51 protein-coding genes and 2 pseudogenes (1 of these 53 running past the window's edge) are annotated in these 57671 nt (G+C 66.5%); 34 read left to right on the forward strand and 19 right to left on the reverse strand.

Annotation, left to right across the window (positions count from 1 at the left end; translation table 11 throughout):
- Nucleotides 1–225: 225 nt before the first annotated feature.
- From G9373_RS24305 to G9373_RS46660, 3 genes and pseudogenes are all read left to right on the forward strand, one after another.
- Complete coding sequence (locus tag G9373_RS24305) at nt 226–1776, forward strand: FAD-dependent oxidoreductase (RefSeq protein WP_167117122.1); 1551 nt, start codon at nt 226–228, stop codon at nt 1774–1776.
- Nucleotides 1777–1790: 14 nt separating this feature from the next.
- Nucleotides 1791–4166 carry an FdhF/YdeP family oxidoreductase gene (locus G9373_RS24310; RefSeq protein ID WP_167117214.1) on the forward strand — a complete coding sequence of 792 codons (2376 nt, stop codon included), beginning with the start codon at nt 1791–1793 and terminating at the stop codon, nt 4164–4166.
- Nucleotides 4167–4327: 161 nt separating this feature from the next.
- Nucleotides 4328–4498: pseudogene (locus G9373_RS46660) on the forward strand (DMT family transporter); the annotation flags it as partial.
- A gap of 44 nt (nt 4499–4542) precedes the next feature.
- On the opposite strand, the gene G9373_RS24320 reads toward G9373_RS46660, so the two are convergent.
- A complete protein-coding gene (locus G9373_RS24320; RefSeq protein ID WP_167117124.1) occupies nt 4543–5310 on the reverse strand; it encodes a hypothetical protein in 768 nt (255 codons plus the stop codon).
- 132 nt (nt 5311–5442) lie between these two features.
- On the opposite strand from G9373_RS24320, the gene G9373_RS24325 reads away from it, so the two are divergent.
- Complete coding sequence (locus G9373_RS24325; protein ID WP_005572894.1) at nt 5443–5688, forward strand: sigma factor-like helix-turn-helix DNA-binding protein; 246 nt, start codon at nt 5443–5445, stop codon at nt 5686–5688.
- A 121-nt stretch (nt 5689–5809) separates the two neighbouring features.
- Nucleotides 5810–6118, forward strand: a complete 309-nt coding sequence (locus G9373_RS24330) for an antibiotic biosynthesis monooxygenase (RefSeq protein ID WP_005572892.1) — start codon at nt 5810–5812, stop codon at nt 6116–6118.
- An 894-nt stretch (nt 6119–7012) separates the two neighbouring features.
- Here G9373_RS24330 and G9373_RS24340 read toward each other — a convergent pair.
- Together G9373_RS24340 and G9373_RS24345 are read right to left on the reverse strand one after the other, a co-directional pair.
- A pseudogene (locus tag G9373_RS24340) lies at nt 7013–8157 on the reverse strand (serine hydrolase).
- Between the two features lie 168 nt (nt 8158–8325).
- Nucleotides 8326–9456, reverse strand: coding sequence for an APC family permease (locus G9373_RS24345; RefSeq protein ID WP_240960708.1), 1131 nt, complete (start codon nt 9454–9456; stop codon nt 8326–8328).
- A gap of 76 nt (nt 9457–9532) precedes the next feature.
- Here G9373_RS24345 and G9373_RS24350 point away from each other — a divergent pair, with 76 nt between their 5' ends.
- On the forward strand, nt 9533–10162 hold the full coding sequence (locus G9373_RS24350; RefSeq protein WP_167117127.1) for a helix-turn-helix domain-containing protein: 630 nt from the start codon (nt 9533–9535) through the stop codon (nt 10160–10162).
- Between the two features lie 57 nt (nt 10163–10219).
- Nucleotides 10220–10378, forward strand: coding sequence for a hypothetical protein (locus tag G9373_RS24355; RefSeq protein WP_167117119.1), 159 nt, complete (start codon nt 10220–10222; stop codon nt 10376–10378).
- 118 nt (nt 10379–10496) lie between these two features.
- Here G9373_RS24355 and G9373_RS24360 read toward each other — a convergent pair whose 3' ends face one another.
- Complete coding sequence (locus G9373_RS24360; RefSeq protein ID WP_206032564.1) at nt 10497–11189, reverse strand: GntR family transcriptional regulator; 693 nt, start codon at nt 11187–11189, stop codon at nt 10497–10499.
- Between the two features lie 163 nt (nt 11190–11352).
- Between G9373_RS24360 and G9373_RS24365 the strand changes: the two genes are divergently transcribed.
- Nucleotides 11353–12246 (forward strand): LysR family transcriptional regulator, encoded by an 894-nt coding sequence (locus G9373_RS24365; RefSeq protein WP_167117133.1) that lies wholly within the window; start codon nt 11353–11355, stop codon nt 12244–12246.
- On the opposite strand, the gene G9373_RS24370 is transcribed toward G9373_RS24365, so the two are convergent.
- Genes G9373_RS24370 through G9373_RS24385 form a run of 4 tightly spaced genes read right to left on the reverse strand, consistent with a single transcriptional unit; the run spans nt 12186 to nt 15418 of the window.
- Entirely contained in the window at nt 12186–13055 is an 870-nt protein-coding gene (locus G9373_RS24370) for a LysR family transcriptional regulator (RefSeq protein ID WP_167117135.1), read from the reverse strand. The two genes, G9373_RS24365 and G9373_RS24370, sit on opposite strands and share 61 nt — an antisense overlap.
- A gap of 41 nt (nt 13056–13096) precedes the next feature.
- On the reverse strand, nt 13097–13840 hold the full coding sequence (gene fabG, locus G9373_RS24375) for a 3-oxoacyl-ACP reductase FabG (protein ID WP_167117138.1): 744 nt from the start codon (nt 13838–13840) through the stop codon (nt 13097–13099).
- Nucleotides 13841–13854: 14 nt separating this feature from the next.
- The gene (locus G9373_RS24380) at nt 13855–15045 is read right to left on the reverse strand and encodes an acyl-CoA dehydrogenase family protein (RefSeq protein WP_167117141.1); all 1191 of its coding nucleotides are present in this window, start codon (nt 15043–15045) and stop codon (nt 13855–13857) included.
- Nucleotides 15046–15067: 22 nt separating this feature from the next.
- Complete coding sequence (locus tag G9373_RS24385) at nt 15068–15418, reverse strand: 4-coumarate--CoA ligase family protein (RefSeq protein WP_167117144.1); 351 nt, start codon at nt 15416–15418, stop codon at nt 15068–15070.
- 231 nt (nt 15419–15649) lie between these two features.
- Here G9373_RS24385 and G9373_RS24390 point away from each other — a divergent pair, with 231 nt between their 5' ends.
- Genes G9373_RS24390 through G9373_RS24405 form a run of 4 tightly spaced genes read left to right on the forward strand, consistent with a single transcriptional unit; the run spans nt 15650 to nt 19757 of the window.
- On the forward strand, nt 15650–16819 hold the full coding sequence (locus G9373_RS24390) for an acyl-CoA dehydrogenase family protein (RefSeq protein ID WP_167117147.1): 1170 nt from the start codon (nt 15650–15652) through the stop codon (nt 16817–16819).
- Between the two features lie 4 nt (nt 16820–16823).
- Nucleotides 16824–18047, forward strand: a complete 1224-nt coding sequence (locus G9373_RS24395; RefSeq protein ID WP_167117150.1) for an acetyl-CoA C-acetyltransferase — start codon at nt 16824–16826, stop codon at nt 18045–18047.
- 46 nt (nt 18048–18093) lie between these two features.
- Nucleotides 18094–18546 carry a MaoC family dehydratase gene (locus tag G9373_RS24400; RefSeq protein WP_167117154.1) on the forward strand — a complete coding sequence of 151 codons (453 nt, stop codon included), beginning with the start codon at nt 18094–18096 and terminating at the stop codon, nt 18544–18546.
- 14 nt (nt 18547–18560) lie between these two features.
- Nucleotides 18561–19757, forward strand: coding sequence for an acetyl-CoA C-acetyltransferase (locus tag G9373_RS24405; protein ID WP_167117157.1), 1197 nt, complete (start codon nt 18561–18563; stop codon nt 19755–19757).
- 53 nt (nt 19758–19810) lie between these two features.
- Here G9373_RS24405 and G9373_RS24410 read toward each other — a convergent pair whose 3' ends face one another.
- Together G9373_RS24410 and G9373_RS24415 are read right to left on the reverse strand one after the other, a co-directional pair.
- Complete coding sequence (locus G9373_RS24410; protein WP_167117160.1) at nt 19811–21247, reverse strand: MFS transporter; 1437 nt, start codon at nt 21245–21247, stop codon at nt 19811–19813.
- Nucleotides 21231–21659 carry a MarR family transcriptional regulator gene (locus tag G9373_RS24415; protein WP_005250400.1) on the reverse strand — a complete coding sequence of 143 codons (429 nt, stop codon included), beginning with the start codon at nt 21657–21659 and terminating at the stop codon, nt 21231–21233. Before G9373_RS24415 ends, G9373_RS24410 begins: the two co-directional genes overlap by 17 nt.
- Nucleotides 21660–21869: 210 nt before the next feature.
- Between G9373_RS24415 and G9373_RS24420 the strand changes: the two genes are divergently transcribed.
- Complete coding sequence (locus G9373_RS24420; protein ID WP_167117164.1) at nt 21870–25139, forward strand: protein kinase; 3270 nt, start codon at nt 21870–21872, stop codon at nt 25137–25139.
- A gap of 123 nt (nt 25140–25262) precedes the next feature.
- Here G9373_RS24420 and G9373_RS24425 read toward each other — a convergent pair whose 3' ends face one another.
- On the reverse strand, nt 25263–25520 hold the full coding sequence (locus G9373_RS24425; RefSeq protein ID WP_167117167.1) for a hypothetical protein: 258 nt from the start codon (nt 25518–25520) through the stop codon (nt 25263–25265).
- Nucleotides 25521–25835: 315 nt separating this feature from the next.
- Here G9373_RS24425 and G9373_RS24430 point away from each other — a divergent pair, with 315 nt between their 5' ends.
- The 3 genes from G9373_RS24430 (at nt 25836) to G9373_RS24440 (ending at nt 30261) form a co-directional block, all read left to right on the forward strand.
- The gene (locus G9373_RS24430) at nt 25836–27659 is read left to right on the forward strand and encodes an amino acid permease (RefSeq protein ID WP_005568532.1); all 1824 of its coding nucleotides are present in this window, start codon (nt 25836–25838) and stop codon (nt 27657–27659) included.
- On the forward strand, nt 27656–28546 hold the full coding sequence (locus G9373_RS24435) for a universal stress protein (RefSeq protein WP_065492412.1): 891 nt from the start codon (nt 27656–27658) through the stop codon (nt 28544–28546). Before G9373_RS24430 ends, G9373_RS24435 begins: the two co-directional genes overlap by 4 nt.
- A 107-nt stretch (nt 28547–28653) precedes the next feature.
- Nucleotides 28654–30261, forward strand: coding sequence for a DASS family sodium-coupled anion symporter (locus G9373_RS24440; RefSeq protein ID WP_005568454.1), 1608 nt, complete (start codon nt 28654–28656; stop codon nt 30259–30261).
- On the opposite strand, the gene G9373_RS24445 is transcribed toward G9373_RS24440, so the two are convergent.
- The 6 genes from G9373_RS24445 to G9373_RS24470 are packed head-to-tail and all read right to left on the reverse strand — an operon-like array spanning nt 30262 to nt 35904.
- The gene (locus tag G9373_RS24445; RefSeq protein WP_005568453.1) at nt 30262–31458 is read right to left on the reverse strand and encodes a TetR/AcrR family transcriptional regulator; all 1197 of its coding nucleotides are present in this window, start codon (nt 31456–31458) and stop codon (nt 30262–30264) included.
- Between the two features lie 15 nt (nt 31459–31473).
- Nucleotides 31474–33021, reverse strand: a complete 1548-nt coding sequence (locus G9373_RS24450) for a long-chain fatty acid--CoA ligase (RefSeq protein WP_065492409.1) — start codon at nt 33019–33021, stop codon at nt 31474–31476.
- 24 nt (nt 33022–33045) lie between these two features.
- On the reverse strand, nt 33046–33849 hold the full coding sequence (locus G9373_RS24455; protein ID WP_005568451.1) for an SDR family oxidoreductase: 804 nt from the start codon (nt 33847–33849) through the stop codon (nt 33046–33048).
- Nucleotides 33850–33882: 33 nt separating this feature from the next.
- Nucleotides 33883–34263 (reverse strand): MaoC/PaaZ C-terminal domain-containing protein, encoded by a 381-nt coding sequence (locus tag G9373_RS24460; RefSeq protein ID WP_005254397.1) that lies wholly within the window; start codon nt 34261–34263, stop codon nt 33883–33885.
- Nucleotides 34260–34715: a MaoC family dehydratase N-terminal domain-containing protein gene (locus G9373_RS24465; protein ID WP_005568450.1), complete on the reverse strand. Its 456-nt coding sequence runs from the start codon at nt 34713–34715 to the stop codon at nt 34260–34262. Before G9373_RS24465 ends, G9373_RS24460 begins: the two co-directional genes overlap by 4 nt.
- A 1-nt stretch (nt 34716) precedes the next feature.
- Nucleotides 34717–35904, reverse strand: a complete 1188-nt coding sequence (locus tag G9373_RS24470; RefSeq protein ID WP_005568449.1) for a lipid-transfer protein — start codon at nt 35902–35904, stop codon at nt 34717–34719.
- A gap of 332 nt (nt 35905–36236) precedes the next feature.
- On the opposite strand from G9373_RS24470, the gene G9373_RS24475 reads away from it, so the two are divergent.
- The 11 genes from G9373_RS24475 to G9373_RS24525 all read left to right on the forward strand — a co-directional run bounded on the left by G9373_RS24475 (nt 36237) and on the right by G9373_RS24525 (nt 47240).
- Complete coding sequence (locus G9373_RS24475; protein ID WP_082359709.1) at nt 36237–37493, forward strand: MFS transporter; 1257 nt, start codon at nt 36237–36239, stop codon at nt 37491–37493.
- 57 nt (nt 37494–37550) lie between these two features.
- On the forward strand, nt 37551–38708 hold the full coding sequence (locus G9373_RS24480; RefSeq protein WP_167117170.1) for an acyl-CoA dehydrogenase family protein: 1158 nt from the start codon (nt 37551–37553) through the stop codon (nt 38706–38708).
- Nucleotides 38709–38753: 45 nt separating this feature from the next.
- A complete protein-coding gene (locus G9373_RS48250) occupies nt 38754–39923 on the forward strand; it encodes an acyl-CoA dehydrogenase family protein (protein ID WP_005568442.1) in 1170 nt (389 codons plus the stop codon).
- 50 nt (nt 39924–39973) lie between these two features.
- Nucleotides 39974–41068 (forward strand): CaiB/BaiF CoA-transferase family protein, encoded by a 1095-nt coding sequence (locus G9373_RS24490; protein ID WP_167117173.1) that lies wholly within the window; start codon nt 39974–39976, stop codon nt 41066–41068.
- Nucleotides 41069–41199: 131 nt separating this feature from the next.
- Nucleotides 41200–42030, forward strand: coding sequence for an acyl-CoA thioesterase domain-containing protein (locus tag G9373_RS24495; protein ID WP_231137713.1), 831 nt, complete (start codon nt 41200–41202; stop codon nt 42028–42030).
- 9 nt (nt 42031–42039) lie between these two features.
- Nucleotides 42040–43059, forward strand: coding sequence for a LysR family transcriptional regulator (locus G9373_RS24500; protein ID WP_240960709.1), 1020 nt, complete (start codon nt 42040–42042; stop codon nt 43057–43059).
- A 109-nt stretch (nt 43060–43168) separates the two neighbouring features.
- A complete protein-coding gene (locus G9373_RS24505; RefSeq protein WP_005568435.1) occupies nt 43169–43963 on the forward strand; it encodes an enoyl-CoA hydratase-related protein in 795 nt (264 codons plus the stop codon).
- Between the two features lie 43 nt (nt 43964–44006).
- Complete coding sequence (locus G9373_RS24510) at nt 44007–45314, forward strand: MFS transporter (protein ID WP_063885192.1); 1308 nt, start codon at nt 44007–44009, stop codon at nt 45312–45314.
- On the forward strand, nt 45311–46501 hold the full coding sequence (locus G9373_RS24515) for a CoA transferase (RefSeq protein ID WP_005568431.1): 1191 nt from the start codon (nt 45311–45313) through the stop codon (nt 46499–46501). Before G9373_RS24510 ends, G9373_RS24515 begins: the two co-directional genes overlap by 4 nt.
- Nucleotides 46498–46917, forward strand: a complete 420-nt coding sequence (locus G9373_RS47755; RefSeq protein ID WP_005254409.1) for a DUF202 domain-containing protein — start codon at nt 46498–46500, stop codon at nt 46915–46917. Before G9373_RS24515 ends, G9373_RS47755 begins: the two co-directional genes overlap by 4 nt.
- Nucleotides 46899–47240: a DUF202 domain-containing protein gene (locus G9373_RS24525; RefSeq protein ID WP_005568429.1), complete on the forward strand. Its 342-nt coding sequence runs from the start codon at nt 46899–46901 to the stop codon at nt 47238–47240. Before G9373_RS47755 ends, G9373_RS24525 begins: the two co-directional genes overlap by 19 nt.
- A 127-nt stretch (nt 47241–47367) precedes the next feature.
- Here G9373_RS24525 and G9373_RS24530 read toward each other — a convergent pair whose 3' ends face one another.
- Both G9373_RS24530 and G9373_RS24535 read right to left on the reverse strand, forming a co-directional pair.
- Entirely contained in the window at nt 47368–48498 is a 1131-nt protein-coding gene (locus G9373_RS24530; protein WP_005568427.1) for an acyl-CoA dehydrogenase family protein, read from the reverse strand.
- The gene (locus G9373_RS24535) at nt 48495–49721 is read right to left on the reverse strand and encodes an acyl-CoA dehydrogenase family protein (RefSeq protein ID WP_167117176.1); all 1227 of its coding nucleotides are present in this window, start codon (nt 49719–49721) and stop codon (nt 48495–48497) included. The genes G9373_RS24530 and G9373_RS24535 overlap by 4 nt, the downstream gene beginning before the upstream one ends.
- Nucleotides 49722–50170: 449 nt before the next feature.
- Here G9373_RS24535 and G9373_RS24540 point away from each other — a divergent pair, with 449 nt between their 5' ends.
- The 7 genes in view from G9373_RS24540 to G9373_RS24570 are tightly spaced (each overlapping or abutting the next) and all read left to right on the forward strand, a layout consistent with a single transcriptional unit that may run on beyond the window.
- Nucleotides 50171–50929 (forward strand): TauD/TfdA family dioxygenase, encoded by a 759-nt coding sequence (locus G9373_RS24540; protein ID WP_167117179.1) that lies wholly within the window; start codon nt 50171–50173, stop codon nt 50927–50929.
- The gene (locus tag G9373_RS24545) at nt 50926–51936 is read left to right on the forward strand and encodes a diiron oxygenase (protein WP_167117183.1); all 1011 of its coding nucleotides are present in this window, start codon (nt 50926–50928) and stop codon (nt 51934–51936) included. Before G9373_RS24540 ends, G9373_RS24545 begins: the two co-directional genes overlap by 4 nt.
- The gene (locus G9373_RS24550; protein ID WP_167117186.1) at nt 51933–53255 is read left to right on the forward strand and encodes a lysine 2,3-aminomutase; all 1323 of its coding nucleotides are present in this window, start codon (nt 51933–51935) and stop codon (nt 53253–53255) included. The genes G9373_RS24545 and G9373_RS24550 overlap by 4 nt, the downstream gene beginning before the upstream one ends.
- A complete protein-coding gene (locus G9373_RS24555) occupies nt 53252–54742 on the forward strand; it encodes a GNAT family N-acetyltransferase (RefSeq protein WP_167117189.1) in 1491 nt (496 codons plus the stop codon). The genes G9373_RS24550 and G9373_RS24555 overlap by 4 nt, the downstream gene beginning before the upstream one ends.
- Nucleotides 54739–55815 carry an Ldh family oxidoreductase gene (locus G9373_RS24560; RefSeq protein WP_167117192.1) on the forward strand — a complete coding sequence of 359 codons (1077 nt, stop codon included), beginning with the start codon at nt 54739–54741 and terminating at the stop codon, nt 55813–55815. The genes G9373_RS24555 and G9373_RS24560 overlap by 4 nt, the downstream gene beginning before the upstream one ends.
- A complete protein-coding gene (locus G9373_RS24565) occupies nt 55812–57038 on the forward strand; it encodes a carboxylate--amine ligase (RefSeq protein ID WP_167117195.1) in 1227 nt (408 codons plus the stop codon). The genes G9373_RS24560 and G9373_RS24565 overlap by 4 nt, the downstream gene beginning before the upstream one ends.
- Nucleotides 57035–57671: the 5' portion of a GNAT family N-acetyltransferase gene (locus G9373_RS24570; RefSeq protein WP_167117198.1), read on the forward strand. The gene runs 629 nt beyond the window's last position; only the first 637 of its 1266 coding nucleotides appear in the window; its start codon is at nt 57035–57037; its stop codon lies beyond the right edge, outside the window. Before G9373_RS24565 ends, G9373_RS24570 begins: the two co-directional genes overlap by 4 nt.

The following is a 57671-nucleotide window of genomic DNA, read 5'->3' on the forward strand; positions in this document are numbered from 1 at the left end:
CGACCGCCCCACCGTGTTCTTCGAACTCATCGAACGCCACGGCTCCCTCGGCTTCGGCATCGGCAACTTCAAAGCCCTCTTCGAAGCCATCGAACGCGAACAAGCCGCCCGCGGAAACTTCTGAGCGAGAGGATCACTCCGCGAGACCGGTGAGCGGGAACCTTCGTCGACGATTGTGCGGCGACTTTCCCGCCGGATCGGTGCCGTCGCGAATACGATGACGCCATGAGCGCTACCGAGGCAGTGGTGGCCGGTGCCGGTCCGACCGGGCTCACGCTCGCGCTGGAACTGGCGCGACGGGGCGCGGAGGTGCGGATCCTCGACAAGTCGCCCGAGCCGTTCGCAGGTTCGCGGGGAAAGGGATTGACCGCGCGCAGCCAGGAAGTGATGGACGATCTCGGCATCGTCGACGAGATCGTCGAGGCGGGGTTCCGGCACCTGCCCAGCCGGGTCGCGGTGCGCGGCCAGGTGGTGCGCGACAGCGACCCGCACGCGGACCTGAGCCCCACGCCCGATCGGCCGTACGACGGCGGTCTGATGATCCCGCAGTGGCGGACCGAGCAGATCCTGCGAGAAAGACTGTCGGAGTTCGGGATCGACGTGGAGCGCGGCGTCGAGGTGGTCGGCTTCGAGCAGACCACCGACAAGGTGACCGTCCGGCTCGCCGGCGGCGGGACCGTCATGGCGCGCTACCTGGTCGGCTGCGACGGCGGGCGCAGCGCGGTGCGCAAGGCGCTCGGGGTGTCGTTCGAGGGGACGGGCGGCATCGAGGGCATGCTCCTCGGCGACGTGTCCGTCGACGGGCTGGTCCCCGACCGCTGGTACCAGTGGACGCACCCCGAGCGGGGGTTCGTCGCGTTGTGCCCGTTCCGTGGAATCAACTCCTGGCAGTTCCAGGGAGTGCCGTTCGCGGACTTCGACGAGGAGGGCAACCTGCCCGAACCGTCGCTCGAGTACTTCCAGCGGGTTCTCGACGACATCGCCTGCGGCCCCGGCGTGCGATTGTCCGAAGCGACGTGGCTGTCCACCTGGCATGTGAACGTGCGGATGGTGGACCGCTTCCGCGACGGCCGGGTGTTCCTGGCCGGGGACGCGGCCCACGTTCATCCGCCGTCCGGTGGGCTCGGGATGAACACGGGAATCCAGGACGCCTACAACCTCGGGTGGAAACTGGCTCTCGTCCTGGCCGGCTCCGCGGACCCGTCGCTCCTCGACACGTACCAGGAGGAACGATTGCCGCTCGCGCGCTGGACGCTCGGGGTGAGCAGCGCGGGACTGCAGAAGGTGGCCTCGAACCTCGGGCGCGAGGACTCCGAGGGGTTTGCGGGCGCGGTGACCGAAGACGGCCAGCAACTCGGTCTGGGCTACCCGTGGAGTTCACTGTCGCGGGATGGGGACGTGACGACGGGTCTGCGCGCCGGAGATCGCGCACCCGACGCGCCCTGCCTGAGCCCCGACGGCACGCCGCTGCGACTGTTCGACGTGTTCCGGGGGACACACTTCACGGTCCTCGGGTTCGGCGGCGGCTCCCGGCACATCCTGCAGACCCTGGCCGAAGATGCGCCCGACGACGTGAAGTACGTGGTGGTGGGCGATTCCCGCGGTCCCGGCGTGGACGTCGTCGACGACCGCGGTTTGGCGCGCAGCGCATACGGGGCACACGGTGGCACGCTGGTGGTGGTGCGGCCCGACGGGTACGTCGCGCTCACCGCCGCGGCCACCGCGGCCGACGACGTCATCGACTATCTCGGTCGACTGGTGGGGAGGTCGCCCTGACGAAAGGCTGAATGATGCGACACACGGACGAGGAACGGGACTACGACGAGGCCGATCTCGAGGTGCGGCCCCCGAAGGACCACGCGGCAGGCCCGACCGCTGTCGCCGTGTCGATGAAGCGCGCGCTCGAGCACATGGGCGTGGTCCGTACGGCCGAGACGTTGCTGCAACTGAACCAGGCCGAGGGGTTCGATTGCATGAGCTGCGCGTGGCCCGATCCGGAGCCGGGCCACCGGCACGCCGCGGAGTTCTGTGAGAACGGCGCCAAGGCGGTGGCGGAAGAGGCCACCCGCGACCGCGCGACACCCGAATTCTTCGCCCGCCACAGTATCGCCGAGCTCGACTGCCACAGCGAGCACTGGCTGGGGCAGCAGGGCCGGATCACGCATCCGATGGTGAAGCGGCCCGGAGGAACGCACTACGAACCCATCGAATGGGACGAGGCCTTCACCCTGATCGGGGATCAGCTGAACGCCCTGGACAGTCCGGACGAGGCGATCTTTTACACGTCCGGCCGGGCGTCCAACGAGGCGGCGTTCGCGTACCAGCTGTTCGTCCGCGCGTTCGGGACGAACAATCTGCCCGACTGTTCCAACATGTGTCACGAATCGACCAGCATCGCGCTGCAGGAGTCGATCGGCATCGGCAAGGCCAGCGTCACGATGGACGACGTCTATCAGGCGAAACTCATTGTGCTGCAGGGTCAGAATCCGGGAACCAATCATCCGCGGATGTTGTCGGCGCTGGAGAAGGCCAAGCAGAACGGTGCGAAGATCCTCTCGATCAACCCGCTCCGTGAGGCGGGCCTGGTCAACTTCAAGAATCCGCAGACGCCCCGCGGCATGGTGGGCCCGGGCACCGACTTGTCCGACATGCACCTGCCTATCGCACTGAACGGCGACCTGGCCCTGCTCCAGGCGTTCGGCTCACTGCTCGTCGAATGGGATGCCCTCGATCAGGAGTTCATCGACCAGCACACAATCGGATTCGAGCTGTGGAAGCAGCACGTCACCGACATCGACTGGGACGTCGTCACCCGCACGACCGGGCTGTCGCGGGAACAGATCACCGACGCGGCCCGGCTCCTGCGGGATTCCGACGCCACCGTGTTCTGCTGGGCGATGGGACTCACCCAGCACCACAACTCGGTGGCGATCATCAAGGAAGTCACCAATATCGCTCTCGCCCAGGGAAACATCGGCAAACCCGGTGCCGGGCTGCTGCCGGTGCGCGGGCACTCGAACGTGCAGGGCGACCGCACGATGGGAATCTGGGAGCGTCCGCCGCGGCACTTCCTGGACGCGCTCGCGAAGGAATTCGACTTCGATCCGCCCCGCGAGAACGGTTACGACACCGTCGATTCCATCCGGGCGATGCGTGACGGCAAGGCGCACTTCTTCCTCGGGCTGGGCGGCAACTTCGTCCAGGCCGCCCCGGACACCGACGTCACCGCCGCCGCACTGCGCAAGACCCGGATGACGGTCCACATCTCGACGAAGATCAACCGCTCGCATCTCGTGTGCGGTGACACCGCCCTGATCCTGCCGGCGAAAGGCCGCACCGAGCAGGACGTCCAGGCCGGCGGGCCGCAATTCATCTCGGTCGAGGACTCGACGTGCTCGGTCCACGCCTCCCGTGGTCCATTGAAACCGGCCAGCCCGCACCTCGATTCGGAGGTGGGGATCGTCACCCGCATCGCGGAGGCCACGATCGGCGACCGCTACGGTCTCGAGTGGAAGAAGATGCGGGACGACTACGCGAACATCCGCCTGCACATCTCGCGGGTGGTGCCCGGCTGCGAGGGGTACGAGGTCAACGTCCGCCGGCCGGGCGGGTTCGTCCTGCCGCACCCGCCGCGTGATTCCCGGACGTTCCCCACCCACTCGGGGCGCGCCGAATTCGCGGTGTCCCCGATCGAGGTGCTGCAGGTGCCCCCGCGGCACGTGATCCTGCAGACGATCCGCAGCCACGACCAGTTCAACACCACGATCTACGGGCTCAGCGATCGCTACCGCGGAATCGAGGGCGGCCGCCGCGTGATCTTCCTGCACCGCGACGACATCGCCGCCCTCGGATTCGACGACGGCGACATGGTCGACCTCTTCACACACTGGGCAGAAGACGACCGCGTCCGCTGCGCCCACGACTTCCGGATTGTCGAATACGACACGCCCCGGGGTTCGGCCGCCGCCTACTACCCGGAGACCAACCCGCTCGTCCCGCTCGATTCCACGGCGGCCGGCAGCAACTGTCCCACGTCGAAGTCCGTCGTCGTCTCCCTGGAACACGCCGGCAAATACAGCGCCGAATGCCCGCCGGAGGCGAGCCAGGACGAGGTCGGATCGGACCGATTCCACAAGTCGACCCCCCAGCCGAAGCATCTCTCCTGACGTGAGTGGCATCGTGTGTCCCGGCACGCTTTCCCACTCACCTGCGCAGGTGAGCGGCGATGTGTCCGGGAGTGCGCTTCGGCGCTCACGTCTCGGGGCGAACCGGATATTCTGCACTTACAGTGAATGACTGTGACCGACTCCGTGCTGTCGCTGCTGTCGCGTTGCCGCTCGGTGCCCGGTTCTCCGGGCGCACGGTCACACGCGCCGACTGGCTGTGGGCGTCCGCCCTCACCGCGGCGATCGCGGTCCTCGTCGTGCTCGGCGACCCGCGACCGGGCGTCGAGCGCGCGGAGACCCGGCACTGGATCGTGATCTGCCTGATCGGGCTGGCGGGCGGCGCCGCCGTCGTGGAGGACACCGGCACGGATCCGGCTCAGCCCCTGTCCCGATCGCGCAGGTAGGCCGCCAACGGTTCGTGGCGTTGTATGCGTGACACGGCGATTCGACGTGCCGCGACCCACATCAGCGCGGAGATGACGACGGCGAGGGCGACGCACAGAGCGAAGTCCGCGGTGCCGATCCGCGTGTGCACATCAGCCGGTCGCACGAGGCGCCACAGCACGACCGGGACCATGGCGATCGCCACCGACAACGCCGGGAACACCCCGTACGGCACCACCAGCAGGATCAGCCACCGGACGACGACGGTGCGCCACCGGGCGCGTTGCTCCCACCGCCACCGCAACGACCGCTGGTGGTACGGGAAGAACACCCCGACCAGACTCGACCCGGCAAGTGCACCGAACGGGCACAGCGCCACCGCGACCACCACCACCGCCGTGAACAGCCAGTCCTGCTCGACGACACCCACGGCGATCGCGATGGTCGCGCAGATCGGGGCGATCAACATCCACAGCGCCACCGCCTTGGCGGCGAGCAACGCACCCAGCGCGTCCCGGTCGTCGAGTGCGGCGAGAACGCGCTCGCGGTCCGGTGCCAGCACGTTGGTGGCGGTGACGTCGGCGTACATCCAGCCGGCGAGGGCCAGAGCGAAACCCGACGGTCCGGTCCACTCGAACAACCAGTTCCGGGGGAGCAGGAACCAGGCCCCGATCATCAGGACGGCGTTGAACGCGACGGTCGCAAGGGTGTCGGCCGGGTTGCGCCAGATCCTGATCCACTCCGCGCGAAGAGCGGCCATGCCGTTCAGCGTAAAGCGTCGGGCGGACCGTCGGAGCCGTGTCGACAGGATCCCGGACGGTCGGGACGCCGGTCCCTTCCACCTGGGACATCGGGTCGGCGACAGTGGTGCGATCCGAGAGAAAGGCCTGTCGTGACCATCGACGACGAGGACGCGGCCGGGGCCGTCACCCTGATGGACAGCCTCCCCGACCGCCACCGGACGGTGCTGCGACTCCGGCTCGCGCACCGCCTCCCGGCCGTCGAGGTGGCACGCATCCTCGGGACGAACGTCGAGGCCGTACTCCTCCTCCAGCATGCGGCACTCAACCTCCTCCGGCGGCAACTCGCCGCCGGGGCGGTGGTCGACGGCGACCGTCCGGCGAGCGGATGGCAGTGATCGACGCTGCGGGATCCCGCGGTGCCGCCTCTTTCACGTCGTCTCGGCGGTGTGCCGCCGCATTCGTGGAGTTTGCCGACCCACAGGTTCATTCTGAGGAGGGTCGGAAAGGAGAGCCACAATGATGACAATCATCACCAGAGTTGTGCTTCGCGACGAGGGTGCCGGGCGATGGGACCGCGCAATGCATGAGCGGGTTGCTGCGGCGCGTGAAAAGCCGGGGTGGATTTCAGCGCAACTTCTCAAGGGGGTCGATGAGCCACTCGAGCGCGCCATCGTCGGTGTCTGGGAAACGAGAGAAGACTGGTCGGCCTGGCATCATGACGAAGCCTTCCGCGCCACTCGTGACGAGCTTGTGGGACTTGAAGCCGGCCAGATGGATTCCACGTGGTTCGAGGTGGTCCAGAACACTGCGACTGAAGAAGACTGATCGGGGTGTCGGTAGCTACCGGCTGGAACAGTGCACGTGTGGTCCGGGCGTGCTGATCGAGCCGCGCCCGGACCACCAGGGATCCGGTTGTGCCGGACTTTCGGTTCGGCGGTGCAGATCCGGATTCGTCGAAGCATGCTCCGTTGAATGTTCGACGAAGTGAAGAGGAGTTCCGTCCCTCACGAACTCGTGTCCGGAATGTGACGCTGCGACACCGCCATCCATGCATTGGCATGCTCAACGTGCGGTCGCGCTCGACGACGGCCCCTGCCCCGGCCTGCCTTCTGTCGCCGGTGCCCACGCGCCGCCGACGAACACCGTTCCGGCTCAGCGGATCTGGCTGCAGCGAAGGGGCAGCCACCTGAGCGCGGCCTTGAGCAGATTGGCGGACTCCGTTCCAGAGACGACGATGATCCTGAACCATCTGGGGTTGGCGATAGGCATGGAAACGAACGCTGAGGAGAGCAACGCAATCTTTCGAAGCTGGCGAGACTCCTTGCATGATCTTGCTCGACGGCCCAGCGTCGTCTGCAAGATCGGTGGTCTAGGCCTGCCCTTCTGGGGTTTCGGCCTCGAAAGTCGGCAGACCAAGGCCGGTTCGGATGAACTGGCAGAGATCTGGCGCCCATACGTCGAAACCCGCGGTGGAGGCGTTTGGTGCGGACCGCTGCATGATGGAGAGTAACTTTCCGCCGGATGCTCGATCGTGCGGATTCGTTCCCCTGTGGAATGCGCGAAGTCCGTTACGGAAGCCTTCTCTGCCTCGGAGAGGATGGCACTGTTCAGTCGTCCGGCGAGGCGTGTTTACCGAATCCCGTCCGTTGGACAGGCGGACGTGCGCGGCCCCCCGCGGCCGTGGACCGGGGCCTCCGCACGCCCTGACGCTGTGACCGTTCAGGCCAACGCCGCGGCGACGGCCTCGGCCGCGGCGAATGCGGCGTTGTCCAGTTCATCGTTCACCGGTGTCGGGCAGGACGACAGTTTCACGACGACGACGCCCCGATCGATGTCGATGTAGATGGACTGACCGTAGATGCCCAGGCACAACAGCACACGCCGATCGGGGTGGGGAATCCAGAACTGATTTCGGTACATTCCGCCCGGGAACGGCGTTCCGGTCGGCGATTGAGAATATGCCTCACACGAATCGGGCGCGCCACGCAGGGAATCGTCGATCCAGTGCAGCGGCACGACCTGTTCTACGTCGATGCGTCCGCCGCGGCGGAGCAGCTCACCGAATCGCGCAACGTCCCGGAGCGTCGCGGCGAGGCCGCCGTCCGCGAAAACGGCTCCGGCACGGTCTACCCCGGCGTCCATGTCGTCGGCGGCGAATTTCGACCACACGAGCCGCGACAGCAGTGCCGGCATACGGTCGGCGGCGGCGCGTTCGCATACCCAGCCGAGTACATCCGTTTCGCACGATCGGTATTCGAACGGGCCGCCGTGGGGGCGAGCCGCTTTCAGCATCGGAGGAACTGGTAGAGCGACGGCGGTACCCAATCGTCGACGCGCGGAATCCAGCCCACGGCCTGATCGAGGTAGCGCACCTCGGCGCCCGGTTCCAGGTATTCTTCGGAGAATCGGATGCCGGAACGCATGTCGAGGATGTGGCGCACGGTGGCACCGGCGTAGCCGGAGTTCGCAAGCTCCGGAATGTACTCGGTGAGTGCGGCTTCGGGGTCCAGCAGACCGGCTGCGATCAAGTTTGCCGCGACGGTTCCGACGATTGATTTGCTGACCGAGAACAGCATGTGCGTCCGGTCGGGTTCGAGGTCTCCGGGGTACAGCTCGGCGCGGACGCTGCCGTTGTGGAGGACCATGAATCCGTCGGCGTAGGTGCGGTCCAGTACCGAACGGAGCGTTTCGGTGCCGACGGGGAGATCGAGATCGAGCGGGTCGCCGTCGGTGAGTCGCAGTGGCGCCGATCTGGCAGCCACCTGTGCCGTCGGCACGACTTGCCGCATTCGGCCGAAGGTGTACCGGTTGATCGGTGGGCTCTGCCAATCCGCAAGGCTGACAGAAGACTTGGCATCGCTCATTTCACGGCCTCGCTGCTCTGTTCGGCGGCGACGATGACCGCCTGCTCGTGGGTGAAGCTCATTCGGGCGTCGGCCGGCGGAAGCCGCGTGTGAGCCAGACGAGGTAGACGATTCCGATTGCCAACCAGGAGAGTCCGGAGATCAGTGCATGTTCGCTGAGCTGGGTGATCATGTACAGCGTCGCGACGGCGCGACGAGCGGCATGACCACGAAGCGGACGGCACTCAACTGCCCCGTGGCGTAGTTCCGCAGGTAGTAGACGATGACGCAGAGGTTGACTGCGGTGAAGGCCGTGAACGCGCCGAAGTTGATGAATCCCGTCGCGGTTTCGAGCGGCATGTCCATACCGAGGAAGCACATGCCGCCCGTGACGAGCACGCAGAACACGGGAGTCCGGGTTCGGCCGTTGAGCTTTCCGAACAATCGGCGGGGAAGCACGCCGTCGCGGCCCATGATGAACAGTAGACGGCTCGAGCTGAGCTGGACGGCCAGGCAGGATGCCGATCCTGCGATGATTCCCGCGAGGTTGGTCCAATCGGCGAAGAACTGCCCACCGACCTGCACCGACATCGCGTACGACGCGGCCTGCGCATCGTCGAAGATGTCGCCGGGGTGGACGAGCTGCATGACATATGCCACGACGAAGAAGATGACGCCGCCGATCGAGACGATCCAGATGATGGCCCGGGGGATGTTTCGCGCGGCGTCCTTGGTCTCCTCGGCGAGTGTGGTCACCGCGTCGAAACCGAGAAAGAGAAACGAGTACGCCGCGATCGCCGCTGCCGCGGAGATACCGGCGACCGTGCTGTCGGAGTTCCAGAACGGTTCGCCGTAGGAGGCGACTGGATTGCCGACGAGGAACTTGATGCAGTGCGCGAAGAAGAGCAGTACCAAGAAGGTGGAGACGGCGAGCAGCAGCCGGTTGAGTCGATCGGCGAGTGCGATTCCGATGACGTTGATCGCCGTCGTCAAGCCGGCGTTGATCAACATCCACAGCCAGATCGCAACCGCCGGGAACTGTGCGTTGAGCAGGACCGACTGCGCCAGCCACGCGACCATCGGCAAGAACAGGTAGTCCAACAGGATCGCCCATCCGACCAGGAACCCGGCCGCCGAGCCGAGGTTGCGGCGGGCGTAGAAGTACGCCGAACCCGAGACCGGGTAGATGCGCGCCAGCCGTGCGTAGCTCAGTGCGGTGAGCAGCATCGCCCCGGTCGCGACCAGGAACGCCGTGGGCGCGGTGCCGGCACTGACGACCGCGATGACGCCGAAAATGATCATGACCAGGCTCGGTGCCATGTAGGACACCGCTCGCGCCACACCGCCGGCGCGGACGACGCGGCGTGAACGCAAGGGGCTGCAGCAGGAAGCCGCGGTGAAGGCCGCGTTCGAACTCGCTCAGCGTGACGGCGCAGCCGGGTTGACCATGCGTCGCCTCGGCGAGGAACTGAAGGTCGATGCGACGACTCTGTACCGGCTGTTCCGCGACAGGGACGAGTTGCTACTGGCCGTCCACGACCATGCGACCGCGGTCGAACTGGAGGAGATCGGGGAGGTGCCCGACAGCGAGCACTGGCAGGACACCTTGCGGCGCATCGCCGATCGGATCTGGGCGACCGCGGTCCGCTCACCTGCCATCGCGGCGCTGACGTTCGCCCGCACGACGGGCGGTCCGGCAGAGCGCCGAATGGTCGAGCTGATCCTCGAGACGTTCGCGAGGTCGGGCCTATCACGCGAAGCCACGGTCCGGTACTACCGGGCATTCGCCGACGCCACGCTCGGGCTCGCCGGGCAGGTCGCCGTACTCGCCACCCTGGACCCCGAGATCCAGGCGAAGGACGCCGCGTCATGGACGCGCATCCACGCGCATCTTCCCGACCCCGAGTATCCGACGGCCCGCGCCCACATAGCGGAGCTGACCAGCATCGATCGTCGGACGATCTACGATCTGGTGGTCGAGGCTGTGCTGGCGGCCGCCGAGCGCGAGAGCGCCGAGTCCGCCTAGCGAATCGTGAGCGGGCTCGAACGACACCGTTCGTTCCGCCACAACACCGACGGGGTAGTGAGCGACGGGGACGCGGATGCCGTCATCGAAGCCGTGTACGACCGCGAGAACGTCGACGGCATCTGTGGGTGCAGTTACCGAGCAGACCAGTTCGTATCCAACGGCTTTCTCTGCCAGCGGCTCCATTTTCCGGTAGCGCCGAGTTTCCGCAAGTAAATCCCCCCGACACCCACCGCCTACCTGCGTGGCGTTCGGCTCCACCGGGTCCATCGCGAACTCATTTGCGGTGCAGCGCGCACGGCGCTGAGAACGGAGACGGGCGACAGACCGCGGATCAGCCCGCGTTCGCCGCGTCGTCAGCATCCCACAGCCCGCGCTGCTCGAGTCCTTCGATCAGGTGATCCGCGCCGTCCAGAATGTGTGATTCCATGAGAGTCTTTGCTCTCTTGCTCGCGTGTTTGCGCAAGGCTTCGATTAGGACGGGATGCTCCTGCTGCGTGGTGGTGATCTGGCCCTCGATGGTGGCGTAGAAGCGGTCCGGAAGATTCGTGACGACGGAGCCCAGGAGTCTGGCGAGGCGAGGAGAGTCCGCGGTCAGGTTGATCTTGCGGTGGAACGCGTGACCGAGGGAGGCGACACGTTCCGTGTCGCCCTGGGCAATGGCGTCCTGGTGCTGCTGGAGGATTCCCTCGAGTTCGGCGATCTGCTGGGGGGTGATGTTCTTCGCGGCCCTGGCAGCCAGTTCACCGGCCAGTTGCGCCTGAGCCCAGAAGAGGTCACGCACGTCTTGCTTCGTGAACGGGGCCACGACGAAGCCTCGACGGGGGACCAACTCGACGAAGCCTTCGCTCCGGAGTGTAAGAAGCCCCTCGCGGACAGGCGTCGTGCTGACTCCCACGGCTTCGGCGATCCGCTCGATGCGTAGGAAATCGCCTGCACGCACGTCGCCGGAAATGATCATCTCGCGTACATACGAGGCAACTTCCTCCGGAAGTTGCTGTCGCCTTGATCTGTCATGCAGCGGCATCGGCGGTCGCACCTTCCCGGATATGAGACTAGACATAATATACCATCGGCCTCTAATGCGGTTGCGAGCTTGTGAAACGGGGCGGTCGCAGGCCTTCAATTTGGTTGCGCATCTCGTCGACCGGCGTGGTTTCGGTGAACTGCGTGGCCGCTAGACTCGACTGGTGGACATCCGGGACGCCGAGTACCTCGTCGCCGTGGCCGATCACGGCAGCATCACCGAGGCCGCGCGGGCGCTGTTCATCGCGCAGCCGTCGCTGTCGCAGGCGATCCGGACTCTCGAGCGCGATCTGGGTGTCGAACTGTTCGATCGTGGAGGACGGAAGCTGCGGATCACCCCGGCGGGCACGTCGTTCGCGCACGCGGCGCGGCAGGTTCTCGCCGATGTGGAGCGGGCGCGGGCCGTCGTGCACGACGTCGCCGAACTGCGGTCCGGCACGCTGACGATCGCAGTTCTCAATTCTCTTGCTGCCGATCCGCTTCCGCGTATCGTCGGCCGGTTCCATCGGCAGTACCCGCGCGTGGTCCTGGTCACGGTGTCGGCGGACGTTCCGGACGGCGTCGGCCGCGCGGTCCGGTCGGGTGAGTGCGACCTCGGGCTCACCGAACTGCTCGTCGACCACCAGGGCCTCGAGTTCCGGGTAGTGGGGGAACAGGAGATCGTTCTGGCACTCCACGCCGATCTGGCGATCGAACTACCCGATCCGGTGCCCGTCGACCTGCTTGCCGACATTCCGATGATCGTCGAGATCGGGTCGCGGCCACGATTGCGGGTGGACAACATCGCCGTCGAGTGTGCGCATCGTCAGTCGATGTGGGAACTGGTTGTCCAGGGCGCGGGGGCGACCCTGCTCCCGCGGCGCGTCGCCGAGCAGGAACTGCCGGGGGTCGTGGTGCGTTCGCTCGCACCGCCGGAGGTGCGCACCATCGGTCTCGTCCATCGACCGGATCCGCTTCCACCCGCAGCGGCGGCGTTCGTCGCCGCGCTCGACGAGGCTCAGGGCGCGAGCGTGCCGAGGAACGCGCGTCCGGCCGGAGACAGCCGGGCTTCGTCGTAGATCACCCCGTACGGGACGGTGATCGGCGGGTCGAGGGTACAGATCCGGGCTCCGCTGACCGCGGCTCGTTCCGCGAGGGTGCGTTCCATGAACGACATTCCCACGCCCTCGACGACGAACGCACCGACCGCTTCCCGCTGCTCGACGACGGCCGACATGATCGTCCGGCTCCCAGCGGCCTGCAGTGCCTTCTCGATGACGGTGCGCGACGACGACTCCTTGGGCAGCCCCACCACGGGAATATCCGGAAGGTCGTCGAGGGGGAACGGATCCCGCCAGTCGATCTCGGCGTCGTGCGGCACCACCAGCCAGTACTCGTGGATTCCGAGGACGCGCGTCGTCAATCCGGCTGCAGCGAAGGGGAAATGACTGAAGGCGATCTCGCAGTGTCCGTCTCGGATCAGCGACGCGATGACGTCGACCGGCCGCAGGTCGGCGAGCCGGACGACCACGCCGGGATACTGCTTGCGGAAGGACCCGATCAGTTCCGTGACAGGGCCTTCCGCGACGTGCGCCGACGCGCAGATGTCGAGTCGGCCACGCGGCAGTCCCGAGACGTCGACGAGTGAGCTCTCGGCGGCCACCAGGTCTCGCACGATCTTCCGCGCCGGACCGACGAATGCCTTTCCCGCCGCACTGAGCACCAGGCCGCGGCCCACGCGGTGGAACAGTTCGACGCCGAGGTCACGCTCGAGATTGCGCAGCCCCTTCGACAACGACGGCTTGGTGACGCCCAGGGCCTCGGCCGCGAGCGCGAGGCCGTCGTTGTCGACGGTGGCGAGAAAGTACTCGACGTGACGCGACTCCACCAGTGCAGACTACTGCGTACGACCCGTCGATCCGCCGGATGTCAGATGTGACGTCCGCCGGTGACTTCGAGGACGGTGCCCGTCATGTAGCTGGACAGATCGGACGCGAGGAACAGGGCGACGTTCGCGATCTCCTCGGGCTCGGCACCGCGGCCCATCGGGACCTCCTTGAGCTTCGCCTCGATGATGTCGGCGCGCAGGGCGCGGATCATGTCGGTGTTCACCACGCCGGGCTGGATCGCGTTGACCCGGACCCCGAGGTGGGCGACCTCCTTCGCGGCCGCCTTGGTCAGGCCCACCATGCCGGCCTTCGCGGCGCTGTAGTTGGTCTGCCCGACCATGCCGACCTTGCCCGAGATCGACGAGATGTTCACGATCGAACCCTTGCCGGCCTCCCGCATCGCGATCGACGCGATCTGGGTGCCCAGCCACGCGCCCTGCAGGTGCACGTCGATGACGGAGCGGAAATCGGCGAGTGACATCTTGCGCAGCGTCGCGTCGCGGGTGATGCCGGCGTTGTTGACCCACACGTCTATCGCGCCGAGCGCGTCGAGCGCCGTCTTTCCCAGGTTCTGCATCTGATCCGGATCGGTCACGTCACAGGCGACGGCGACGGCCTGGAAGCCGTCGGCCTCCAGCTTTCCGGCAGCGGCCTTGACGTTCTCGGCGTGCATGTCGCCGAGGACGACCGACGCGCCCTCGCTCGCGAACTTCCGGGCCATCTCGAAACCGATGCCCTGGGCCGCGCCCGTGACGACGGCGACCCGTCCCTCGAGAAGTGTCATTGATTCTTCCTTCCTCAGTTGTACGAACGCAGCAGCCCGCGGCTGATGATCTGTTTCTGAATGTCGCTGGTGCCCTCACCGATGAGGAGGAACGGTGCCTCCCGCATGAGGCGTTCGATCTCGTATTCCTTGGAATAGCCGTAGCCGCCGTGGATCCGGAAGCTGTCCTGCGTCACCTCCGAGCAGAACTCGCTCGCGAGGTACTTGGCCATCCCGGCCGCGACGTCGTTGCGTTCCCCGGAGTCCTTGAGCCGCGCCGCATTCACCATCATCAGGTGTGCCGCCTCGACCTTGGTCGCCATCTCCGCGATCCGGAAGGCGATCGCCTGGTGTTCGGCGATCGGCGAACCGAACGTCTCCCGAGTCTTCGCATACTTCACGCCGAGTTCGAACGCGCGCTGGGCGATCCCGCACGCGCGGGCGGCGACGTTGACGCGGCCGACCTCGACGCCGTCCATCATCTGCCGGAAGCCGCGGCCCGGGTCGCCGCCGAGGATCGTCTCTGCCGCCGCCTGGTAGCCGCTGAACACCATCTCGGTGGTGTCGATGCCCTTGTAGCCCATCTTGTCGATCTTCCCGGGGATCGTGAGCCCGGGCAGCACCTCGCCGAACCCGGCGGGCTTCTCGATGAGGAACGCGGTGAGGTTGTCGTGGGGCTTCGCCGCACCCTCCTCGGTGCGGACCAGCACCGCCACCAGTGTCGACGACCCGCCGTTGGTCAGCCACATCTTCTGGCCGTCGATCACGTAGTTGCCGTCCGCTGCCCGGGCCGCCTTGGTCCGGATGGCGGCGACGTCGGAACCCAGTTCGGGCTCGGACATCGAGAACGCGCCGCGCAGTTCACCCGTCGCCATGCGTGGCAGGTAGTGGGCCTTCTGCTCGGGTGTGCCGTGATTGGCGATCATGTGCGCCACGATGAAATGGGTGTTGATCACCCCGGACACACTCATCCATCCCCGCGCGATCTCCTCGACGCACAGTGCGTAGGTGAGGAGGGATTCCCCGATGCCGCCGTACTCCTCGGGGATCGTGAGCCCGAACAGGCCCATCTCCTTCATCTGCTCGACGATGGCCGTCGGGTACGTGTCGGAATGTTCGAGCTCCTGCGCCTGAGGAATGATCGCCTTGTCCACGAACTCACGTACCGCCGAGACGATCTCGCCCTGGGTATCCGTGAGCCCGGCGGTCTGCGCCAGTCGTGTCATTGTTCCACCTGTCCCGTATTCATCATTTCTCCGTACTCTGCTCGGCATGCACGTCGTTCAGACGGTCGCGCAACGCGGACCGCAGGACCGCACCCCGGGGGGACAGCGGCAGCTCGTCGACGAAGACCACCTCACGCACCTTCTTGTACGGCGGCACCGTGGCCGCCACGAACTCGATCAGTTCCGCGGCGGTGATGTGCGCCGTGGTTTCTGCCACCACGAAAGCGACAGGCATCTCCCCGACCCCGGGAACGGAGCGGCCGACCACCACGACGTCGAGAATGCCTCGTCGTGACAGCAACAGCTGTTCCAATTCGTGCGGATCGACGGTGTAGCCCTTGTAGAGGAGTGCGTCCTCGGGTCTGCCAACCATGTCGAATATCGAGTTCCATCTCGCCGGGAAATTTCATTGTTCGTGAATATGCCCGGACAATTCCTCCGGACACTGACACCTATTGAAGTGCCTCGGACCGCCGTGGTCAAAGACGCTGTAGGAAACCGACAGTTTCCCTCTTCCTATGGGTCGTAAATGCCGTCTGCGCTGCGCGTTCTCGTTCGTGGCACTCGCTTGACAGCGAGGCCGGGTTGCTGGATATTCACCTTCATGGCTGAACGCGAAGTGAGTGACGAAGACTTCAAGGACATTCTCGCGCAGACGAGAACCTTTATTCAGAAGGAAGTAATTCCCAGGGAAAATGAAATCGCGGAAAAGGACCTGATTCCGGACGACATTCGCCGCAAGGCGGCGGAGATGGGTCTGTTCGGGTACGCCATCCCGCAGCAGTGGGGCGGGCTCGGACTCGACCTCACGCAGGACGTGGAACTGGCCATGGAGTTCGGGTACACGAGCCTGGCGTTGCGGTCGATGTTCGGCACCAACAACGGGATCGCGGGCCAGGTGCTGGTGAATTTCGGTACGGACGAACAGAAGTCGGAATGGCTCGAGCGCATCGCGTCCGGTGACGTGGTCGCGTCGTTCGCGCTGACCGAGCCCGAGGCCGGGTCGAACCCGGCGGGCCTGACCACCCGCGCCGTCCTCAAGGACGGCAAGTGGACGATCAACGGCACCAAGCGGTTCATCACCAACGCGCCGTTGGCCGATCTGTTCGTGGTCTTCGCTCGCACCCGTCCCGCCGACGAGACCGGCACCGGCATCGCGGTGTTCCTCGTTCCCGCCGACACCGCCGGTGTCGTGGTCGGGCCGAAGGACAAGAAGATGGGCCAGGAGGGTGCCTGGACCGCGGAGGTCGCGTTCGACGACGTGAGCGTCCCCGAAACCGCCCTGGTCGGCGGCAGCGAGGAGGCCGGCTACCGTGCCGCCATGACGTCGCTCGCCCGGGGTCGCGTGCACATCGCCGCACTCGCCGTCGGCAGCGCTCAGCGTGCGCTGGACGAGTCCGTCGCCTTCGCGGCGGTCACGAAGCAGGGCGGCACCCCGATCGGTGACTTCCAGTTGGTGCAGGCCATGCTCGCCGACCAGCAGGTGGGCGTCTCCGCGGGCCGCGCGCTGGTGCGGGACGCGGCGCAGAAGTACGTCAACGGCGAGGATCGTCGTATCTCCCCGTCCGTGGCGAAGCTGTACTGCACAGAGATGGCCGGCAAGGTCGCCGACCTCGCGGTGCAGGTCCACGGCGGCACCGGATACATGAGAGACGTTCCGGTGGAACGAATCTACCGTGAGGTCCGCCTGCTGCGCCTGTACGAGGGCACCAGCGAGATCCAGCGTCTGATCATCGGCGGCGGCCTCGTCCGCGAAGCGAAGAAAGCGCTCTGAACCCATGTACGAAGCAGTGATCTGTGAACCCGTCCGCACCCCAGTCGGGGGATTCGGCGGCATGTACCGCGACATCCCCGTCACCACCCTCGCCTCGACGGTGTTGAAGGGCCTGATCGAACGGACGTCGCTCACGTCCGACGACATCGACGACGTCATCTTCGGTCAGGGCTACGCCAACGGCGAGGCGGCGGCCATCGGCCGGATCGCTGCGCTCGACGCCGGCCTCGACGTCACCGTGCCCGGCATCCAGCTCGACCGCCGCTGCGGCTCCGGGCTGCAGGCGGTGATCTACGCGGCCATGCAGGTGCAGACCGGGATGAGCGATCTGGTGATCGCGGGCGGCGCCGAGTCGATGAGCCAGACCGAGTTCTACAGCACCGGAATGCGCTGGGGCGTCAAGGGCGCGTCGGTAGAGTTCCACGACCGACTGGCCAAGCCCCGCACCAACTCCGGCGGCGTCAACTTCCCCGTCGAGGGCGGCATGATCGAAACCGCGGAGAACCTCCGGCGCGAGTACTCGATCAGCCGCGAGGAGCAGGACGCGTACGCCGCCGAATCCCACGCGCGCGCTGTCCGGGCGCAGGACGGCGGCCTGTTCGACGCCGAGACGATCCCGGTGACGGTGCCGGGCAAGCGCGGTAAGTCCGACGTCGTCGTCACCACCGACGAGCACCCGCGCCGTGATGTCACGGCCGAGTCATTGTCGGCGTTGCGACCCATCCGGTCACGCGTCGACCCGGAGGCGACCGTGACCGCGGGCAACGCGTGCGGTCAGAACGACGCGGCCGCCGCCGCGATCGTGACCACCCCCGAGAACGCGGAACGTCTGGGCCTGCGCCCGTTCGCCCGGCTCGTGAGCTGGGGTGTCGCCGGAGTGGAGCCGAACCGGATGGGCATCGGCCCGGTCCCGGCCGTCGACAAGGCCCTCACCCGGGCGAAGCTCACCCTCAACGACATCGATCTCCTCGAGATCAACGAGGCGTTCGCAGCGCAGGTGCTGGCGTGCGCGCGGGAGTGGAAGTTCGACGAGTCCGACATGCGAGACCGGTTCAACGTCAACGGATCCGGAATCTCCCTCGGCCACCCCGTCGGCGCCACCGGCGGTCGCATCCTGGCCAATCTGCTTCGTGAACTGGACCGTCGCCAGGCCCGCTACGGCATCGAGACGATGTGCATCGGCGGTGGGCAGGGCATCGCGGCCGTGTTCGAGAACGTCAACCTCTAGCCGTTTCCACTTCCGCCCGGTACCGGGCCGACCCGAAAAGAGTGTCATGCGCGTATTCCAGGGAATCGACGACGTCGAATCCGCAGTCGGCGAACATCTCGGCCACAGCGACTGGCTCGAGATCACGCAGGAACGCGTGAACGTGTTCGCCGATGCCACCGAAGACCACCAGTGGATCCACGTCGATCCCGAGCGTGCCGCCCAGGGCCCGTTTGGGGCCCCAATCGCCCACGGTTACCTCACGCTGTCGTTGCTGCCGAAACTTGGCGCCGAACTCATGCGCATCGACGGCGTGAAGCTGGTGATCAACTACGGCCTCAACAAGGTTCGCTTCCCCCAGCCGGTGAAGGTCGGGGCGAAGGTGCGGGCCGGCGGCGAGATCGTGTCGTTCGAGCGCACCAACCAGGGCGCGCAACTGGTCGTCAAATACACCATCGAGATCCAGGGTGAGGACAAGCCGGCGTGCGTCGCCGAGACCGTCCGCGTCCTGGTCTCCTGAAAACGAGGAACAACATGCGTAGAGCAGCACTGGTCGCCCCCGTCCGCACGGCCGTCGGCCGCTTCGGCGGCGGACTGCGTGACGTGCCCGCCGAGACCCTGGCGGCGACGGTCATCAAGGAGACCGTCGCGCGGTCCGGTATCGACCCGGAACTCATCGAGGACGTCGCGATGGGGCAGTCGTACGCCAACTCCGAGGCCCCGTGTATAGGACGGTGGGCGGCGCTCGAGGCGGGACTGCCGATCTCGGTCGCCGGACTGCAGACCGACCGTCGCTGCGGCACCGGGCTTCAGGCCCTCGTGACGGCGTCGATGATGGTGCAGACCGGCGCAGCCGACGTCGTGCTCGCCGGCGGCGTCGAGTCGATGAGCAACATCGAGCACTACACCACCGGTGCCCGCTGGGGCACCCGCGCCGGATCGCTCAACCTCTACGACCGTCTCGACCGCGGCCGTGAGCGCTCCCAGCCGGAATGGCGGTTCGGGAAGATCAGCGGAATGATCGAGACTGCGGAAAATGTCGCGTCGCGGTGCGGAATCAGCCGCGAAGAATCCGACGTTGTTGCCGCCGGCAGCCACGCCAAGGCTCACGCGGCTTGGGAGGCAGGCAAGTTCGACGACGAGGTGATCGAGGTCAAGATCACCGACCGCAAGGGCAACGTCTCCGTCGTGTCGCGGGACGAGGGCATCCGTCCCGACACCACCGCGGAGTCGCTGGCGCGGCTGCGCAGTGTCGTCAAGGACGGTGTCGTCACGGCCGGTAATGCATCCCAGCAAAACGATGCGGCGTCGTCGATGCTCGTCGTCGCCGAGGACAAGCTGGACGAACTCGGTCTCGAGCCGATGGGCTTCCTCACCGGGTGGTCCGCCGCAGGCTGCGAGCCGGGGCTGATGGGCCTCGGACCTGTCGCGGCCACGTCCAAGCTGTTCAGCAGGACGGGTGCGAGCTTCGACGACTTCACGCTGATCGAACTGAACGAGGCCTTCGCGTGCCAGGTGCTCGGCGTCCTGAAGGAATGGGGTTTCGAGGACCGGGATCGACTCAACGTCAACGGGTCCGGCATCTCGCTCGGACATCCGATCGGCGCAACCGGAGCGCGAATGACGACCACCGCGCTGCATGAATTGCAGCGGCGCGGTGGTGGCAAGGCGCTGCTCACGATGTGCATCGGCGGCGGGCAGGGAATGGCCGCCATCGTCGAAGGTGCGTAGGGCGTGTCTCCCGATCCCCATTTCGGCGCTCCTGAGGGATCGGGAAGCACGCCCTATAGCCGACTGATACGCGCGTCCGCCGGCTCCGACAGCGGGGTCGGCGGACGCGACATCACGTGATTGACGAGGAGTGCGACGAAGACGACCGCGCACCCGATGGCACCGACGGCGAGAGCGAGCCTGATTCCGTTTTCGGTGGGAAGTAGGTCCGGTGCCAGATTCGCGGCGAGCACCGCACCTGCGAGGGCGCTGCCGAACGAGCCGCCGACGGTGCGCAGCACCTGGTTGAAGCTCACGGCGCTGCCGAGTTCGGTGTCGGCGACGCTGCGGGCGATCAGGGCCGGCATCGCCGCGTAGGTCATGCCCATTCCGGCCCCGAACCCCAACATCCCGATCAGGATTTCCCACAGCGCGTTGTGGGCGACCCAGAGGAGCACGCTCGAGGCCGTCACGAGGCCTGCACCGACGAGCAGCAGAGTCCTCATGCGGATCCGGTGCGAGACCACGCGGACGAGTCGATTCGCGCCGAAACTCGCCACCGACAGGGGAAGCATCACGAATCCGGCCCAGAACAGGGGCAGCGCGATCCCGTATCCGGTGGAGGCAGGCGCCTGGGCGATGAGGCTGCCGATCGAGAGTCCGATGTACATCGCGGCGCCGAGACCGATCGCGGTGCTGTTCGCGACCAGCACGTCACCGTTGCGCAGTACCCGCAGGTTGATCAGCGGGTAGGGGGTGCGCAGTTCGACGAGGGACCACGCCGTCAGCAGTGTGGCCGCCCCGGCGAAGAATCCGAGGGTCCATGGCGATCCCCAGCCCCACCGGGAGCCTTCGCTGACGGCAACGAGGAGCGACGCGAGTCCGGTACCGACCAGCAGTGCGCCCGGGACGTCGAGGGTGTTGCGTGGTGCCTGCTCGTCGGGGCCTGTGGGAACGACACGCCAGACGACGAGGATGGTGGTGATCAGGAACAGCGCCGCGAACCAGAAGGCGAAACGGAATCCGAGCAGATCGGCGAGGATGCCGGTCAGGGGGTATCCGAGTCCCAAGCCTGTCGTCACCGTCACCGACAGGCTGGAGATGCCGAGCCGGGCCTGGTTCTCGGGGAGATAGCGGCGGGCCAGAGCGATCGTCACCGGAACGATTCCGTAGGTGAGTCCCTGCAACGCGCGTCCGATCAGGAAGACGGTGAAGTTGGGAGCGGCGGCCGCAACGATCGACCCGACGAGGATCGTGGTCAGGGAGAACAGGAGCAGGCGCTTCTTGTGGGGGCCGTCGCTCAGCCGGCCCATGATCGGTGTTGCGACCGCGCCGACCAGGAGGTTGACAGTGAGCATCCATTGGCCGGTGCTCACCTCGACGTGCATGTCGTGGGAGATCGTGGGCACCAGGAGCATGCCGAGTGAACTGACGATCGCGGTCGTCAGGGCGGCATACGCCAGGGCCGGCAGTAATCGGGGACGCGTGGTGGAATCAGTCGACTGGGGCATCGTCCACCAACTTGCGCAGAATCGGGACGACGGAGTCGAGAGTCTTCTTCTCCTCGTCCGTCAGCCGTTCCGCGATGGCGTGTTCCAGCCAGTCCAGGCCTTGCGACCGCTCCTGCGCCAGCCTCTCCCGACCGGCATCGGTGAGTTCGATCCAGATTCGGCGTCGATCCTGCTCGTCGGGGGTGCGCACAACCAGGCCGAGACTCTCGAGTTCGCGCACCGCATTGGCTATTGCCTGTGGGCTGATCTTCTCGGCAGCCGCGAGTGTCGAGGCAGACGTTTGTCCGTGCTTCGACAGGTAGGCGAGCACGCCGATCTTGCCGACCGAGATCGACCTGCCTGCGGTGAGCTGTCGCCAGATCGGGCGCAGTGCTTCCCGCAGGACCTGCGCGGTGGCCTGTTCGGTGATCATGAGCAAAGCGTACAACCAAATTGATCAATTTGATTGACTAAATGGGGAGGCTCACACCGGCAGCGGCCAGGATCGCCCGCACCGATCACCGTCAGCGATATCCTCAGAAGGACGCCATCGAGAAGTGAGTCCACGGTTGTATCCGCGCTGGTCGTGCCGTCGGAGCCAGGGCGCGGGATCGATGAGCCGACGGGGTGAGTAGACCGTCCGATGGGTGAAGGTGATCCGCTCGACACTCAGCGGTACCCGCCGCCGTCCCCGGCCGCCGAACTCGGTGGAGCTGGTTTCGCTGACGTTCAGGAGATCGGCCGCGGCGGTTTCGGCGTCGTCTACCGCTGCACCCAGGGGGAACTGGATCGCACGGTCGCGGTGAAGGTGCTCACCGTCGAACTCGACGACGAGAACAAGGCCCGATTCTTCCGGGAACAGCGGGCGATGGGGCGGCTGACCGGGCACCCGAACATCGTCAACATTCTGCAGGTCGGTGCCACCGACGGCGGCCGTCCCTACATCGTGATGCCGTATCACCCGCAGGATTCGCTGGAGGCCCGGGTCCGCGAGGACGGTCCGCTGCCGTTGGATCAGGTGCTTCGGGTGGGGGTGAAGATGGCCGGTGCGGTGGAGTCGGCGCACCGGCTCGGCATCCTGCATCGCGACGTCAAACCCGCGAACATCCTGCTCACCGAGTACGGCGAGCCGGAGTTGGCCGATTTCGGTATCGCGCACATCAGCGGTGGTTTCGAGACGGCCACCGGTGCGGTCACCGGGTCGCCGGCATACACCGCGCCGGAGGTGCTCGGCGGTGATCCGCCGAGTCCGGCGGCCGATGTCTACGGTCTCGGTGCCACCCTGTTCAGTGCGCTGACCGGTCATGCCGCGTTCGAGCGTCGCAGCGGTGAGCAGGTGGTCGCGCAGTTTCTGCGGATCACCACGCAGGCGGTGCCGGATCTGCGTGAGCACGGGATCCCCGAGGATGTGTCCGCGGTGATCGCCCGGGCGATGTCCCGCGAGCCCGGTCAGCGCCCGGCCACTGCCGCCGACTTCGGGGAACAGTTGCGAGGTCTGCAACGCGACCACGGCCTCCCGGTCGACGAGATGGCGCTACGAGCCGAACTCGATGCGCAGGGGGACGGGGAGCCATCGACCTCGCGCGGCGGGCGAGGATCGCCGGCGCCCTCCACAGGGGGCGCGACGGGAAGTCTTCCCTTGGAGCTGACCAGTTTCGTCGGCCGCCGGCACGAGTTGACCGAGGCGAAGAATCTGCTGGCCGGGTCGCGGCTGGTGACGTTGACCGGGATCGGAGGTGTCGGGAAGACGCGGCTGGCGATGCGGGTCGCGTCTGCTGTGCAGCGCGAGTACGCCGACGGTGTTCGCCTGGTCGAGTTGGGTGAACTGCGTGACGGGTCGTCGCTGGTCGATGCGGTGGCCTCCGCCGTCGGGGTGCGGGACCATTCGGCACGGCCGTTGCGTGAGGTCCTTCTCGAGCACCTGGCGGTACAGGAAATGCTGTTGGTTCTCGACAATTGCGAGCAGGTGGTGGATGCCGTCGCCGAACTCGCCGCCCACCTGCTGCGGGTGAGTCCGCGGTTGCGGATGCTGGCCACCAGCCGCGAACCTCTCGGCATCGGCGGGGAGGCAGTGCTGCGGGTCCCCCCGCTGGCCGTCCCGGATCCCGACCGGAAGCCCTCGCTGCGGGGTTTGCCGAAATACGATGCGGTGACGTTGTTCGTCGAGCGTGCCGCTGCCGCGGTTCCGGGTTTCGCGGTCACCGAGGAGAACGCGGTGGCGGTGGCGGGGATATGCCGTCGTCTCGACGGGTTGCCGTTGCCGATCGAGTTGGCGGCGGCGCGGTTGCGGGCGATGTCGCCGGAGCAGATCCTGGGGCGGCTGACCGACCGCTATACCCTGCTGACCCGGGGCAGCCGGGGTGCGCCGACGCGGCAACAGACCCTGCGGTTGTGCATCGACTGGAGTTTCGAGTTGTGCACCGCCGGTGAACAACTGGTGTGGGGACGGGTGGCGGTGTTCGCGGGAAGCTTCGAACTCGATGCCGCGGAGCAGGTGTGCGGCGAGGGACTCGACCCGGACGAACTGTTGGACACGCTGACCTCGTTGGTGGAGAAGTCGATCCTGATCCGCGAAGAGCACGGGTCGGTGGTGCGGTTCCGGATGCTCGAGACCCTCCGCGAGTACGGCTTCGAGAAACTCGAGCAGACCGGTGAGGCTGTGGCGTTGCGTCGACGGCACCGGGACTGGTACGAGGCATTGGCGCTCGCCGCGGAGGCCGAGTGGATCAGCGCCCGCCAGCTCGACTGGATCGCCCGGCTGAAACGGGAACACGCGAATCTGCGGGAGGCCCTCGAGTTCAGCGTCGACGACGACCCCGCCGCCGGTCTGCGCATCGCTGTGGCACTGTTCCTGTTCTGGAGCTCCCAAGGCCTCTACAACGAGGGGCGACGGTGGTACGACCAACTGCTCGTCCGCCAGAGCGGCCCGCCCACCCTGGATTCGGTCAAGGCGCTCTACAGCCACAGCGTAATGGCTTTCGCTCAAGGCGACCTTCAGGCCGCGACAGCGCTCGTCGAGGAGGCGCGGACTCGCACCGCCGACACGAGTGACCCCCTACTGCGCGCCTACGTCGACTGCGCCGACGGAATGCTGGCCCTCTACAGCGGTGATCTCGCGCGAGCGTGCTTGCAACTGGACATTGCGCTCGCCGAGTTCACCGAACGCGGAGATCAACTGCTCCAAGTAGCCATCCTGTATCCGTTAGGCCTGGCGCATGGACTGTCCGGCCGGACGGACCAGGCGATCGAATGCCACGAACGTGCGCTCGCGATCACGGAAACGCACGGCGAGACGATGTATCGCTCGCATTCGTTGTGGGCCTTGGGAATTGCGGTGTGGCAGCAGGGTGATGCGGATCGCGCGGCCCGGCTCCTCGAGCAATCACTGGAGCTGACCAAGCTGGTGCGCAGCCCCCGCGTCGCTGCAGCCTGTCTCGAGGCGCTGGCGTGGCTCAGCTTCGAACGTCGCGACGCACTCCGGGCTGCAACGCTGATGGGAGCCGCCGACGGGCTGGCGCAGTCGATCGGCAGTGCCGCGGTCATACATACCAATTTGATTCTTTACCACGAGGAATATGCAGAGAAGTCCCGGAAGGAACTCGGGGGGAAGGCATTCGACGCGGCCCACCGCAAGGGTGAACAGCTCGGCTTCGACGCGGCGATCGCCTACGCCCTCCACGAGCAGCAGGCCGACACCTCCACACCCGCCGCCGCCGCGTCGACGCGACTGACCAAGAGGGAACGGCAAGTCGCCGACCTGATCGCCGAAGGCCTGACCAATCAGGCCATCGCCGACCGCCTGGTGATCTCACCCCGCACCGCACAAGGTCATGTGGAGCACATTCTGGCGAAACTGGGTTTCACCTCCCGGACCCAGGTCGCGGCCTGGGTCGTGGAGCGGGCGCACGACTAGGCCGCGCGGGAAACGGGAACTTTGCCGTCCGATTACCGCTCGAAATAGGTTCGAGCGGGCTCTGCCAACGACGATGGCCGCGTTGCCGATAGCGCTGCGGAAATCACCAGTTCCCGCAGGGAGTCACCGAGGAAGCCATTTCCACGGCTTGTCCCAGTGCCCGGGTGGCGGCACGAACGGAAGCTGCCCCAACTGGCCCGGCGGTGGGATGAACGGCAGCTGTCCCAGCTGTCCGGGCGGTGGAACCACATCGGGTACCGAGATACCGGGAATCGGCGGTGGCCCTGGATCAGCATCTGCCGTGCCGGTGCCGAGTCCCAGTGCGCTGAAGCCCAGCGCACCGGCGATCACGGCTCCGGCCACGGTCTTCTTCGAATTCATCGTGAACTCCTTCTGCGGCTGCTCTACCTCGTGATGTGGAGAGGGCGCGCCGTTTGCACCCTTCTATTGTGCGCACTTCTGGGGGCGCTGTCGCCTGCCCGGGGCGGACGTTCCGGTGCACTCACGCGCAGCGCGCACCGAATCCAGCTGCCCGATCTCGCTCGGTGAACGGACGCTGCGGCTTACGATTGAGATTCAAGCCCCTGCGGCTCATTCCCTCTGGTCGCGTGCCCAGCCGAGTACATCCCACGGAATCCGACAGCCGGTCTCGCCAACAGAGCGAGTAGCCGGTGCGTCGAGTATCGGAGGGATGCAATGAGTGCAACACCCACTTTGAAGAAGGCGCTGAGTCAGCGGCAGCTGACGATGATTGCGATCGGCGGGGTGATCGGCGCGGGCCTGTTCGTCGGCTCGGGCGTCGTCATCGGCGACACCGGTCCGGGGGCCTTCATCACCTATGCTCTCGCCGGGGTCTTGATCATCATGGTCATGCGGATGCTGGCGGAGATGGCGGTGGCCAATCCGTCGACCGGGTCGTTCGCCGATTATGCCCGCGCCGCGTTGGGCAACTGGGCCGGCTTCTCCGTCGGCTGGTTGTACTGGTACTTCTGGGTGATCGTCGTCGGGTTCGAGGCGATCGCCGGCGCGACGATCATTCAGTACTGGATCGACATCCCGTTGTGGTTGTCGGCGTTGGTTCTGATGATCCTGATGACGGCGACGAATCTGTTTTCGGTGTCGTCGTTCGGCGAGTTCGAATTCTGGTTCGCCGGGATCAAGGTGGCCGCGATCGTGGTGTTCATCGGGCTGGGCTCGCTGTTTGTTCTCGGGGTGTGGCCGAACAAATCGCTCGACTTCTCCAACCTGTGGAGCCATGACGGGTTCCTGCCGTTCGGCGCCATGGCCATCACCGTCGGCGTGGTCACGGTGATCTTCTCCATGGTCGGCGCCGAAATCGCGACGATCGCCGCCGCGGAGTCGGCGGACCCGGAGCGGGCGGTGACCAAGGCCGCGAACTCGGTGATCGTGCGGATCGCCGTGTTCTTCGTCGGCTCCACGTTCCTGCTGGCGACGATCCTGCCGTGGAACGACGAAGATGCGGCCGCGTCCCCCTTCGTCGCCGCGTTCACCGAGATGGGGATCCCGTACGCCGACCACATCATGAACGCCGTGGTGTTGACGGCCGTGTTGAGCTGCCTCAACTCGGGTATGTACACCGCCTCCCGCATGTTGTTCGTGCTCGCGGCGCGCCGGGAGGCGCCCGCACAGCTGGTCAGGGTGACCCGTCGCGGGGTGCCTGCCACCGCGATACTCGCGTCCTCGGTCGTCGGTTTTCTGTGTGTCATCGCCGCCGCAGTGTCACCGGACACCGTCTTCGCCTTCCTGCTGAATTCCAGCGGTGCGGTCATCCTGTTCGTCTACCTGCTCATCGCCGTCTCCCAGATCGTGCTGCGGTACCGCACCCCGGACTCGGAGCTACGGGTGAAGATGTGGCTGTTCCCGGTGGTATCGATCATCACCGCCGTCGCGATTGTGGCGATCCTGGTGCAGATGTATCTGCAGGAGGATGTGCGATCGCAACTGGTGCTGAGCCTGCTGTCGTGGGCCGTCGTCATCGTGCTGTTCCTCGCCAACAAGTGGTTCGTAGGTCGGCGCCCCGTCGTGGAAGGGGTCACGGCGACGACACGGCCACACCGTGTGCTGGTGCTGGCGAACCAGACCGTCCAGTCCAAGGAAATGCTCGACGAACTCCGCCGTATCGACGCCGATCGGGATGCCACCTACTTCGTTGTCGTGCCGGCCAGCCCGATCGAGACCGGAACCGCCGCCACCCACGGTCCACTCGACGTCGCGGAAGCGACCCGAGAGGTCGCACAACGGCGGCTGGACGACACGCTGGCGACACTCCGCGCGGAGAACCTCGAAGCCGACGGCGCGTTGGGCGACTACCGGCCGCTGCGGGCCCTGGCCGCCGCCGTCGACTCGTTCCGTCCGGATCAGATCGTCATCTCGACACTGCCACCGGAAGAATCGATATGGCACCGCTTCGACGTCGTGGACCGTGCGCGCGCCGAGCACGATGTGCCGGTGACGCACGTCGTCGTCGCCCCGGTCGCCGCAGAGGGATCGCCACGATGACGATCATCGCCGGCTTCAGCTCGAGCCGTCAGGGCGCCGCGCCCCTCAACCTGGCGGTGCAGATATCACGCTGGACCGGCGACAAGGTAGTGGCCGCGGCGATCGTGGAACGGCCGTGGCCGGCGAAAGACGACCCCATCGAACGCGAATACCTGGGCTACGTCACCGAGCAGGCTTCGCACGCACTGGACAGGGTGGTCGGCCAGCTGCCCGGGGGCCTGGACATTCCCCGCATAGTCCACCAATCCGATTCCATTCCAACAGGTTTGATCGAACTCGTCACCGCCCACGACGCGCGTCTCGTCGTTGTCGGGTCGTCGTCGTCCGGGTTGCTGGGCAGGGTGACGCTGGGCAGCGTCACCGAACGGCTGGTCCACACCGCGGCAGTGCCCGTCGCGATCGCTCCGCGCGGCTACCCGCCGGTGCCCGAGTCCATCCGCCGGATCACCGTCGCGTACGGCGGCGAGGCCGACGTCAACGGTCTCGTTGCCGCCACCGCCGAACTGGCCAGACAGTGGCCGGTGCAGTTGCGGATCGTGTCGTTCACGGTGCGGCCGATGACGATGTTCGGCGGTGCGATCGAGCGATCGACGGAGGACCTCGTCGTCCAACAGTGGGCACGCCGGACGCGCGACGATATCGTCAAGCAGCTCAACGCAGTTCGCGCCCGAATCCCGGTTCCCGACGTGGACGTCGTGGTCGGTAGCGGCCACGACTGGCGCGAAGCGGTGGAGGCCGTCTCCTGGGAAGCCGGCGACATGCTGGCGCTGGGTTCGGGCGCGGCCGGACCCGCGGCCCACGTATTCCTCGGCTCGGCCGCCTCGAAGATTCTGCGTCACGCTCCGGTGCCCGTGCTGATCGTTCCCAGAAACACGGTGACGGCCTAGGCGTCGGTCGTGCTGCCCCGTCCGGGAGAAAACATGCTGCTTCAACGACTAGGACGTTCGTTGTTGGGTACTACTTCCGTACCAATCCGTGTCGCAGGGGAGGGACCATGACAGCCGAGAACCAGGGCGACCGCACCGACGTCGACAAGGCGTTGCTCGGGCACACCACCTATCGCAGCCTCGGCGAACAGCAGCTCTCACCCGCCGAGGAGCGATTCGAGAAGGGCCGCCGCACGATCGGGCTCTTTCTGGCGCCGCTGATCACGCTCGCGTTCCTCGCCCTGCCGATCGACATACCGCCCAACCAGCAGACGTTGGCCGGCGTGCTGCTCGGCGTCATCGTGCTGTGGGTGACCGAGGCGGTGCCGATCCCGATCGGCGGGCTGCTCGGGGTGGCGATCGTGGTGTTTCTGGGCGTGGCGCCGGCCGACGAAGTTCTCGCCGCGTTCGGATCGTCGACGATCTTCACGTTCATCGGAGCGTTCATCCTCGCTCAGGCGATGCTCAAGCATGGCGTCGCACGGCGCTTCGCGTTTCGGATACTGACCCTGCCGCGTGTCGGCCAGTCCACCACCGGTGTGATCGTCGCGTTCGGCGCGATCACGTGCGGACTCTCGGCGTTCGTATCCAACACCGCGACCGTGGCCATGCTGCTGCCCACCGCCCTGGGCATCCTCGGCGTCATCGCGAAGCTCATGCAGCGCCGCGGCGTCGTCGCCGAGGACTTCGACCCGTTGCGCGTCAGGGTGGGCGCCGCGATCATGCTGATGCTCGCATACAGCGCAAGCGTGGGCGGCCTGCTGACGCCGGTCGGGAGCCCACCCAATCTCATCGGACGCGGGCTCATCGAGGAGGCCACGGGGGAGCGGATCAGCTTCGGGCAATGGATGGTGATGGCCATCCCGATCTGCCTGCTGATGTTCATCGCGCTCGCCATCATCCTGCTGCGCATCAACAAACCGGAGATCCGTCGCATCGAAGGCGTCGCCGACTACCTGGCGGAGCAGCGCGCGGAAATGGGTCCGCTGTCGCGTGCGGAGAAGAACACGCTCATCGCGTTCGGAGTCACGGTGACGCTGTGGATCCTGCCCGGTGTCGTCGCGGTGATCGCCGGCAACGACTCGGATCTCTACAGCACGATCAGTGACCGACTCGACGAGGGCATGGTCGCAGTCTTCGGGGCGGCGTTGCTCTACCTTCTGCCGACCGATTGGGAGAATCGCGAGTTCACGCTGACCTGGCGGGACGCCGCAGAGATCGACTGGGGCACGATCGTGCTGTTCGGCAGCGGCATCATCTTCGGCGCACTGCTCGCCGACACCGGACTCGCCGAGACGATCGGCACCTCCGTCGCCGACTCGCTGGGCCTGACGAGCGTCGTCGCCATCACCGTGTTCGCCGTGCTGCTGGCCATCGCCGTATCGGAGACGACGAGCAACACGGCGTCGGCGGCGGTCGTGGTGCCGATCGTGATCCCGGTGGCGTTGGCGGCCGGGGTCAACCCCTTCGTGCCTGCGCTCGCGGCCACGTTCGCCGCGTCATTCGGCTTCATGCTGCCGGTCTCGACGCCGCAGAACGCCGTGGTCTACGGCTCCGGAGCCGTCCGGATCACCACGATGATCCGAAGCGGAATATCCTTCGACATCGTCGGCGCGATCCTGATCATCGTCTTCCTGCCCTTGATGATCGCCGTGGTCGGCCTCGGCGGTGGGTGATCAGGCGGTACGGACTCCCAGTACCCGAAGGGCCAGTTCCTCGATTTCGTCTCGGTAGCGCGGTCGGGTGTGCAGGTGCCGCAACCGGGAAAGGTCGTTGACCAACCCGATTGCGGCGAGCACGGTAGTCCGGGTCTCGTGGGTGTCGGTGCCGAGGAGATGTACCCACTCGTCGATGTACTCGCGTTGAGCCGTGCGGGACTGCGACTGTGCCTCTTCGGGTAAATTCGTCGACTCCTCGATGAGGATGCCGATGGCACTGTCGGGTGCCGACACGGCCGAGGCGTACGAGTGCACCACCAGAGCGAGCGCGTCCTCGCGGGAGCGCGCACCGGCAAGCGCCTGGACCAACCCCATCCGCAGGGACTCGGTGCCTCGGACGAGGATCGCCTGGAGCACCTCGGCCTTGCCGGCGAAGTAGGTGTAGATGCTCGAACTCGCCATCCCCGCGGCGGCGCCGATGTCGTCCATCGTCACCGACTGGTAGCCGCGCCGCCGGAACAGGGAGATGGCGGCGGTCAACAGGGTTTCACGACGGGAAGCGTGAGCGAAGCCGGAGACGTATGCCTCCTCGGCAGGTATCTCCTCGTCGTGCCGGATCGGAGCGCTCCGCAGCCGTTCGCACAGCTCCAGCAGCAGGCTCTCCAAGCGTTTGCGCGGCAAGGTCGTTCGGTGCCGGGCTGGACTGAGGGCGACGCTCGACATGGCCCAGGCCAGCAAGTCGGCGTCCGCAGTGGTGAGGTCGGGGCGTTCGGAGCGGAGGGCGTCGGCGATGCGTGCCGGGACCGACTGAACGGCCGTCCGCACCTCGGCCCGGCGTTCGGGAGCGAGGTGGCGGGCTTCCTGGTCGAACAGGACCGCGCGGAAATCGTTGTCGAGGCAGTAGCGGAACAGGGCCAGACAGTTCGAGGCCGAGTCCTCGGGGTCGACGTCGTCGAGGGTGGCCGTGATCGACGAGGCGGCATTGAGTATCGCCTGTGCCAGAAGGTCCTGCTTGTTCGGGAAATGGCGGTACAGCGCCCCCGCGGTGATTCCCACCGCGGAGGCGATGTCCTCCATGTTCACCCCGTGGTAGCCGCGTCTCCCGAATTGCTCTCGGGCCACCGTGATGATCTGCGCTTTACGGTTGCGCGGCCGCGGCGTCTTCTTGGCGGACGGCTCGACAGCAGGTGTGTCGTCCGATGTGTCGATCGTCATTGCAGCCTCGGGGTGTCAGTGCGCGGTGCGGTCGGCCAGGTCGGAGAACTGCCGGCGGAGTTCTCTCTTGAGTATCTTGCCAGCCGGCGAGACCGGCATCTGCTCCACGATCGTGATGCTCCGTGGCGACTTGTACCCGGCGATCAGTTTCTTGGCGTGGGCTCGCACGTCGTCGCAGGTCAGTGACGTGCCCGGTTTCATCACCAGAAACGCGTGCACCCGCTCGCCGAACCGATCGTCGGGAACACCGATCACCGCACACTGCACCACATCGGGATGAGAGGCGAGAGCATTCTCGACTTCGGTCGAGTACACGTTCTCTCCCCCGGAAATGATCATGTCCTTCAGTCGGTCCACCACGAACAGGTAGCCGTCCTCGTCCATGTAGCCGCCGTCGCCGGTGTACAGCCAGCCGTCGCGCAGCGCCGCCGCGGTCTCTTCCGGTCGATTCCAGTAACCGGTCATGATGTTGCCGCCACGGGCAATGATCTCGCCGACCTCGCCGCGGGGGAGTTCGTTGCCTCGGTCGTCGACAACCCGCACCTCGACGTGACCCATCGGCCGACCGGCCGAATTGAGCCGGGTGGCCGCGTGGTGGTCGTCGGCGCTGAGCGAGGTGAGTCCGGGGCCGGCCTCGGTCATCCCGTAACCCTGCACGAAATCAGCTTTCGGGAAGGCGCGCTGGGCCTGGCGTAGCAGGGTCTCGGAGATCGGGGACGCGCCGTACTGAATTGCGGTGATGCTGGACAGGTCGCGGATCTCGCGCTCCGGGTGGCGCAGCAGCATCTGGATCATGGTCGGTACCAACAGCATCGAGTTGATCCGCCGCTCTTCGATCAGTCGCAGCGCCGCGGCCGGTTCGAACGACGGCAACATCACCAGGATGCCACCGGCAATGTTCTGGCCGTTCCAGCTGGCCAGTGCAGCGAGGTGGAACATGGGTGCGGACAGCAGGGCGCGGCCGCCTGCGACGGCGGTGTGATTGGCGGCCAGCGACCCGAGGCTCGCGGTCATCAGGTTGAGGTGGGTGAGCATGACGCCCTTGGGGCGGCCGCTGGTACCACCGGTATAGAAGATCCCTGCCAGGGTGTCTCCGCCCACGCGCAGGTCTTCGACGGGTTCCGCGGTGGCGACCAGGTCTTCGTAACGGAGAAGCCCGTCCGGTGTCGGTTGGTCGCCGCAGTGCACCACTGCTCGCAGCGACGGGAAGAGTGTGCGCATCTCGTCCAGCAGCGGTACGAAGGTGTCGTCGACCAGCAGTACCGTCGTCTGCGAGTCTTCGAGGGCGAACGCGATCTCGGCGGCGCTCCAGCGGGTGTTGAGCGGGTTGACCACGCCGCCTATCCACCAGGTAGCGAAGAAGTACTCGTGGTACCGGTCGGAATTGAGCGACAGCATGCCGACGCGGTCGCCGACCCCCAGACCGAGACCGAGCAGAGCGCCCGCGAGGCGGGCGACCCTGTCTCCGGTCTCGCTGCTGGTGTGGATGCGGTCCCCGCACACGGTCATGGGCTGGTTCGGGCGTTGCTGCACCGCGCGATGCAGTGACTGAGTCAAGTACATGGGGACCCCTCCTGTCGGGGATAGTTAGCGGCTGCCGCCGTCGCAAACCAGGCACTGGCCGCTGACGTAGTCGGTCTCGGGCAGGCACAGGGCGAACACTGCGCCCGCTGCCTCGTCGGGACGGCCGGCCCGGCCCAGAGGGATGGACCGCTCGGCTGCGGCGAGCAGCTGGGGGTTGACGCCGACCTTGATCTCCCGGCCTTCGACGTCGATGGTGGCGTTGCCGTCCGCCGACGCCTCCGTCAGGCGGGTGTTGATCAGGCCGTAGGCGACCGCGTTGACATTCACCCGGTAGCGGCCCCACTCGCGGGCGAGGGTCTTGGTCAGTCCGATGATGCCGGCCTTGGCGGCGGCGTAGTTGGACTGGCCGGCGTTGCCGACGACACCGGCGTTGGAGGAGATGTTGACGACCTTGCGGTGGTAGTCGGTCGGGTTCGCCTTGATGTACGGCTGCGCGGCACGCAGGATCTGGAACGGTGCCTTCAGGTGCAGATCCAGGATGGTGTCCCACTGCTCGTCGGTCATCTTCTGGATGACGTTGTCCCAGGTGAAGCCGGCATTGTTGACGATGATGTCGAGGCCGCCGAAGGTGTCGACGGCGGTGGCGACGAAGCGGTCCGCGAAGCCTTCCTCGGTGACCGAACCGATACTGGCGACGGCCTTACCGCCGGCTGCGACGATCTCCTCGACCGTCTCCTTGGCCGGGCCCGGGTCGAGGTCGTTGACGACGACGCTGGCGCCCTCGGCCGCGAACTTCATGGCGATGGCACGGCCGATGCCGCGGCCGGATCCGGTGACGATGGCTGTCCTGGTGTCGAGCTTGCCCATGAGCGGGACTTCCTTTCGGTGGTGTGGCGAAGGTCAGGCGGCGACGACGGCGTCGCCGCGGAGGGTGACCGTTCCGTCGGCGAGGGTGACGGTGAGGTCCAGATGGGCCAGGCCGTCCTCGACCTTGGTCACGGTTCCGGTGCACGTCGGCTTCGCGTGCAGCGGGGTGATGGCGGCGAATCGTACGCCGTAGGAGCAGAGTCGTTCCTGAGGAACGTAATTGGTCAGCAGTCGGCCGAGGTAGGCCATCGACAGCATGCCGTGGGCGAACACGTCGTCCATGCCACCGGAGCGCGCGACGTCGAGATCGATGTGCATCGGATTGTGGTCACCGGACGCGCCGGCGTAGAGCGCGAGCGTGGTGCGGCTGATGCCGGCGAGCTGCAATTCCGGGAGGGAGTCGCCTGTTTTCATTTTTCCGCCTTCGGGTTTCGGACGACGAGGGTGTTGGTGAGGCGGGCGATCGGCTCACCGTCGCGGGTGACGTCGACCGTTCGGACGAGGAAGTCCAACGCTCCGTTCTTCTTCGAGTACACGTCGGTGACTGTGCCGTTGTAGGCCAGCGTGTCGCCGGCATAGGCCGGCGAGTGGTACTTGAACGCCTGCTCGCCGTGCAGCACGTACCGCATGTCGATCCCGAGTTCGCGGATGAGGGCGAACGGGTCCGGCTTCTCCATGTCCAGGCAGAACAGGAAGGTCGGCGGCACGAGTACATCGCGGTGCCCGGCCGCCTTGGCGGCCTCGGTGTCGAAGTAGATCGGGTTGGTCTCGCCGATGGCCTGCGCGAAGAAGCGCAGACGTCCGCGCTCGACGACCACTTCGTGACCGGGGATCACCTTGCCGACGACGGCGGAGTCGAGAGCCATGTCAGCCCACCTTCTTGAAGACGCTCACGACGCACGCGCCGCCGAGACCGAGGTTGTGCTGCAGGCCGATCCGCGCACCCTCCACCTGACGCGCCCCCGCCTGACCGCGGAGTTGCCACACGAGTTCGGCGCACTGGGCCAGTCCGGTGGCGCCGAGCGGGTGGCCCTTGGAGAGCAGACCACCCGAGGGGTTGGTGACCACGCGGCCGCCGTAGGTGTTGTCGCCGTCGAGGATGAACTTCTCGGCGGTGCCCTCGGGGGTCAGACCCAGTCCCTCGTAGGTGATGAGCTCGTTGGCGGAGAAGCAGTCGTGCAGTTCGACGACCTGTACGTCCTCGGGGCCGATGCCCGCGGCCTCGTACACCTGGGCGGCGGCCGCTGCCGTCATGTCGTAGCCGACCACCTTCATCATGTCCCGGTCCTCGAACGTGCTGGCGGTGTCGGTCGTGAGGGCCTGCGCCTCGATCACCACGTCCGCCGCAAGCCCGTGCTTGCGGGCGAACTCTTCGCTGCACACCACCGCCGCTGCGGCGCCGCAGGTCGGTGGGCAGCACTGGTATCTGGTCAAGGGGCCGAAGATGTGGGGCGACTCGAGCACCTGCTCCTCCGTGAGCAAGTCACGGAAGACGGCATTGGGGTTGTGGGCAGCGTGCTTGCGGGCCTTGACCGAGATCTTCGCGAACGTCTCCGGCTTCGTGCCGTACTTCTGCATGTGGGAAACGCCCGCGCCGCCGAACAGCTGGGCCGCGCGCGGGGACGTCTCGTCGACGCCCTGAATCTCCGTCATCAGGTTGTCGAATCGGAACATCGGCGCCGGGCGGTCGTCCCAGACCCGCTTGAGCGCACCGGGTTTCATCTGTTCGAACCCGACCGCCAGAGCGCACTCGACGGCACCACTGGCGACGGCCTGGCGGGCCAGGTACAGCGCCGACGAACCGGTGGCGCAGTTGTTGTTGACATTGAAAACCGGGATTCCGGTCAGGCCGACTCCGTACAGCGCGGCCTGGCCGGCCGTGGAGTCGCCGTACACGTACCCCACGTAGGCCTGCTGAACGAGGGAGTACTCGATGCCGGCATCACGCAATGCTGCGCGGGCAGCGGTCTCACCCATGACGTTGTAGTTCTCGCTCTTGCCGGGCTTGGTGAACGGGATCATCCCGACTCCGGCGACGTGGACCTTGCGAGTCACATCTGACTCCTCTCTGATCGAATCGATATTTACTTAACACGACCCGACAGATTCTGTCCACCGCGCTCGGCCTGCCGTCTTGCAGCAGCTTTTCCAATTCACAGGCGTGACCGCGAGAAGTGGTCGACGTCTTTCAGTGAACTATTGCCCTTTGATGCCGGATGATGATTTACTTTTTCGAATCGGGGTGGTTCGCGTCACAATTCGCTCCGAGCCCCCGAGTCTCCGCGCCGCGCAGCCGTCGCCATTGCCCGAGAGGATCGATGAGAATGACATCGAGCAAGCAGGACGTTTCCCCCGTTGTGTCACCCGAAGTAGGAGGGGAGTCCCGCGTGCGGGCCTGGGGCCTCACCGGAATTCTGGTGCTGTTGGTCGTCGTCAACTGGGCCGACAAGGCCGTCTTCGGGCTGGTTGCCCAGCCGCTGGCCACAGAGTTCGGTCTGACCTCCGCCCAGATCGGGCTCGTAGGCAGTGCATTTTTCCTGGCATTCACCGTTGGCGGCTTCTTTGCCGGGGTGTTGCACAAGTGGATGTCGTTGCGCTGGCTGCTACTGCTGTTGTGCCTGGCCTGGGCAGCGTCGATGGTGCCGCTGGTGGTCGTTGCCGGCTTCACGATGCTGTTGATCAGCCGGATGGCGCTGGGATTCTTCGAGGGGCCGTCGGGGGCGCTGATCCATACCGGCGCCTACTCCTGGCATCCCGTAGAGAAGCGTGGGCTGCCCGGCGCTTTCCTGGCTTCCGGTGCGTCGATCGCCAAAATTCTGATCGCCCCTCTGATGGCCCTGGCCGTCGCGAACTGGGGGTGGCGATCCACGTTCCTCATCCTCGCCATGGTCAGCGTGGTCTGGTCCGTCGTGTGGCTCGTGACCTGGCAAGGAGGGCCCTACGGCAAGCGCCCCGTCAAGAAGGCCGCCGCGAACGTCGACACCGCTGCGCCGACCGCCGACCCCAAGGTGCCATGGTCCCGGATCCTCCGGACACCGACATTTCTCGGCGCGCTCGCCGCAGTCTTCACCATGTACGCTCTCGTCACCGTCGTGCTGACGTGGTTGCCGTCCTACTTCGAGGTCGGCCTGGGCTATTCGCGGGTGCAGGCCGGCACCATGTTCGGGATCCCCAGCATCGCTGGACTGTTCTTCATGTTCCTGTGCACCTCGGTCAGCGACCGGCTGTTGGTGCGCGGCGCCAGTTCCCGGGTGCTGCGCGGCATCGTGCCGGGAATCGCACTGCTGCTGTGCGGCGTCGCACTGATCACCATGCCGTACATCCAGACGCCCATCGTCGCGGTGATGGTCGTCTCGATCGGCTACGGTGTCGGCACTGTCATCATCCCGCTGTTCAATGCCGCGATCTCGGAGATCTGCCCACCGCAGCAGATGGCAGGCGTGCTGGGCGTGTTCATGGCGATGATGGCCACCGGCGGCCTGATCGCCCCGTACCTCACCGGCGTCATCGTCGACAATGCAGCCACCCCCGCCGGCGGCTACGCCTCGGCCTTCCAGATTTTCGGCATCGCCGCCGTCATCGGCGCGGTGATCGCCCTCCTCACCGTCAACTCCGACCGTGACCGCGCCCGAATCCTCGGCTGACGCGGCCGCATTCCCCAACACCCGTCCACGTTAGTCCGCACAAAAGAAGGAAAAGACATGCAGCGCATCGTGTTCAACCAGGAACATGAAGACTTCCGCAAAGTCATCCGTGACTTCATCGAGTCGCAGGTCACGCCGAACTTCGCCGACTGGGAGCGCGAGGGCATGGTGCCGCGCGACTTCTACCGTCAGCTCGGCAAGCTGGGCGTGCTCGGGATGACCGTACCCGAGTCCTACGGTGGAGCCGGCGAGACCAGCTTCAAGTACCAGGCTGTGCTCTCCGAGGAGACCGCCCGCGCCGCAGTCAGTTTCGGTGCATTCGGCGTGCACACCGGCCTGGTGCTGCCGTACCTGCTCACCTACGGCACCGAGGAACAGAAGCAGCGCTGGCTGCCCGGGTTCGTCAGCGGGGACATGATGACCGCCATCGCGATGACCGAGCCGGGCACCGGCTCGGACCTCGCCGGCATCAAGACCACCGCCCGGCTGTCGGAGGACGGCACCCACTACATCCTCAACGGCGCCAAGACCTTCATCACCGGAGGCGTTCAAGCCGACCGCGTCCTCGTCGTCTGCCGCACCTCCCCGGCCACCGAGGAGAACCGCCGCGCCGGCCTCAGCATCCTCGCCGTGGACACCACGAGCGAGGGCTACGAGGTGGGTCGCAAGCTCGAGAAGATCGGTATGCGCACCTCCGACACCGCCGAGCTTTCCTTCACTGACGTGCGGGTTCCTGTCGAGGATCTGCTCGGCGAAGAGGGCGCGGCGTTCGGCTATCTGGCCAACAACCTTCCGCAGGAGCGCCTGATGATCGCGGTCACCACGACCGCCGCCGCCACCGGTGCCATCACGTTCGCCTCCGACTACGTGCGTGACCGCAAGGTGTTCGGCAAGCCCGTCGCCGACTTCCAGAACACCAAATTCGTCATCGCCGAATGCATCGCCAAGGTGGAGGCAGCGCAGGCCATGGTGGACCGGGCCATCGAGCTGCACGAGACCGGCGACCTGAGCGTCGCCGATGCCGCCAAGGCGAAGCTGTTCTGCACCGAGAACGCCGGCGAGATCATCGACAAGTGCCTGCAGCTGCACGGCGGATACGGCTACATGCTCGAATACCCCATCGCCCGGCTGTACGCGGACACCCGCGTCTCGCGGATCTACGGCGGCACCAGCGAGGTCATGAAGACGATCATCGCCAAGTCGGCCGGTTTCTGATCCAGTCCCGCAGGAGCTTTCGCCCTCACGAACAGGAGCATTCACGTGATCGATCCCCGGGTCCGCACCCTCGACTTCGAGACGTACCGGCAGGTGATTCGCGACTTCACCGACGACGAACTGATCCCGCGGGAGAATGAGATGGTCGCCGCCGGCGCGGTGCCCCCGGACCTCGTCCGACGGATGAGCGAGCTCGGTCTGTTCGGCATCACCCTGCCCACCAGCGTCGGCGGCCTGGGGTGGACGGTCGAGCAGCAGGTGCTCCTGACGTTCGAGTTCACCCGGTCGTCGGCTGTGTACCGGTCGCGGTTCTCGACGAGCATCGGTCTGGCCTCACAGATCCTGCTCGAATACGGCACCGCCGTGCAGCGCGAGAGGTACCTCCCCGCGATGGCGGCCGGGGAGTGCGTGATGGCCTTCGCGCTCACCGAGGAGAACGCCGGGAGCGACGCGTCCGCGGTACGGACCACCGCGACCCGGACGCGTGGCGGCTACGTCATCGACGGGGAGAAGCGCTACATCACCAACGGCGGGTGGGCGGACGTGCTGGTGGTGTTCGCCCGCACCGAGGACGGCGGTGTCTCGTCGTTCCTGGTGGATCGGGACACTCCCGGCGTGCAGACCCGGTTGCCCGAGTTGATGAACGGTCACGCCGAGGGGCCCGTCGCCGAGGTCAGTCTGCGTGGGGTGCGAGTAGACGCAGACCGGCTGATCGGAGGGGCGGAAGGCCTGGGAATGACGCACGCCATGCGCGGGATCAACCAGGCCCGCACCCACGTCGCGGCCACCGCCGTCGGTCAGGCCACGCGCTTGCTCACCGAGGCCGCGCGGCACGCCGGTGAGCGGGAGCAATTCGGGCAACCCCTGGCCGAGTTCGGGGCCGTCCAGGCCATGCTCGGTCGCAGCTACGCAGAGCTCGAGGCGGGACGGTCGATGATCCTGGATTGCGCCCGCGAATTCGACGCCGGCACCCCGCCGCGGCATCGCATTTCGGCGGCGAAGCTCTATTGCACCGAGATGGCATCCGTCGTGGCCGACCGGGCGGTCCAGGTGCTCGGCGGAGCCGGCATCGTGGGCGAACACTCGGTGCCGCGCATGTGGCGTGACGTGCGGGCGCTGCGCATCTACGAAGGTGCCTCGCAGATCCACGAGCGCAACCTCGCTCGGGCACTGCCCACCCTGCTGTCCACCACGCAAACCGCTCGAGTCGGCTGAACATTCAGCGTCACAACACGTTCCATCGCCCAGAGGTAGAGGGAGAATTCATGGCGACCACCACCGGCACCGGGCCAGAAACCGGTGTCCGCATAGTCGAACTCGCCGGCATCGGTCCCGGCCCGCACGCTGCGACGTTGCTCGCCGACCTCGGCGCCGACGTGGTCCGCGTACAGCGCGCCGGCCTGCTGCCGACAGCCGGGCAGCCCCGCGACCAGACCCACCGCGGCCGCCGCGTCGTGGAAGCGAACCTCAAAGACCCCGCCGACATCGAACTCGTCCTCGGCCTCATCGAACGGGCAGACGTGCTCATCGAAGGCTTCCGCCCCGGCGTCACCGAGCGCCTGGGGCTGGGCCCGGACGTCGCACTGGCGCACAACCCGCGCCTGATCTACGGCCGGATGACCGGCTGGGGCCAGGAAGGTCCACTCGCCCAGACGGCCGGCCACGACATCAACTACATCTCGCTGACCGGTGTCCTGCACGCGATCGGCAGGAAGGGCGAGCGCCCGGTGCCGCCGCTGAACATGGTCGGCGACTTCGGCGGCGGCTCGATGTTCCTCGTGTTCGGCATCCTCGCCGCGCTGATCGAGCGTCACACGTCGGGCAAGGGACAGGTCGTCGACGCGGCCATGGTGGACGGCACCCTGGCGTTGTCGCACATGATGTGGAGCTTCCGCGGTATCGGCCGGTGGTCGGACGAGCGCGGGGTGAACATGCTCGACACCGGTGCGCCGTACTACAACACCTACGAAACCGCGGACGGCCGATACATGGCCGTCGGTGCGGTCGAACCACAGTTCTACGCACTGCTGGTGGAGGGTCTGGGTCTCGACCCGGCCGATCTGCCGGCCCAGAACGACCGGAGCGGCTGGCCGCAACTGCAGAAACAGTTCGCCGAGGTGTTCCTCACCAAGACCCGCGACGAGTGGGCGGCGATCTTCGACGGCACCGACGCCTGCACCACCCCGGTGCTGACCTTCGCCGAGGCACCCCAGAACCCGCACATCGCCGCCCGCGGATCCCTCGTCGAACTGGACCGCGTCACCCAGCACCGGCCCGCGCCGCGATTCTCCCGCAGCGAACCCGGGCTACCCGGCCCCCCGGCCACCGAAGCGGTCGACGCCGCCACGCTGTGGAACTGAAAGTGACAGCCGACGCGCAGCTCGACGCGGAACAGGCGACCAGATCGGCACACACCGCTCAACCGTTCTTCGCTCGTGCAGGTTCGGGGTACGAGCCGAGGGCGGCCGCCATCAGCGGGTGGTCGGCGGACATGGTGTCCGGTCCGGCGGTGCTGGGTTTGCTTGCCCACGCCATCGAGGGTGAGTACAAGCAGGATGAATTCTTCGCCACCCGAGTGACCGCGGATCTCTTTCGTCCGGTGAGGATGGGCCGGATCGATGTTCGCTCACGGATCATCCGGTGGGGAAACCGAATTCGACTTGTCGAAGCCGAATTGATTCAGTCGGATGAAGCCGTGGCCAGGGCCACGGTTGCTTTCTACCGAAAATCGAGGAACGCAGCAGGAGCGCATTGGGTCGACTCCCGCGTCCCTGAGCCTCCCTCGCCGACCGAGCATCTCGGCGAGCGGTTGATCGGCACCAGTGGGGAGAATGCCGACTGGGGGCCGTTGCCGCACGGAGGACCGGCGTGGCGAACCTCTGATCGGAAACGGATCTGGACGACAGGGTGGTCGGCGATCGCAGGAGAAGCGACCACCCCCCTCGTGCGTGCGGCAATGATCGCCGACTTGACCAATTTGGTAACCAACATGGGCACCGAGGGCATCGGATACATCAACGGTGACGTCACGCTGGCGCTGACCAGACTGCCGGAGGGGATCGAACTCGGACTGGAAGCCGACAGCCACCGCGCGTGCGACGGAGTCGCGGTGGGCTCGGCAACCATGTTCGACCGCGACGGCCCTCTGGGGATCTGCACCGTTTCCGCCATCGAGAACGACCGCAGAACGCTACAGCGACCCGAAGAGGGTCGTGCGCTCGCCGGCGAGTCCCGAGTACAGGACATATCTCGGCTCATGACCGACCCGGAGTCCCTCCACGACCCCGCTACACCATGGCGCATTCGGCGCCCTGCCCGCTAGCTTTGCTGCATGGATCTGCGTCAAATGGAGTACTTCCTTGCGGTGGTCGATCACGGAGGGGTCAACCGTGCCGCAGTCGCGCTGCGAGTGGCCCAGCCGTCGCTCTCCCAGGCCGTCCGCAAGCTCGAGAAGGACCTGGGATCCGAGCTGTTTCACCGAGTGGGCAGAGGTCTTGTCCTCGCGCCGGCCGGCGAGGCCCTGATCGGCCCGGCTCGCATGATCCTGCGCGAGGCGGAAGCAGCGGAGAATGCAGTGCGGAGCGTCGGGCAGGGGCGCAGCGGGCGGATCGATATCGCGGCACTGTCGGATATCTCCACGGACCCACTATCGGTGTGGGCGGCGGGGTTCCGCGCCAAATTTCCCGAAGTGCGTTTTCGGATCGAGGAGCGTGACGAAGCGGCGGATCTGGTGCAGCTCGTACGATCCGGTGCCTGCGAGGTCGGCTTCTCGGCCATGCCGATTGCGGGGGAGGAACTAGTGAGCGAGGAACTGGTCGATCAGAAGTTCGTCCTCGTCTGTCCACCTGGCACCGAGTCGTTCTGGCCCGATCCCACCCCAGTCGAAAGTCTGTCCGGGGTCCCTTTCGTGATGGGCGAACACGGCACGGCAACAAGAGAGTACATCGAGAACTCGTTGCGGGAGCATGGTGTCGAACCGCGGATCGTTGTGGAGGTACCACAGCGCGGCGCGGTACTGCCGATGGTGCTCTCCGGAGCAGGCGCGGCAATCATTCCGCTCCGGATTGCGCTCGACGCCCGTCATCGCGGCGGTGTGGTGCGCGAGCTGTCCCCGGGGCTTTCACGACGAGTCGGAATGATGTATCGCAGGGGTCGAATGACGGTGGCAACCTCCGACTTCCTGGATTACTCGAAGCGCTCGATGCGGGCCTGGCTTCGCAGTATCGACCGGCACACGGCCCGGGGACACTCGTGGATCGAGGGGGCCTCGCTGACAGCACTGACGGCAGATCACCGGGTTCGCGAACGCAATTACCGCGACTCGGAGGTACGCCCATCACCGGATCGATAGGAAATTGCAGTTGATTCGGCCTACTTTCGGTCTTTGACGTGGTCGGTCGCTGCCTCTTGAATGAATGTGCGCCAGTTCACAACTGGTGAACGTCAATCGAGGAGGAATCATGAGCGGCCACGTTCACTGCGCGATCGAGGATGCCACAGCAACCGTGGTCCTCGACAACCCCGGGCGACGAAATGCCGTTTCCTTTGCCGTACTCGAAGAGCTTCGCGCCGTGATCACAACGCTCGCGCGCTCACCCGACGTACGAGTGGTGATCCTTTCGGGCCAGGGCTCCGATTTCAGCGTGGGCGCTGATCTTGCCGCTCCTGCCGAATCCAGGACCTTGCGGCGTGACTCGGTCGTGGCGGATACCGCACGTTTGCGCCACGTCAGCACCACTCTGCTCGCTTTCCATCAGATACCGCAGGTCACGATCGCCGCTATCGACGGTGCCTGCGCTGGAGCAGGGCTATCGCTCGCTGCCGCAGCAGATTTTCGGATCGCTTCCGACCGTGCCGTGTTCAACACCGCATTCATCAGTGCCGGACTGTCCGGTGACCTCGGCGGCGTCTGGCTGATCAACAAGATGCTGGGCGGCGCGCACGCCCGCGAATTATTTCTCACCCCAGGCAAACTCACCGCCGAGCGCGCCCACCAGCTCGGACTGGTCAACTCGGTAACCTCCGCACAGTCGCTCCACGGCACCGCCCGCGAGCTTGCGCACCGTCTCGCGACCTCCGCCCCCCTCGCCCTCCGTGCGATGAAACGGAACCTGCTCCACTCTTCCACCGCGCCGCTCGGCGACTACTTGCTCGCGGAAGTGGATCGCATGGTGCAGTGCTTCCATTCCGACGATGCTCGCGAAGCGGCCGAGGCTTTCCTGCACAAACGCGAGGCCGCGTTCACAGGCCACTGACGGCTCGTGTCACCCCATCCACTCTGCATGTTCGGAGCCCTTTATGACAGACACTCGAGCACAGCCCAAAGCTGTTGTCGCACCGCCCTCATTGAAGCGTGCATGGCTGATCGCCATGTTGCTGTTCACCTTCCTCCTTCTCAACTTCGCGGACAAGGCTGTACTCGGCTTCGCCGGCGTTCATATCCAACACGATCTGGGAATCACACCGCAGCAGTTCGGCCTGCTGCAGAGTGCCTTCTTCTGGTTGTTCGCCGCCGGAGCGATAGTCCTCGGAGCGCTGTCTTCCCGCATCGGTCTGCGCTGGTTGCTAGCCGTGCTGATGCTCGTCTGGATCGTCACGATGGTGCCCCTGCTCGGCCCGGTGAGCTTCGGTGTGATGCTCGCGTGTCGCATCGTCCTCGGCTTTGCCGAAGGGCCGGCGTACGCGCTGGCCACCCATTCGGTGCACTCGTGGTTTCCGCCGGAGAAACGGGCCCTGCCGGGTGGGGTCGTCACCGCGGGCGCCTCGGTGGGCCCGCTTCTCGCCGCGCCCGTGTTGACCTGGGTCATCGTCACCTGGACCTGGCATGCGGCCTTCGGTGTGCTCATCGTCCTGGGCGGACTGTGGGCAGTGGTCTGGCTCGTCTTCGGCAAGGATGCGCCCGCGCACACACCGGTGGGAACGGCCCCGGGCGCCGCGGAGTTGGTCGATGCTCCGTACCGGACGTTGCTGACCACCGGAACCGTCGTCGGCATTGCTCTGCTGACGTTCTTCTCGTATTGGTCGACCACCTTGAAGGTGGCCTGGCTGCCGGTCTATCTATCGGATGGGTTGGGCTACGACACGGTCACCGCCGGACGGTTGATCATGCTTCCCTATGCCTTCGCCGCGGTCGGTGCGATCGGTGCCGGCTGGTTGTCGAATTGGTTGACCGCGCGAGGGGTGTCCCGGCGTGTTTCGCGGGGGTATTTGGCGGGCGGTCTGATCGTCGCGGCCGGCCTGTCGATGTTCGCATTTACATTGCTGTCGGCTGGTCTGCCGCAGATGGTCTTCATCACCTTGGCGTTCTCGCTCAATACTGCTGCGTATGCCGTCGCCTTCACCGCCATCGCCGATGTTGTGCACCCGCGTAAGCGTGGTCCGGTCCTGGGGTTCCTCGTGGCGTTCTACAGCATGGCCGGCGTACTCGCGCCGCTGGTACTCGGGCATTTCGTCGGCACCGCAGCCGACAAGATCACCGGCTACGGGCACGGTTTCGCGCTCACCGGTGTGCTCATGGCCATCGGCGGCGCCGCAGCCACCTTCCTGGTGCACCCGGAACGTGATGAGGCCAAACTCAATACCCATCTACAGGAGAACGTGCAATGAGCACACCATTGGACGGCGTCCGCGTCGTCGACTTCGGACAGTTCATCGCGGCCCCGGCCGCCACCCAGGTCCTGGCCGACCTCGGCGCCGACGTGATCAAAGTCGAGCCGATCCACGGGGAATCGTCGCGATCGATCGGCATTTACGGTGACGCGATCCTGCGGAACTACAACCGCAACAAGCGCTGCATCGCCCTGGACCTGAAGGACGTCCGAGGACAGCAGGTCGCCCGGGAACTGATCGCGGGCGCAGACATCGTCGTGCAGAATCTGCGGCCCGGGGTGATGGATTCCTTCGGCCTCGGCGCCGAGCAGGTCCGCACCGCGCACCCCGATCTCATTTATGCCACTGTCACCGGATTCGGGCTGCACGGGCCGTCGAAGTACCGCGCCGGCCTGGACATCGCAGCGCAGGCCGAAAGCGGCATCATGTGGGTCACGGGCGAAGCCGACCGAGAACCGCAACGTGTCGGCTTCCCCGTGGTCGACGCGGCTGCCGCGCACGTGTTCGCTCAAGCCATCCTGGGCGCCTACATCCGGCGGTTGCGCACCGGCGACGGCGACACCGTCGAGACCTCGCTGCTCGAGGTGGCGGTGCATCTGCAGGGCCCGAACTGGGGCGAGTATCTCCTGACCGGCAACGATCCCGTGCGCAAGGGAAACGGGCAAGCCACCGTGGCGCCCGCCGCGGACGTGATGCCCACCAGGGACGGCGCCATCGTCGTATCTGCCTACTCGGTGGTGCATTTCGACCGGCTCTGCAACCTGCTCGGCCACCCCGAACTGGCCTCCGACCCGCGATTCGAGACCAACGAGAGCCGCGTGCGCAACCGCCCAGCACTACTCGAGGAACTCCGGTCCGAGTTCGCCAAGATGACCAGCGACGAAGCCATGACACTGTTGACACCGAACGGTGTCGTCGCCGGTCGCATCAGTTCCTACCGCGAGGTCCATAAGAACCCGGACGTCGAGGCCGCCGGCATCTTCATCGACGTCACCGACCCCACTGGGGTCGAGCACACCACCCTCGGCTCGCCGTGGCACCTCCACAGCATTCCCCGGTTCTCCACCACCGGCGCCCCGGCGCTGGGACAACACACGGTCGAGTTGCTGACGGAACTCGGCTACACCGCTGCCGCGATCGACGACCTCGCCACTACGGGCGTCGTCTGCAGCCGGAAGGCATGACGGAAGCACCGCAGCACCGCCGAGCTTCGTCGGTGCTGTCGTATTCGGCCCTCCGGCGTCGGACGCCGAGGGCACGGGCTTCTCTGAGCGCCGACCAAGAACCGGACTACCGGTTCACTCTCGCCAACGAACGCACGTTCTTGGCATGGATGAGGACCGCACTGGCGCTCATCGCGGGTGGCGTCGCCGCTCGTGAGTTCATCGACTCCCTCGAACCAGTCGTTCTGCGCGGCCCACTTGCCGTGACTTGTCTTGCTACCGCGGCATTGATCGGAGGCGGTGCATTCCTGCACTGGTTCCGAGTGCAACAGGCCATGCGTCGCGCGCAACCACTGCCGAATTCATGGTTGATGCCAGTTCTCGCCGGCGGTGTCCTCCTCGCTGCGAGCCTTTGCATGTGGGGGATGCTGACGTGACGACGGCGTCGGGACATGACAGGGGACTGCAGGTCGAGCGGACGGTCCTGGCGTGGCGTCGCACCGCCTCGACCGCCGCCGCTGCGACCGGCATTCTTGTTCACCACGCCATCGCCACGCCAGAATTCCAAGGCCGTGACGTCCTGTCTGTCGCCGGATTCGCGTTGTCCACTATCGTTCTCGCTGTGCTGGCTACGCGACGCTGGAGAGAACTCCCCGACCAAGCGCATGCGGCAGCGGGTCGGTACATCGCGATAATCGCGATCACGATAGTCGGGCTCTCGCTGGCCATCGGCGGCGAATCCCTGGTCCGATTCGATTGATGTCCGGGCGACCCCCGTCGGTCGGCGAATCGTAGGTTGTGGGCAGCGCGAGGGACGCGCCGCCACCGCGGATCTCGGCGATGACGGGCGTCGGATCTGGCGGCCGATCCTGGGGACGCCGGGCAGGTCAATTCGGGTGGATGCCGGAAAGAGCTGTCAGTCGCTCGCGATGGCGACTCATCGGGCCGAGGAGGGTTTGGACACTCCGCGCGCGGCGGTAGTAACGATGAGCGGAGTGCTCCCACGTAAAGCTGATTCCGCCGTGAACACGCATGCTCTCCTGCGCGCAGAAATCGAGGGCGTCCACCGCTGCGATCAACGCGTGAGTGGTGTCGAGCGGACTGGGGACGCCGTGTGTCTCGAGCGCCCGGGACGCTTCCCCGACCAGGGCAGCCGCTGTTTCGACTGAGGCCCACATCTCGGCGCACCGGTGCTTGACCGCCTGGAAGGCTCCGATCGGCTGCCCGAACTGACGGCGGCTTTTGGCATACTCGACGGCCGATTCGAGGCAGCGGCGGGCAGCGCCGGTGGACTCCGCTGCGAGGGCCAGAGCGGCGTAGTCCTGCGCGCGTCCCAGAGCCTCCATCCCTCCTTGGGCCTCGCCGAGCAACACGGCGGGCACCACGTCAAAGGTCAGTGACGCCTGACTACGCGAGAGGTCGATGGTGTCCATCGGTGAACGGAGAAGCCCTGGCGCAGTGCCTTCGACGACGAAAATCGCTGTCTGTTCACCGAGACGAGCAAGGACGAGGAGGATGTCGGCGCTGTATCCGTCTATTACGTGTGTTGTGTGCCCCGACAGGGCGAATTGCTTGCTTCCTGCGATGCGCGCGTGGACACCGCGGCTCGACCGATCCGTCGGATTTTCCAACCAGGCGACCGCAGCCGTCGAGGCTCCCGAAGCAAGGTCGGGAAGCAACCTTGTCGCGGTGCCGGCATCTGCGGCAAGGCGTATCAACGGTGTGGCGAGGCCGACCGAACTCAGCAAGGGTGAACCGTAGAGTACGCGACCAGCTTCCTCGAATACCGGAAGCAGGTCGGAGAAGCCGAAGCCCACTCCGCCGACATCCTCGGGAATCGCCATTGCCGGTACGCCGATACTTTCGGCGAGGAGCTGCCAGATGCGGCGATCGAATCCGTCTGCGGAGCCGGTGTCGTCCTCGCTACGCGACGACACATGCTGGTCGAGGAGCCGCCGGATTGCACCTGCGAGTTCGGTACGCTCCGGTGTCTGTTGCATGAACGGGGATGTCGTCACTGCTCTCCTGCCTTTCCTGTTGATTGCGAGGATGATTGATGCCCGACCGCAGTTCGTCGGTCTCGGGGGTCGACCGCCTGCTCGCGAGGAAGCCCGAGAATGCGTTCGGCGACGATGTTCCGTTGTATGTCATCGGTGCCGCCACCGAACGCCATCCCCGGCGAATTGAGGATTTCGTAAGCGGTTCCTGCGTACTCGTCACCGATCCACGCGCCACCACAAGGCAGGCCGAATTCGGTGGCCAAGCGCGCGTTCCTGAAGGCGTTGCGAGTTCGATGCATCTTTCCGAGGGATGTTTCCGGACCCAGCGGCAGTCCTGAACGGGCTTGTACTGTTGTTTGACGCGACAGAATGGCGGCTGTGCGTTCCCCCATCCAGGCGTCGAGAAGGGAACTCTGCACGTCGGGCACGGAGATGGTGTCGTGTCTGGTAACCAGGTCGACGAGTTCTCGGACCGAAATCGGGTTGCGAACCCCGACTCCACCGCTCCGCGATATCGCCAGCCGTTCGTGCCCGAGTACAGTGCCGGCCACCTTCCATCCTCCGCCGACGGTGCCGACGAGCCGGTCCGCCCGAACGAAGACGTTGTCGAGGAATACCTCGTTGAACTCGCCGTCGCCGGTCATCTGCTTGATGGGTCTGACTGTGACCCCCGGTGCGTTCATATCAATCAGCAACATCGTCAACCCCGAGTGTTTCGGTGCCTCGGGGTCGGTGCGGACCAGCGCAAGACCGAAGTCGGCCAGGTGCGCGTATGAGGTCCAGACCTTCTGGCCCTGTACGCGCCACCCGCCGTCGACTTCGGTTGCGCGCGTCATCACCCCGGCTAGATCGGAACCTGCATCAGGTTCGGAGAACAACTGACAGGCGATGGCGTCCGCACTCAGAATGCGAGGGCCGACCTCGGCCACGAGTTCGGCTGCTCCGACATCAATGAGGGCGGGAAGGATGACGTTGACGCCGAGGAACGCAGGTCGGTCCGCAGTCACGGCGAGCGTTGTGGCTTCGTCGGTGACGATGTCCTCGTGGTCAGCGGAAAGGCCTCTTCCCCCTGCATGTTCGGGAATCGAGACACCTGAGAAGCCGGCACGGTGAAGCGCCCCGCGCACTGCCCGCGCGCGATCCACCGGCGCGTCGACGCCGTGAAGGACTGCGGGAACCTCCCTCGCGAAGAACTCGCGGGCCTGCGTGCGGAAATCCTCGAGATCTGGCCGTTGAATCATGCTTCTCCCTTCAAAGGTTGGATACGCCACCGCACGAACCGGCGTGCGACGATCGGGAACCCGAGTCGGCAGCTGTCACCAGTCCCGGGCCGGCGACGGCACCTGAGTACGATCTAACGGTCGTTGAACGACTACGTCAAAGACACACTTTTGGATGTATTGACTGTATTTGCCTATCTATCTGTTTGTTCCTGAAAGCGTTCACGCCTGTGGCCGGATGTCGGACCGAGAACGCAGTCGAGGTGATGAGGCGCCACATCAGCACAACCGACCGTATTCCGTCGTTACACACCCAGCCGTTCTTTCCGGGTGACGTTTTGGCTCCCCTAGGGTGCCTGGTGTGTGTGGCGGCACGACCACATTCTTGAAACCGATCACGACGATCCCGGTCTCGATCGACCGGAGTCACGGGTACGCAACCCGGTCGGGTTTTCGGAATGGAGGAATGGATGTCGCCGAATTGTCATGTCGTTTCTGCGCCTGTAGGTGGGAACACGGTGGAAGGCCGTGTCGACCGGAAGCGGCTGGGGGAGGACGGCTACGTCGTCGTCCACGACGTACCCGACCGCACCGCTGCAGCGGAAGTGGTTGGCTCGCTGGGTGATCTGGTCCCGCAATACAACGGTCTGCTCACCCACGAGGTGACGTACCGTCCCGGCCACGATCATCGGGCGTACTCGCAGAGCGCGAACACGATTCTGGCGCACACCGAGGCCCCCGGCTGGGATCCCAGCCCGGCGTACCTGGCGCTGTTCTGCCACCGGCAGGCACGCTGCGGCGGCGGCCACACCGATCTGCTCGACATCCGGCGGCTCGTCGACGCCCTGGAACCGGCCGAGGTCACCCTGATGACGAACGCCGAACTGACCTTCCCGGGCCCGGACGGGGGTGTACGCACCGCGATGCTGGGCGCGGACGACACCGGCCGCACCACCCTGCGCTTCAGCTACAACCTGCTCACCGCGGCCGACTACGACCCACACCACGACTCCGACGTCGACGACACTCGGCTGCCGCTCGGCCTGGCCGGTCGCAGGTTGGCGCATCGCGTCAGCGACCTGTTCCACGAACTGCGCACCCGCGTGCTGATCCCCGAGAATGCGCTGCTCATCTGGGACAACCAGCGCATGCTGCACGCGCGCTCGGAGTACGCCGACCGCGCCCGTCACCTCACTCGTTTCTGGGCCGGCGACCGGACTCGCGCATGATCATCGACGACCTGCAGTGCTCCGACGCCGACGGGCTGGTCCACCTCCCCGGACTGCCGTCGTTCGACCCCGCCGACGAAGCCGAGAACGCCGTCATCAGCCGCCTCGCCGGCAATTGGCACCGACGGTCGACGGTAAAGCGCGACGAGCCCGACCTCGACGAGTTGTTCGACGCCGGCCGGGCCGACTACCCCGAGGCAATCGTGCCGTTCCGCGACCATCCGACGTGGCAGGCGATGCCCGACGCGCTTCGGTCGCGGCTGCTGAGCTGGGCCTGGATCGCGTACAACCGGCACACGGTGCTCGCCGAGCAACGCGTCGCCAACCCGGCGTTCGCGCTCGTGATGGACGGGGAGTTCCCGGGTCTCGGCGGCCAGGACATGGATATCGCCCTCGCCCAGGCCATGGTCGACGAGCAGTACCACACCCTGATGCACATCAACGCGAGCGCGCTGACCAGACGGAAACGGGGGAACCCGTTCCCCGACAGCGCCTTACCCGAATCCCACACCTCGCGGGCCCACCGTCGGCTGCGCGCCCATGCCGCCGAACGCTGGCAGCGCAGCCTGACCACGCTGGCCTTCGCCACGGTGTCCGAGATCTCGATCAACGCGTATCTCGATCTGCTCGCCGACGATCACGACATCCAGGTGGTCAACTCCACCACCGCGAAGCTGCACAACCGGGACGAGTACTGCCACGCATCCATTTCCGACGAGATGGCGAAGCTGGTGTACGACGTGCTGGACCCCGTCAAACGCCGCTTCTTCCTGGACATGCTGGTCGCCGGACTGGAAGCGTTCGTCGCCACGGACTACTCGACGTGGGAGGCGATCTTCCGGATCGAGAAGGTCACCGGATGGGAGAAGATGCTCGCCGACGTGCGGGCCGAGAAGTCCGGTTCGCGGCTCGTGCGCGACTACAACGGTCTGTATTCGCTGATGTCGGACATGAATGTTCTGGGCGAGGTCGACTTCGACTGGGGCTTGGCGGTGACGGACAAATGACCGTGCTCGATCTCGACACCCGCACAGCCCTCGCTCCGCGATCGATCAGCGGCGACCGGCTCCGCAAGCTCGTCGCCGAGCGTACCGGCGACCCGATGCTCGGGCACGAGGCACACGTGGTGTCCCAGGTGCTGCCGTTCAAGGTCAGCAGCTACGTCGTCGACGAACTGATCGACTGGGGCCGTGCGCCGGACGACCCGATGTACCGGCTGACCTTCCCGCACCGCGACATGCTCGAGCCCGAGCACTTCGCGCTGATCGAGCAGGCCGTGGCGCAGGGAGATCGGGGCACCGTCCGGCAGGCCGTCGACACGGTCCGGGCCGCGCTGAACCCGCATCCCGGTGACCAGCTGAGCATGAACGTTCCGCAGCACGACGACATCGACGGTTCGGGCATGCAGCACAAGTACGCCGAGACCCTCCTGGTGTTCCCCCGCCAGGGGCAGACCTGCCACAGCTATTGCGGCTACTGCTTCCGCTGGGCGCAGTTCGTGGACACCCCCGACCTGAAGATGGCCATGTCCGGGCCGGAGGCGATGACCCGATACCTCGACCTGCACCCCGGCATCACCGACGTGCTGTTGACCGGCGGCGACCCGCTGGTCATGCGGACCGAGTTGCTGGCCTCCTATCTGGAGCCGCTGCTCGAACCGGGGCGGGACCATGTCGAAACGATCCGGATCGGCACGAAGGCCGTCTCGTTCTGGCCGTACCGGCTGTTGGCCGGGCCGGAAGCCGACGACCTGCTGCGGTTGCTCGAGCGGCTGACCGTCGCCGGCAAGCACGTCGCGATGATGCTGCACCTGTCGCACGTCGCGGAACTGCAGACCGATGCCGCCCGGACGGCGCTGGCCCGGTTGGCATCGACCGGTGCGGTGCTCCGCGCTCAGGCCCCGGTGGTGCGTCACGTCAACGACGACCCGCGCACGTGGGCCGACCTCTGGCAGGCGCAGGTCCGCAACCGGGTCGTGCCGTACTACATGTTCGTCGAGCGGGACACCGGTGCGCGACCGTATTTCGGTCTGCCGCTGGCGCGAGCGGTCGACATCTACCGCGAAGCGCTGCAACGGGTCTCCGGACTCGGGCGGACCGCGCGGGGACCGGTGATGTCGGCGTCACCGGGGAAGGTCGTGGTCGACGGCGTCGTCGACCTCGACGGCGGACGAGCGTTCGCGCTGCGGTTCCTGCAGGCACGCCGGCCGGATCTGGTGGGCAAGCCGTTCTTCGCGAAATACGACGAGCACGCGCAGTGGTGGGACGACCTCCGCCCGCACGGCCCGCGCGACCGCGAATTCTTCGGTGTCGGAGGCACCACGTGAAGGTCACCGCGCACGAGATCAGCTTGACGCAACGGCATCTGTGGCGCTCTGCCAGAGAAGCGATTCCGGTGCAGCAGGGACTGGTGGTGGAGGTGGAGCAGGACGGTGTCGCCGGGTTCGGCGAGGCATCCGCGTTCATGACCGACCACTACAACTCGGGCCTGGACCGGATGCACGCGGATCTGCGACGGATTGCGCCGTTGCTGATCGACCTCGGTCCCGACGACCCGTTCGCGGTGTGGCGAGCGCTGTCCGCGGAGCTGCCCGATTCGCCGTTCGTCCTGGCCGCCCTCGACACCGCGGTGCACGACCTGCGGGCACGGCTACTCGGTGTGCCGCTGTGGCAGTCTCTCGGCCTGGAACGCCCGCGGGAGTTGCACTCCAGCTTCAGTATCGGGCTCGACGAGACCGAGGTGATGGTCCGCAAACTCCGCGAGCGGCCCGGATGGTCGGCGTACAAGATCAAGCTCGCCGACCCGGGAGACCTCACCGTCGTCAAGGAACTCCGCTGCCACACGACCGCACCGTTCTACGTGGACGGCAACTGCGGCTGGGAGCTGTCCCGACTGCTCCCCGTCCTGCCCGGCCTGCAGGAACTCGGCGTGCAGCTGATCGAGCAGCCGTTTCCGCGCTCAGGGTGGCGCGACGCCCGGATCCTGAAGGAGCGCAGCCCGATCCCGGTGATCGCGGACGAGAGCATCGCGTCGCCGCAGGACCTGGACGCCTGCACCGACGCGTTCGACGGAATCAACGTCAAACCGATGAAGGCCGGAGGAATCACCCCGTCCCTCACGCTGCTGCACCGAGCCCGAGAACGCGGACTGATCACCATGCTCGGCTGCATGCCCGAATCCGCGGCCGGGGTGTCGGCCACGGCCCACCTCGGGGGACTGGCCGACCACCTGGATGTCGACGCAGTCGACCTTCTCGCGGTGAACACCGGCCGCGGACTGACACTCGACGGCGCCGGCCGCGTCACCCTGCCGGATCGTCCCGGTTCCGGTTACCTTCCCGATCCCGCCGCCCACGGCTGGCGGGTTCGGCCGGTGTCCGCCGCCGACGTGCGACCGATCCGCCATACCGTGCTCCGGCCCGGTCAACCGGCCGAGACCTGCGTCTACCCCGAGGACGCGCACGTCGGCACCCGGCACTTCGCCACACTCGCCGCGGGGCGACCGATCGGCGTGGCCTCGCTGTACCACGAGGATCCACCCGAAACCCACGCCGTGCCAGGTCTTCTCCCCGGCCGGGGTTGGCGCCTCCGCGGTATGGCCACCCTCGAGGAGGTTCGCGGTACCGGTGCGGGGACCACACTCCTGCGCACCGCACTCACGAACGCCGCGCTGGCCGGCGCCGACGCGGTCTGGTGCAACGCCCGCACCACCGCCGCCGGCTTCTACGTCAAGCAGGGCTTCCGGATTCTGGGCCCGGAGTTCGACATCCCGGGCATCGGCCCCCACGTCTTCATGCATTGGAGTACTTCATGATCCACCAGACACCGAACCCTGGTTCGCTGATCGACGAGCAGGAGGCCCGTTGGCTCGCCTCGATCGCACTCGTCGAGGCCGGAGTGCCGGAGGACGACGCCGATCAGGTGGCTGTCGCGCTCGTCGACACGTCCCTGCGCGGCATCGACACCCACGGTCTGCGGTTGCTGCCGCAATACCTGGACGAACTCGCGACGGGCGTCGCAAATGCAGCGGCGTGCCCGACCGTGGTCCGGGACCGTGGGGCCGGGCTGCTGCTGGATGCGGACGGCGCACTCGGCGTGCTCGCCGGACTCGCTGCCGCCCGCCTGGCAGCCGACCGGGCCAAGGCTTTCGGCGTCGCGGCAGTGGGCGTGCGCAATTCCAACCATTTCGGCGCGGCGTCGGTCTACACCCGGCACCTGGCCGGGCAGGGGATGATCGGTATCGCAGTCACGTCCGCCGCGTCCCGGGTGGCTCCGTACGGCGGGGTCGAGCCGCTGTTCGGCACCAACCCGATCAGCGTGGCCGCGGGCACGGGGGATGACGGGCTCGCCCTCGACATGGCCACCAGCCAGGTGTGTTTCGGTGAGGTGAAGCACCGCCGGGCCGAGGGACGACCGCTGAACAGCGGCTGGGCCACCGATCGCGACGGGCGGCCCACCGCGGAACCCGACGAGGCGTACGCCCTGTCGCCACTCGGCGGCTACAAGGGACAGGGCCTGGCAATGGCGGTCACTCTGCTGGGCGCCGTGTTGACCGGGTCGCCGCCCGACTGGCAGCTCGAGCAAGTCGGTGAGGGAACCCCCGGTCGAAGCCGAGGGGTCGGCCACTTCATCTTCGCCCTGGACCCCGGAGCGTTCAGTGGGCATGCGCAATTCACGGCCGGGCTGGCGGATCTCCTCGGCACCGTCCGCGGGGCGACGCCCGCCACTGGGACGCCGGTGGTGGCCTCGGGTGATCCGCAACGCGCCCACGAGCGCGAACGACGGGCGCGGGGGATACCGCTGGATGCCCGGACCGCGGAGGTCTTCGCCACGCTGGACACAACTTTCGATGGATTCGCCGTGACGAGGAAGGAAGCTTCTCGATGATTCTCGTACTGATCAGCCCGCGTGCCGCCGGGTTGCCCTTCGCCCAGTGGCTGCCGGAGAAGAGCGGACGGCTGGTGGCGGTCTGCGCCGAGGGAACGGATCCGGGTGAGGGATTCGCCGAGATCGTCACGGTCACCGACTATCACGACGACGACGCGGTGCTGGGCGCCGCTCGGGAACTCGCCGGACGGCACCGGCCGGAAGCGGTCGTCGCCCTCGCCGAGGTCGATGTGGAGAGGGCCGCCACATTGCGCGGCGAACTCGGCCTGCCCGGCCTGGACACCGCTACGGCAGCCGGTTACCGCGACAAGATCCTGATGAAGGAAATGGCTCGGGCCGCAGGGCTTCTCGTTCCGGTCTTCGCCCCGGTACGCCATCCGGCGGACATCGTCGACTTCATGGCAGGCAACCCGGGCCGGGTCGTCGTCAAACCGCGCAGTGGTTCCGGCTCCACCGGCGTGTACGTGCTCGATTCGCCGGCGCAGGCAACCGGACTCGCCGACATCGTCACGGCCACACCGTACGAAGTCGAGGAATTCATCGACGGTGCGGTGCACCATGTGGACGCGTTCCGCGTCGCCGGAGACCCGGTGGCCGCCATCGCGTCCCGCTACACCGGCCAGGGGTGCCTCGAGCACTGGACCGACGCCCCGTTCGGCTCCCGGTCTGTCGACACCACCGACCCGGTGTGCGCACGACTGGTGGACGAGACCTGGCGGCTCGTCGATGCACTGGGCTCGCCGCCCACCGTCTGCGTGCACGCCGAGTTCTTCGTCACCGCGGACGGCGACATCGTGCTCTGTGAAGTGGCGGCACGGATCGGCGGCGGACCGATACCGACGATGCTCCGCCATGTCCTGGGCATCGATCCGCGGGATCTCTGGGCGCGGGTGGAATGCGGGTTGCCGACCGACCTGGATGCTGTCCGGGACCGGGTGGCGACCGCCCCGTACGCAGCGTTCTACGGCGTGCCGCCGCGCCGGGGCCGGGTGCTGCGACTGCCGGACGCACCGCCGGGCGTGCACGACTTCACGCTGAACACCCACGTCGGCGACGACTGGACCCCTGCCCGGTACAACGAGCGCAAGTCGGCGGACTTCCTCGCCTACTGGGTGGTGACCGACCCCGACTTCACGGCGCTGGGCAATCGGCTGATCGCCACTGCCGAACAGGTGAGCGCCGGATTCGAGTGGGACCGTGCCGAAAGCGAGGACGCAGCATGACCGCCACCGATGTCGACGGGATCACCGGCCACGTCCTGCCCCGCGGCGCCCGCCCCACCGCCGCCGACTTCGCGGGCATCGCCGACCCGGACATCATCTGGGAGGACGCGCGGTGGTGGCGGTTCACCGAACGCACCGACCTGCACGAGGTGCGTTACCTCGAGGTGCGCGCGGACGGCCGCACCGTCGCGGTCGCGCCGCTGCTGTTCACGGCGCGGCCCGGGGGCCTGCTCTTCTACGACCCGCCCCGGCTGGCGGGAACCGCAGGCCCGATGGCCGAACCGGAGTTGCTCGATCACCCCGATCGGCTGCGCTGGGCCGAGCTCACCGAGGCGCTGCCCGATGCCCGCGAGGATCAGTACCCGTCGCTGGCGCTCGCGACGTTCGGAAACCACCACGGTGTCGCGCACGCGCCCGGCCGTTCGCACGATCAGCGCCGCGTGGTCATGGCGGCCCTGCCCGACCTGCTCCATCAGGCCGGTGACGAACTCGGCTGCCGCAGTGTGGCATTGCTGTACGTCGGTGCGTCCGACGCCGAGGAGGTGGACGGTTCAGCATCCGGCGCCGGGTACACGGCGGCCCTGCTGGGCGCCGAGGGTGTGCAGGACCTGAGCGGCCACAGCTGGGCGGAAT

Source organism: Rhodococcus sp. A14 (assembly GCF_011603105.1).
Taxonomy (GTDB): domain Bacteria; phylum Actinomycetota; class Actinomycetes; order Mycobacteriales; family Mycobacteriaceae; genus Rhodococcus_F; species Rhodococcus_F opacus.

What these genes read in the sequence shown, in the direction of transcription:
- G9373_RS24305 (WP_167117122.1), top strand. Translation starts at nt 226, where the DNA reads ATGAGCGCTACCGAGGCAGTGGTGGCCGGTGCCGGTCCGACCGGGCTC.
- G9373_RS24310 (WP_167117214.1), top strand. Translation starts at nt 1,791, where the DNA reads ATGCGACACACGGACGAGGAACGGGACTACGACGAGGCCGATCTCGAG.
- G9373_RS24320 (WP_167117124.1), bottom strand. Translation starts at nt 5,310, where the DNA reads ATGGCCGCTCTTCGCGCGGAGTGGATCAGGATCTGGCGCAACCCGGCC.
- G9373_RS24330 (WP_005572892.1), top strand. Translation starts at nt 5,810, where the DNA reads ATGATGACAATCATCACCAGAGTTGTGCTTCGCGACGAGGGTGCCGGG.
- G9373_RS24345 (WP_240960708.1), bottom strand. Translation starts at nt 9,456, where the DNA reads ATGGCACCGAGCCTGGTCATGATCATTTTCGGCGTCATCGCGGTCGTC.
- G9373_RS24360 (WP_206032564.1), bottom strand. Translation starts at nt 11,189, where the DNA reads ATGCCGCTGCATGACAGATCAAGGCGACAGCAACTTCCGGAGGAAGTT.
- fabG (WP_167117138.1), bottom strand. Translation starts at nt 13,840, where the DNA reads ATGACACTTCTCGAGGGACGGGTCGCCGTCGTCACGGGCGCGGCCCAG.
- G9373_RS24380 (WP_167117141.1), bottom strand. Translation starts at nt 15,045, where the DNA reads ATGACACGACTGGCGCAGACCGCCGGGCTCACGGATACCCAGGGCGAG.
- G9373_RS24385 (WP_167117144.1), bottom strand. Translation starts at nt 15,418, where the DNA reads ATGGTTGGCAGACCCGAGGACGCACTCCTCTACAAGGGCTACACCGTC.
- G9373_RS24390 (WP_167117147.1), top strand. Translation starts at nt 15,650, where the DNA reads ATGGCTGAACGCGAAGTGAGTGACGAAGACTTCAAGGACATTCTCGCG.
- G9373_RS24395 (WP_167117150.1), top strand. Translation starts at nt 16,824, where the DNA reads ATGTACGAAGCAGTGATCTGTGAACCCGTCCGCACCCCAGTCGGGGGA.
- G9373_RS24400 (WP_167117154.1), top strand. Translation starts at nt 18,094, where the DNA reads ATGCGCGTATTCCAGGGAATCGACGACGTCGAATCCGCAGTCGGCGAA.
- G9373_RS24405 (WP_167117157.1), top strand. Translation starts at nt 18,561, where the DNA reads ATGCGTAGAGCAGCACTGGTCGCCCCCGTCCGCACGGCCGTCGGCCGC.
- G9373_RS24410 (WP_167117160.1), bottom strand. Translation starts at nt 21,247, where the DNA reads ATGCCCCAGTCGACTGATTCCACCACGCGTCCCCGATTACTGCCGGCC.
- G9373_RS24415 (WP_005250400.1), bottom strand. Translation starts at nt 21,659, where the DNA reads ATGATCACCGAACAGGCCACCGCGCAGGTCCTGCGGGAAGCACTGCGC.
- G9373_RS24420 (WP_167117164.1), top strand. Translation starts at nt 21,870, where the DNA reads ATGGGTGAAGGTGATCCGCTCGACACTCAGCGGTACCCGCCGCCGTCC.
- G9373_RS24425 (WP_167117167.1), bottom strand. Translation starts at nt 25,520, where the DNA reads ATGAATTCGAAGAAGACCGTGGCCGGAGCCGTGATCGCCGGTGCGCTG.
- G9373_RS24430 (WP_005568532.1), top strand. Translation starts at nt 25,836, where the DNA reads ATGAGTGCAACACCCACTTTGAAGAAGGCGCTGAGTCAGCGGCAGCTG.
- G9373_RS24435 (WP_065492412.1), top strand. Translation starts at nt 27,656, where the DNA reads ATGACGATCATCGCCGGCTTCAGCTCGAGCCGTCAGGGCGCCGCGCCC.
- G9373_RS24440 (WP_005568454.1), top strand. Translation starts at nt 28,654, where the DNA reads ATGACAGCCGAGAACCAGGGCGACCGCACCGACGTCGACAAGGCGTTG.
- G9373_RS24445 (WP_005568453.1), bottom strand. Translation starts at nt 31,458, where the DNA reads ATGACGATCGACACATCGGACGACACACCTGCTGTCGAGCCGTCCGCC.
- G9373_RS24450 (WP_065492409.1), bottom strand. Translation starts at nt 33,021, where the DNA reads ATGTACTTGACTCAGTCACTGCATCGCGCGGTGCAGCAACGCCCGAAC.
- G9373_RS24455 (WP_005568451.1), bottom strand. Translation starts at nt 33,849, where the DNA reads ATGGGCAAGCTCGACACCAGGACAGCCATCGTCACCGGATCCGGCCGC.
- G9373_RS24460 (WP_005254397.1), bottom strand. Translation starts at nt 34,263, where the DNA reads ATGAAAACAGGCGACTCCCTCCCGGAATTGCAGCTCGCCGGCATCAGC.
- G9373_RS24465 (WP_005568450.1), bottom strand. Translation starts at nt 34,715, where the DNA reads ATGGCTCTCGACTCCGCCGTCGTCGGCAAGGTGATCCCCGGTCACGAA.
- G9373_RS24480 (WP_167117170.1), top strand. Translation starts at nt 37,551, where the DNA reads ATGCAGCGCATCGTGTTCAACCAGGAACATGAAGACTTCCGCAAAGTC.
- G9373_RS24490 (WP_167117173.1), top strand. Translation starts at nt 39,974, where the DNA reads ATGGCGACCACCACCGGCACCGGGCCAGAAACCGGTGTCCGCATAGTC.
- G9373_RS24495 (WP_231137713.1), top strand. Translation starts at nt 41,200, where the DNA reads ATGGTGTCCGGTCCGGCGGTGCTGGGTTTGCTTGCCCACGCCATCGAG.
- G9373_RS24500 (WP_240960709.1), top strand. Translation starts at nt 42,040, where the DNA reads ATGGATCTGCGTCAAATGGAGTACTTCCTTGCGGTGGTCGATCACGGA.
- G9373_RS24505 (WP_005568435.1), top strand. Translation starts at nt 43,169, where the DNA reads ATGAGCGGCCACGTTCACTGCGCGATCGAGGATGCCACAGCAACCGTG.
- G9373_RS24510 (WP_063885192.1), top strand. Translation starts at nt 44,007, where the DNA reads ATGACAGACACTCGAGCACAGCCCAAAGCTGTTGTCGCACCGCCCTCA.
- G9373_RS24515 (WP_005568431.1), top strand. Translation starts at nt 45,311, where the DNA reads ATGAGCACACCATTGGACGGCGTCCGCGTCGTCGACTTCGGACAGTTC.
- G9373_RS47755 (WP_005254409.1), top strand. Translation starts at nt 46,498, where the DNA reads ATGACGGAAGCACCGCAGCACCGCCGAGCTTCGTCGGTGCTGTCGTAT.
- G9373_RS24535 (WP_167117176.1), bottom strand. Translation starts at nt 49,721, where the DNA reads ATGATTCAACGGCCAGATCTCGAGGATTTCCGCACGCAGGCCCGCGAG.
- G9373_RS24540 (WP_167117179.1), top strand. Translation starts at nt 50,171, where the DNA reads ATGTCGCCGAATTGTCATGTCGTTTCTGCGCCTGTAGGTGGGAACACG.
- G9373_RS24545 (WP_167117183.1), top strand. Translation starts at nt 50,926, where the DNA reads ATGATCATCGACGACCTGCAGTGCTCCGACGCCGACGGGCTGGTCCAC.
- G9373_RS24550 (WP_167117186.1), top strand. Translation starts at nt 51,933, where the DNA reads ATGACCGTGCTCGATCTCGACACCCGCACAGCCCTCGCTCCGCGATCG.
- G9373_RS24560 (WP_167117192.1), top strand. Translation starts at nt 54,739, where the DNA reads ATGATCCACCAGACACCGAACCCTGGTTCGCTGATCGACGAGCAGGAG.
- G9373_RS24565 (WP_167117195.1), top strand. Translation starts at nt 55,812, where the DNA reads ATGATTCTCGTACTGATCAGCCCGCGTGCCGCCGGGTTGCCCTTCGCC.